The organism is Mesorhizobium sp. M1399, from assembly GCF_040317735.1.
Taxonomy (GTDB): domain Bacteria; phylum Pseudomonadota; class Alphaproteobacteria; order Rhizobiales; family Rhizobiaceae; genus Mesorhizobium.
The window spans coordinates 56,410-113,420 of sequence record NZ_JAMYKZ010000005.1 but is presented as its reverse complement, the minus strand read 5'-3'; the positions used below and the strand labels follow the sequence as shown (position 1 = coordinate 113,420).

The window sequence follows — 57,011 nt, the reverse complement described above, 5'->3', positions numbered from 1 at the left end:
GCGTCTCGACAGCTCGCCGGCCTTCTTGCCGGTCAGCGTATAGGCGGTGACGGACTCGGCATGAGGGACGAAGCAGCGGCCGACAAAGCCCTTCCCCGCCTCATGCACGCCAAGCACGGAGAACGGGTCGCCATGCGTGCCGGCGACAATCGCCGCGACATCGCCGGCTGGCGCCAGTCCGTCCGGCCCGCTTGTCGCAACGGTCGCGCGAGGCTTGCTCATCAGGCAGTGTCCCTCCTCGGGCACCAAGTGCGTGTTTCTAGTGAAGTTTTGAATTCGACAGTCGCAGGCCGCCTGACCTTCCAAGGGATGCGAAGGTCAAATCACTCCACTAGGGCCACATTGTTCCTGGTCTCATGCAATCACATCAGGCGGGCACGTGCCAGATGTCTTTCGCATATTGGCGGATCGTGCGGTCGGACGAGAACCAGCCGACGCGGGCGACATTGCGGATGGCTCTGGCGTACCAGTCCGGGCTGTTGCGCCAGACGGCATCGACGTCGCGCTGGGTGGCGGCGTAGGCATCGAAATCCGCAGCGACCATGAACCAGTCGCTCTGGTAAAGGCCGTTGATCAGGTCGCGATAACGGTCCGGATCGTCAGGCGAAAAGACCCCGGACGAAACCGCGGCAAGCGCCTGCGCCAATTCAGGCGATCCCTCGATTACGGCGCGCGGATCGTAACCATTGTTGCGCCGCTCGGCGACCTCATCGGTGGTCAGGCCGAAGATGAAGATGTTGTCGTCGCCGACGCATTCCTTGATCTCGACATTGGCGCCGTCGAGCGTGCCGATGGTCAGCGCGCCGTTCAGCGCGAACTTCATGTTGCCGGTGCCGGACGCTTCCATGCCGGCGGTCGATATCTGCTCCGAAAGATCGGCGGCCGGCATCATGATCTCGGCTAGGCTGACATTGTAGTTCGGCACGAACACCACTTTCAGCAAGCCGCGCACCGCCGGGTCGCGGTTGATGACCCGGGCGACGTCGTTGGCAAGTTTGATGATCAGCTTGGCGTTGTGATAGCTGGGCGCCGCCTTGCCGCCGAAGAACTTGACGCGGGGCATCCAGTCGCGCTCCGGATGCGAGCGGATCTGGTCGTAAAGCGCGACCGCTTCGAGAATGTTCAAGAGCTGGCGCTTGTATTCGTGGATGCGCTTGACCTGGATGTCGAACAGCGCCGAGGGGTCCACCTTGATGCCGAGCCGGTCGGCAACGAGATTGGCAAGCCTCGTCTTGTTCGCCCGTTTGACAGCGGCGAACTTGTCGCGGAAGGCAGCGTCCTCGGCGAAAGGATCGAGCAGCTTTATCTCGTCGATGTCGTCGAGGAAGCCGTCGCCGATCGCCTCTCGGGTGAGTGCCGTGAGGCCGGGATTGCACTGTATCAGCCAGCGCCGCGGTGTGATCCCGTTGGTCTTGTTGTTGATGCGATCCGGGTAGAGCCTGTGGAGGTCGGCAAACACCGTCTCCTTCATCAATTCCGTATGCAGTGCCGAGACGCCGTTGATCGAGTGCGAGCCGACAAAGGCCAGATTGCCCATACGCACGCGGCGATCGCCATTTTCCTGGATCAGCGAGATGCGGCTGATCTGCTCGTCCGAGAACTGGTCGGAGACGCGCGCCTCGAGCAGCACCTCGGCGTTGATGGCGTAGACGATCTGCATGTGGCGCGGCAACAGCCGCTCGAATAGCGGCACGGGCCAGCTTTCCAGCGCTTCGGGCAGCAGCGTGTGGTTGGTGTAGCCGAAGGTGCGCTTGGTGATGCTCCACGCCTGGTCGAAATCCATGCCGTGGACATCCATCAACAGGCGCATCAGCTCGGGGACGGCGATGGCCGGATGGGTGTCGTTGAGATGGATCGCCGCCTTGTCGGGCAGCGATTGCAGGTCGCCATACTGGCTGAGATGACGCTGAAGGATGTCCTGCAGCGAGGCGGTGGAGAAGAAATACTCCTGCCTGAGCCGCAACTCCTGGCCTGCCTTGTGGGAATCGGCCGGGTAAAGGACGCGCGACAGCGCATCGGCCTTGTTGCTCTCGGCGAGCGCGCCGATGTGATCGCCGGCGTTGAACTTGTCGAGCAGGATCGGATCGACCGGCATGCCGGACCACAGACGCAGCGTGTTGACGCGGTTGGCCCGCCAGCCAACCACCGGGGTATCGTAAGCAACGGCCAGAACATGTTCGGTCGGCTTCCAGACATGGCGCTCGAGCCTGCCATCCTTCGAGGTGATCGATTCCACCGAGCCGCCGAAGCCGACCTCGAAGGAGCGTTCGCGGCGTTCGAACTCCCAAGGATTGCCGTGATCGAGCCATGTCTCGGGCAGTTCGACTTGCCAGCCGTCATGGATCTCCTGCCGAAACATGCCGTTGGCGTAGCGAATGCCATAGCCATGCGCGGGGATATCGACGGTAGCCATGCTTTCCATGAAGCAGGCGGCGAGCCGGCCAAGGCCGCCATTGCCAAGGGCAGCGTCCGGTTCGAGCGCAGCAATGATGTCGAGGTCGACGCCAAGTGACGACAGCGCCTCGCGCATATTGTCCATCAGGCCGAGATTGGAGAAGGCATCGCGCATCAAGCGGCCGATGAGGAATTCCAGTGACAGGTAATAGACGCGCTTTTCCTGCTGGGCGTAGGCCTCTTGGGTCGCCTGCATCCAATGATCGACGATGCGGTCGCGCACAACCTTGATCGAGGCGGTGAGCCAATCGTACTGGGTTGCAACGTTGGTGCCCTTGCCGACCCTGTATTTGAGGGCCTGCAAGACTTCGTCGGCGAGCGTCTTGGGATCCGGGTTTTCGAGGGTGGGCAGAGGAGCTTCGGTTGTCATCGCGCGCGTCATGCTGCCTCTCGTGACGTTGCCAGGATCATGCGGCTTTCACCATCTCCGCCAATGCTAATGCATCCCACCGGATGTTCAATGGATTCAGGCGACCGCAAGCCGGGTTGCCCTGCGGCAATTTGGCATTGAAACACCGCGCCCTCAGCGGCGGGCCTCAAGTTCTTGTTCAGGCCGCCAGCGCCGCCTCCGGCGGCACCTTGGCGCCGGTCATGAAGGCGACCGCGTCGGACATCGTATACTGCTTCGGATCGATGACGCACAGGCGACGGCCGAGCCGATGAATGTGAATGCGGTCCGCCACCTCGAAGACATGCGGCATATTGTGTGAAATCAGCACGATCGGCAGGCCTCGGCGTTTGACGTCGAGTATCAGTTCGAGCACGCGGCGGCTCTCCTTGACGCCGAGCGCGGCCGTCGGCTCATCCATGATGACCATCTTCGAGCCGAAGGCCGCGGCGCGCGCCACCGCCACGCCCTGGCGTTGACCGCCGGAGAGAGTTTCCACCGCCTGGCTGATGTTCTGGATGGTCATCAGGCCAAGTTCGGTCAGCTTGTCGCGGGCGCGCTTTTCCATCGCCGGACGGTCGAGCATGCGCAGCCAGCTGCCAAGAAAGCCCGGCTTGCGGATCTCGCGGCCGAGAAACATGTTGTCGGCGATGGACAGCGCCGGCGACAGCGCCAGGTTCTGGTAGACGGTCTCGATGCCGGCTTCGCGGGCCTCCATCGGCGATTTGAATGCAATAGGCTTGCCTTCAAGCCGGATCTCGCCTTCGTCGGGCACGACCGCGCCGGAAATCGCCTTGATAAGCGACGACTTGCCGGCGCCGTTGTCGCCGATGACAGCAAGGATTTCGCCCGGATAGAGATCGAAATCGGCATTGTCGAGGGCGGTGACGCGACCGTAGCGTTTGACCAGGCTGCGGGCGGTAAGGATCGGTTCCTGAGTCTGGTTCATGCCGAGATCTTCCTGATCCACTGGTCGATACCAACAGCGATGATGATAAGGGCGCCGACAGACAATTGCGTCCATTGGGGATCTGTCCCCCAAAGCCTGAGGCCGAGCGCGAACACCCCGACGATCAGCGCACCGAAGATGGTCCCGAGGATGGAACCGCGGCCGCCGAACAGTGATGTGCCGCCAATCACCACGGCGGTAATCGAATTGATGTTCTCGAACTGCCCGGCCTGCGGCGAGACCGATCCGATGCGTCCGATCAAGGCCCAGCCGGCGATGGCACAAATGATGCCGGTCAGGGTATAGACCGTGACCAGCATCCGGCTGACGCGCACCCCCGACAGTTCCGCGGCTTCCGGGTCGTCGCCGACTGCGTAGACATGCCGGCCCCATGCGGTGTGATTGAGCACGTACCAGGCAATTGCCCCCATGATCAGCACCAACAGCACGCCATAGGTGAAGACTGCGCCGCCGATCCTGAACGAGCCGCCGAAAAACTGCAGCAGCGGTGCCGTCGCCTCGAGATCCTGGCTGCGGATGGTCTCGTTGCCGGAATAGATGAAGTTGATGGCAGCGTAGATCGACCAGGTGCCGAGCGTCACGATGAAGGGCGGCAGTTTCACCCAGGCGATGAGAATGCCGTTGATCAAGCCGCAAATCGCGCCGACAAGCAGCCCGATGGCAACGGCGACCGGCGCTGGAACACCGTAATGCATGGCAAACTGGCCCATAACAACCGAGCTCAGCACCATGATGGCGCCGACTGACAGGTCGATGCCGGCGGTGAGCACCACCAGTGTCTGCGCGATGCCGACCATGCCGGTTATCGCCACCTGCTGGAGGATCAGGGTGAGGGTGAAGGGAGAAAAGAAGCGTCCGCCGACGACGACTGCGAACAGAACCACCGAGATGAGCAGGATGATCAGCGGCACCATGGCCGGGCTTTTATGCAAGCGGTGCTGGATGCTCTCCAACGTCGAGCGGGAATGCGTCTCGAATGATGCGACGCTGGCGTCGCTAGCGGCCAGGACCGTCTCGAATTCCTGCGGTCCCTTGCTCCTGGTTGTTTCGACGCTCAAGTCGGCCTCCCCGCCTGTGATGTGGAGCGGCCGAAACCGCTCCACATTCCCTATTGTTCTTTTGAAGTTGAGCCGATCAGGGGATCAAATCAACCCCAGCACTTGCTGAGGCCTTGCTTCGTGTCGATGGATTCGATGCCGGCGGCAGGCTTGTCGGTGATCAGCGTGACGCCGGTGTTGTAGAAGTTCAGACCGGGCGACGGCTCAGGCTTCTTGCCGGTGTCGGCAAAGGTCTTGATCGCCTCGATGCCGAGCGAGGCCATGAGCAATGGATATTGCTGTGAAGTGGCGCCGATCACGCCCTCGGCAACGTTCTTGACACCGGGGCAGCCGCCATCGACCGAGACAATCAGGACGTCCTTCTCCTTGCCGACGGCTTTCAGCGCCTGGTAGGCGCCCGCGGCCGCAGGTTCGTTGATGGTGTAGACGACGTTGATATCCGGATCCTTCTGCAGGCAATTCTCCATGGCAGTATGCCCGCCATCCTCATTGCCGCTCGACAGATCGTGACAGACGTTGCGTGCGTCGGTTTCGTCGCCGATCTTCTTGGGATCGCCGAGGTCGATGCCGAAGCCCTTCATGAAGCCTTGATCACGCTGGACGTCGACGGAGGGCTGGCTGGCGATCAGATCCATGTAGGCAATGTGCGCATCCTTGGCCTTGTCGCCCAAGGTAGCCTTTGCCCAGGAGCCGATAAGCTCGCCGGCCTTGAAATTGTCGGTCGCAAACGTCGCATCCGCGGCATCGGCAGGCTCGAGCTGCGTGTCGAGAGCGATCACCAGCACCCCTGCATCGCGCGCCTTCTTCACCGCCGGCACGATGGCCGCAGTGTCGGTGGCGGTGATCAAAATGCCCTTGGCGCCGTCGGCGATGCAGGATTCGATCGCCGCAACCTGGCCCTCATTGTCACCTTCCGCCTTGCCGGCATAGGCTTTCAGATCGACACCGATTTCCTTGGCTTTCGCGGCGGCACCTTCCTTCATCTTCACGAAGAAGGGATTGGTGTCGGTCTTGGTGATCAAGCAGGCGCCGACCCCGGCGGCCGATGCCGTCGACGCAAACGCCATCAGGCTCAGTCCGGCCGCGGCAAACACGGTGGATTTCAACAGTTTTGACGTGGTCACGATTTTCCTCCCATTGAACCATTTAGGATGCCGGCCAACCGGCATCTGCAGCGCGTCCGACGAAATCTCCCAGTGTCGACGCCGATCTCAAGAGACACCAGTCCGCCAGCACTGTCAATAATTAAATCACTCTTATTTATTATTGACAACGCAGGATTGTTCACTCACTCTAGACCAAAAGCATTGAGGGGAAACGACGGGAGGAACAGGGGTGGAGACCGGCATTACAAGGCACGGCTCGCCCGATGCGGCCGAAAGCCGCCTGCACCGCGGCACCAATCAAAGCGGCATGCGGGACCACAATGAGCGGCTGGTGCTGTCGCTGGTGCGCCAGCACGGCAGCCTGGCCAAATCCGACATCGCACGCATGACTGGCCTCTCGGCGCAGACAGTATCAGTCATCATGCGCGAGCTGGAGGAGGACGACCTGCTCGTTCGCCAGGCGCCGTTGCGCGGCAAGATTGGCCAGCCCTCGATACCCATGGCGCTCAATCCCGACGGCGCCTATTTCATCGGCCTGAAGATCGGCCGGCGCAGCGCCGAGCTCGTGCTGATCGATTTCCTCGGCAATGTGCGCTCGATGCTGCAGCATTCGTACCGCTATCCGGCGCCGCGCGAGACGGTGGAATTCGTTACGAGCGGCATGAAGAAGATGCGCGGCGAGCTCACTCCTGCGCAGGACAAGCGCATCGCCGGGCTTGGCATCGCCATGCCGTTCGAATTGTGGAACTGGGCCGATACCGCCGGCGCGCCGCGTGAAATCATGGACGAATGGCGCCATCGCGACATCCGCGCCGACATCCAGGCGCAATGCGAATTTCCGGTCTACCTGCAAAACGATGCCACCTCGGCCTGCGGCGCCGAGCTCGTGTTCGGCCAGGCGGCGGGTGCGGCGCGCGATTTCGTCTATTTCTACATCGGTGCCTTTGCCGGCGGCGGCATCGTGCTGAACGGCCGGCTGTTTGGCGGCCCAACCGGCAATGCCGGCGCGCTGGGCTCAATGCCAGTGCCCGGGCCTGACGGCAAGCCGACGCAGTTGATCGACGTTGCATCGATCGCCACGCTGGAGAAGGCGCTCAACGCACGCGGCGTCGAGGCCTCGCATCTGTGGACATCACCGGGGGACTGGGGCGAGATCGGTGCCGAGCTTGACGACTGGATCGCCAGCGCCTCGCAGGCGCTCGCCTATGCCATCGTTGCGGCGTCGTCCGTCATCGATTTCGAAGCCGCGGTGATCGACGGATGGATGCCGCTCGCCGTGCGCAGGCGGCTTGTCGATGCCGTCATCCAGGCCATCGGCAGGATCGACGGCGAAGGCCTGAGGCTGCCGGCCGTCCGCGAGGGAACGGTCGGCATCCATGCGCGGGCGCTGGGTGGCGCCAGTCTGCCGCTATCGGAGCGCTTCCTCATCGGCTCGACCACGATTTCCCGGAGCTTCTGAGCATGCTGATCGGTATCCCGGCGCTGCTCGGCCCGGAGCTTCTGGCGATGTTGCGCGCCATGGGCCATGGCGACGAGATCGCGCTGGTCGACGGCAACTACCCGGCCGAACAGCAGGCACAGCGGCTGATCCGCGCCGACGGTCATCATCTCATCCCGGTGCTGGATGCCGTATTGAGCGTGTTGCCTGTCGACGACGCCGTGCCGCAGGCGCTGTTTCGCGCCTCGGCTAAAGGCGATCCCCTGCTCGCCGATCCGGTTCATCATGAGATTGAAGCGATCTGCGCCAGGCATGCGCCGGGCCGCAAGGTGGTTGCGCTTGCCGGCGCCGACTTCTATGCACGGGTCAAGGCCGCGCACGCGATCGTCGCGACGAGCGAGCCGCGGCTTTACGCCAACATCATCATTCGCAAGGGCGTGATCTATCCGCCGGAAAGCAAGACTTCATGATCCTCTGCTGCGGCGAAGCCCTGATCGACATGCTGCCGCGCACCACGACGGAGGGCGAAGCGGCCTTTGCCCCCTATGTCGGTGGTGCCGTCTTCAACTCGGCCATTGCGCTCGGCCGACTCGGCGCGCCGGCCGGCTTCTTCTCCGGCCTGTCGTCGGATCTGTTCGGCGGGCAGTTCAGGGAGGCGCTGGGGGCCAGCAAGGTCAGTTCCACCTATGCGCACACCTCGCCGCGGCCGACCACGCTCGCCTTCGTGCGGCTCACCAACGGCCAGGCGACCTATACATTCTATGACGAGAACACCGCCGGGCGCATGCTGACCATCGAGGACCTGCCGGAGCTCGGCAGCGAGATCGAGGCCATGCTGTTCGGCGCCATCAGCCTGATCTCGGAACCGGCCGGATCGGCCTATGAGGAGTTCATGCGACGTGAGCATGAGCGCCGCGTGATGATGCTCGACCCCAACATCCGGCCAAACTTCATTCCCGACAAGGCCAGGCATCTCAGGCGCATCCGCAACATGATGGCGATGGCCGACATCGTGAAACTGTCGGACGAGGATTTGAACTGGTTCGACGAAGCCGGCTCGCATGAGGACGTCGTCCGCAACTGGCTGGACCGCGGCCCGAAGCTGATCGTCGTCACCCACGGCAGCGAGGGCGCGGTTGGTTACAGCAGCCAGCACCGGGTCACGGTCGTGCCGGACAAGGTCGAGGTGGTCGATACGGTCGGCGCCGGCGACACGTTCAATGCCGGCATCCTTGCCTCCTTGCACGAGCAGGGCCTGCTGTCGAAGACGGCAATCGCCGGCCTGCCGAAAGAAGCCATCCATAAGGCGCTGACGCTCGGCGCCAAGGCCGCGGCGGTGACGGTCTCGCGGGCCGGCGCCAATCCGCCATGGCGGCATGAACTCGCCTGACCGGCTGGCAACCGCCTCACGGACTGCCTGCCGGCGATCACTTTATGTTTCGCCTAACCTGGCGGGCGGGATGCGCAGCCCATATCAAGCATGCCGAAGCCCGGATTTTCCCGCGTTTAAGAGGGCAGATCGGAAACCAGAGGTAACAGGCTGCGACACTTGAGCAATTCAGGGCTTTGCCCTGCGGCTTTCTCGGCCGTGCCAAGTCTGCTACCAGCGGCCGGATCTGGCTAAAACCGTTTGAGGCCGACATGCAGTTCATCGATCTTGGCGCACAGCGCGAACGCATCCGCGACAGGCTGAAGGCGGCAATCGACCGCGTCGTCGACGAAGGTCGTTATATTCTTGGACCGCAGGTCACCGAATTCGAAAACAAGCTCGCCGCCTATATCGGCACCAAGCACGTGGTCGCTTGCGCCAACGGCACCGACGCGCTGCTGTTGCCGCTGTTTGCCGCCGGCATCGGCCCGGGCGACGCGGTATTCGTGCCGAGCTTCACCTTCGCCGCCACGGCCGAAGTGGTGGCGCTGACCAAGGCCGAGCCGGTGTTCGTCGATGTCGATGCTGACAGCTACAATATCGACATCGCCAGCCTCGAGGCGGCAATCGCCATGATCAAGGCGGAGGGGCGGCTGAGGCCGAAGGCAATCATTCCCGTCGACCTGTTCGGCCTCGCCGCCGATTACGAAGCAATCATGGCCATCGCCAATCGCGAAGGCCTGATGGTCATCGAGGATGCGGCGCAGGCGACCGGCGGCTCGGCTGACGGCAAGATGTGCGGCTCGTTCGGCACCGTCGGCTCGACCAGCTTCTATCCGGCAAAACCGCTCGGCTGCTACGGCGACGGCGGTGCGATGTTCACCAATGACGATGCGCTGGCCGAACAGCTGCGCTCGTTCGCCTTTCACGGCAAGGGCGAAACGCAATACGACAATGTCCGCGTCGGCATCAATTCACGGCTCGATACACTGCAGGCGGCGATCCTAATCGAGAAGCTGGCCATCCTCGAGGACGAGATGGTGGCGCGGCAAGCGGTCGCCAATCGCTATGCCGAAGGTCTCGGCGATATAGTCAAGACGGCGCGCAATCTGGGCGGCGGCCGCTCGGCCTGGGCGCAATACGCCATCGAAACGCCGAAGCGCGACGGGCTCAAGGCACATCTCGGTGAAAAGGGCATTCCGTCGGTCATCTACTATGTGAAACCGCTGCACAGCCAGATTGCCTATCGCGATTATCCGCGCACGCCGACCGGCCTTGCCGTTTCGGAAGAGCTGCCGAAGCGCATCCTGTGCCTGCCGATGCATCCCTATCTGAGCGAGGCCGACCAGGACCGGATCATCGAAACGATCCGTAACTATATCGGCTCGAATTCGGCGCACGTGGCGGCGGCATAATTCGAAAGTTGCGGAACATGGTCGCGGATTACATCGACGAGTTCATCATGTTCTGCGCCGGGTTGTGGATGGCTGGCATCGGCTTCGGATTTCTCGCGGACCCGTTCCAAGCTCGCCCCGGCCAGCAAGCATGGTGGACCAACTTTGGAACCCATTTTAAATGGATGGGGCCGCTGTTGATCCTCATCGCGATAGTGCTCGCGTTCGCGGCACCTTCCTAGATGCGCTCGCGCCAGCAACAGGCTCGCCATTGACGGCATCGCTGATCAACAACGGACCGTTCACCTCAAACTGGGCCGTCGGTACCGATTTCGGGATGCTTTGCTCTGCGCCGAAGCATAGTCTGCACCTGTCTTCCCTCTAGGCTGGCTATTTCATGAAGAAGATTGGTTTCCTCTCGTTCGGGCACTGGACGCCCTCGCCGCAATCGCAGACGCGGACGGCATCCGATGCGCTTTTGCAGTCCGTCGAGTTGGCCGTCGCCGCCGAGGAGCTGGGTGCGGACGGCGCGTATTTCCGCGTGCATCACTTCGCCCGCCAGCTCGCCTCGCCCTTCCCGCTGCTCGCAGCGGTTGGGGCGAAGACCAGCCGAATCGAGATCGGCACGGCGGTGATCGACATGCGTTACGAGAACCCGCTCTACATGGCCGAGGACGCCGGCGCCGCCGATCTGATCGCCGGAGGGCGTCTGCAGCTAGGCATCAGCCGCGGCTCGCCGGAGCAGGTGATCGACGGATGGCGCTACTTCGGCTACGCCCCGCAAGAGGGCGAGAGCGATGCCGACATGGCCCGCAGACACACCGGAGTGCTGCTCGAAGTGTTGCTGGGCAAAGGCTTTGCCCAGCCCAACCCGCGGCCGATGTTTCCCAACCCGCCCGGCCTGCTTCGCGTCGAGCCACACTCGGAGGGCCTGCGCGAGCGCGTCTGGTGGGGCGCCGCCACAAACGCCACCGCAGAATGGGCGGCGAAACTTGGGATGAACCTGCAGAGTTCCACGCTCAAATTCGATGAAGGCGGAAAGCCGTTTCACATCCAGCAAGCCGAACAGATCAAGGCTTTTCGCGAAGCCTGGAAGGCGGCCGGCCACACGCGCGAGCCGCGGGTGTCGGTGAGCCGCAGCATTTTTGCGCTGGTCGACGATCGCGACCGCGCCTATTTCGGCGGCAACCAGGGCGGAGATCAGTTCGGCTATATCGAGGCAGACAGGCTTGCCGTGTTCGGCCGCTCCTATGCCGCCGAGCCAGACGTCCTGATCGAGCAGCTAAAGGGCGACGAAGCCATCGCTGAGGCCGATACGCTGCTGCTCACAGTCCCCAACCAGCTCGGTGTCGACTACAATGTCCATGCCATCGAGGCGATCCTGACCCACGTCGCCCCAGGCTTGGGCTGGCGCTGACGCGACTTTGTTGGAAAAGCCACGGCGGTCAATACGATGCTCGCGTTCTAGCGGTCTCACGGCTGCTTCCCGTCGGCTCGTTTCAGCATCGCAAATGCGCGACTGATCCGTTGCAGGGCCGTCGCGTTGGCCAGCACTGCGTACAACGCGAACCCGCCTGCCAGAATCCAGGGCGAAGCCGCGCCCATGGCAGTCGCGACTCCGTCGGCGGCGAGCAGCACGCAAATGAACACCAGACGTTCCATCCGCTCGAAGAAATCCGGCCAACCATGGTTTTCCACAGGGATTTCCAGCGCCGTCCGCGCCTTGGCGTAACTGGTGAGGATCCCGCCGGCGAACGCGAACATTGCGATCGCCCACAGATCGGCGACCCAGCCTATTGCCGCAAAGACGGCCAATTCCTGATAACGGTCGACGACAGCGTCGAAATAGCCACCGGCCTTGGTGCTCATATTTGTCCGGCGGGCGACCGCACCGTCCAGCGCGTCGAAGCTGAAGGCAAACGCCAGGCACAAGCCAAAGGCAAGACTTGAATGGTGATACGCGTAGGCGGCAGAAGACAAAGCCACGAGCACGAGCCCGCTGGCCGTAACCTGGTTCGGCGTCATGCCGATCCCGATCAGCGGAGAGGCGGCCTGCTCCCATAGCGGGTCGATGCGACTTTTCATGAGACCGGCGATCATGGCGGCTCCTCTGATGATGTCGTTTGACGGAGCTTTACCAGCAATTTGCGGGTTTGTTCCACCATCGCCACCGTTTCAGTTGGCCAATGCGGGCCGAGACCGGGCTCCGCAATGTTCTCAACTCGCCGCAAAAGTGATCTCGTTTGGCGAATGTGGCCGGCGGATTAAGGTGCTGCTCGCCAAGCTGACGGCGAAACAGAACTTCCGGTCGCAGCGACAGGTGCCCGACAGCATTTCACGGTTTGGGCGATGCCTTGTGACGGGTGTGCAAATCGAGCGGCGGTCTGGCGGCAACACCCGAACGATGTGACTATGATTGCTTGCGACCCGTCGGAAGCCGGCCGAAACTCGATGCATAAATTTCTACCCAAGTTCGCCTACCTGCTCGCGACCTCTGTCGGCGTGGGATTATCTCCAACATGGCCGGGCACGGCCGGCGCAATGGTTGGAGTGGCTGTTGCCGCGGCTCTGATACCCGCATCGCCTTGGCTGACGGTGCTTGCCTATGCGGCCCTGTTCGCCGTCGGCGTATGGGCGTCATCGCATGTTATCTCCCATACCGGGACGGAGGACCCGCAAATCGTCGTCATCGATGAGACCTTCGGCGCCGCCGTGACACTTTCCATGCTGCCACTCGACCCACTCTGGTGGGCAACAGGCTTCCTTGCTTTCCGGTTTTTCGACGTCGTCAAGCCTTGGCCCATCCGTATCATGCATGACAAGGTAAGGGGTGGGGCCGGCATCATGCTGGACGACGCGGCCGCGGCTGTCGTCGCTGGGGCGTTGCTGCTCCTGCTGAACGAGTTGATTGATCATTTGCCGTAACGGCGACATTCGGCCTCCAATGCCAAAGGCCAGCACGATGGTCCATGCGAGTTTAGCGACACAAGGGGAGGACCGAAGCGGTTGGCGCGGCCCTACTCGGTGACAACGAGTAGGAAGGAGGCATGACGAGACGGGCAAACGGCTGAACATCGCCGGCATTCCCGGCGACGACATCGGCAGGGAAGTCGTGCCGGAAGACCGGAGGCATCCGCCGCTCACTGATGATGTTCGCACGCCTGCGTGCGGAAACCCAAGCCGTCAAGTATTTCGATCAGCATCTGTACAGGATCAGGCACACCGTGCGTTGACCGCCACGCGACAAACCCGTCCGGCCTGACCAAGGCGGCACCGCCGCTTTCAACCCCGAGCGCGGAAGGCCACCGATGGTCCAAATCAATCAGACCCCATTGGCACCCAAGGCGTGGCAGGTCAGCGGGATGCGGAGGCGCTGGCTTACGGCGTCAGCGGCCTGACACCATGCGTCGTCGGCGCAGAGGAGAAGAGGGTCGCGATCGCACAAATCGAGACTCGAAATCCGCTGGCCGGCACGCCCGACCGCGAAATGCGGTAAACGCGTGCCAGGGCGGCCCGACAACTCCGTGGATTTTTGGAATGGGTGATCGTCCCGCGTGGCTTCCTGAGCCACGACACCTGCAGCGTAGCGTTGGCCAAATACCACGTCGTAATCCTCGACGATCGCGACTGGGGGAGGCAATCGCTTCGACGGATCGTCGAACCATTTCTGAAGGCGGGCGAGCGCTTGCGCCAACGTAGCCTCGATGACCGGCCGGCGCTCCATGTCATAGCTATCCAGCAACGAGGGACCGGCATGCCCGCCTGTTACCATCGCAAGCTTCCAGGCAAGGTTATGGGCGTCGTGGATACCTGAATTGCCACCGAAAGCGCCTGTTGGGGGCATCACATGTGCGGCATCCCCCACAAGAAACGCGCGGCCTCGGCGGAATTGGCGCGCTGTCATCGCGGCCACTTCCCAGGAGCGCGCATCGACAAGCCTAGTCGTGATATCCGACCGGCCCGCACCTCGTATGATCAGTTCCCTGCACCTGGCTTCATCAAAATCCTGGGGTTTCTCGCCCTTTTCGGGAAAGTACTGGAGCGCCAGAAGCCATCGTCCACCCTCCCTGGGCGTGAAGGTCCCGTTGAGGTCCGTCACGAAGCACGACGTGAAACGCTTGCCGCCGATCGTCGGAGGCATGTCCGTGTCAAAGACGACATTTATCCAGTGCTGAAGGCCGCCTGCCCCGCTGCGGCTGATCTCCAGCCTCTCTCGCATCGAGCCGTTCGCACCGTCCGCGACGATCAGATAGTCGGCCGAGATGGCGTCCTTTGCGCCGGTCGCGATATCGCGAATTTCCGCGCGGACGACATTCTCATCCTGTTCGAAAGCCACCAGTTCCGTGCTGAAACGTATGTCTGCACCGTTCCGCTCGGCGTAGCGGCGCAGAATCGGTTCCAGGACGTGCTGATCACACGTCGCCGGTTGCGTGGGGCTGAGGGCACTTGCATCCGGCCACGCCGGTCCGCCCCATTGAATCTCGGGATCGGTGAGATTCCTGGCGCGCGCAATAGCGCCTGCCTGCTGGTCCCCCGTACGATTTACACGAATCTCCTCCTCGAGGCCGAGGCTTCGAAAGATCTCCATGCTGCGCGGGGAAATGCCGGCAAATTTGTACTGGATTGACGTGTCGGGATGGCGCTCGACGAGGACGCACGGAATGTCGTTGTGAGCCAAAAGGGCGGCCGCCGTCAGACCGTTCAGGCCGCCCCTGACGACGAGAACCGTGGTGTTGGTCATCTCGGATCTCCTCTCATTGCTTTGATCACCAAACATTTTGATTGATCAAATCATATGATTGGTCCAAATATGTGTCAAGACACGAAGGAGCGTGGAATGGGACCGGGCCAAGATCGCTTGCAGCACGCCACCGAGGCCTGGCGCCTGATGTTTGATTTCCTGATGCGGTCCGCGCCGGACCGGTTGGCGATCCAGCAGAAATTGGGTCTGACGCCCAACGACTCGCGCGCCCTCTTCACCCTCGACAAAGATGCGGGCAAGCCGATCGGCGCATTGGCCGCTCAATGGCACTGCGACCCTTCGACGGCGACCTGGCTGGTCGACCGGTTGGAGCAGGCGGGGCTCGCCGAACGGGTTCCGTCGCCAAGCGATCGCCGTGTCAAACGTGTCAAGCTTACGGCCAAGGGTGTTGCAACCATTGAGGAATTGACAAGGGAATATCACAAACCCCCTGCGGAGATGCTTGCGCTTACACGCGCGGACCTGGATCAGCTGATCGGCCTGGTCAGAAAGTTACAGGCTGGCAAGTCCGTGGGTTGATTACATCCCGCGCGGCGTTGCTGCTGCTAAAAGAAGATCATTTGGACGTCCCAATGGCTATCAGTCTGGTTGTGCCTCGATCTTAAGCATCACACCTCTTCCAGTCTGCGCACGCGAGCTTTGACCCCATTGCCAATGGCATCTGCGACTTGCGAAGGGAAACCCTTTGGGAGCGATGCACAAACCAGTTCGATTGCCGCTAGCGCCCGTTGGCGCAGCTCGTCAAAGATCGCTGTGACGGGTTTTGGACCAATTCCTGCCTTGGCGGCGGTCTGGATGAAATGGCGCGGCATGACGCTATCGATAAGGTAGTGGCGTGCGTCGCCTATAGCCATCGCCAACTTCATTTTGTTGCGCCTGATCTGTCCCGCATCAAGGCTGGTCTGCGCTGAGATCACATCATATAACGGCGTCATGCGGAACCGGCCGCCGGGAGAAAGAAAGACGCTAAAATTCTTGGCATGTCCATCTGTGGCGCCGAGCAGCCAAAAGGCGACCACGGCCTTCAGAACCGCAGCTTGATCTAGCTCCGGTTGGTCGCTTCCCTTCATCAGACCAAGGATAGCCGGAACCCCAGGCCCGCCATCGGATTCGTATTTCAGCGACGGAGGCACAGACAGAGCCTGGCAGCAGTCTTCCTGGGGCAAGCGCAGGAGACGGTTGTCACTCGTCCATCGGCGATCGAAACGTTCGACTACGAGCACGCGATTGCCTTCGAATTCCTCGATTGCGGCGACGGCGCACGGGAGTCCCAGGGCGGCTGTCATCTTGAGGCAGAAAAATTCGTTTTCAACACTGAAGGAAAGGTCGATGCCATTTGGCAAGCGTCCAATCTGTGGCTTGAGGATGTGCGTTGTGGCAGTCGTCGCCAGCGGCTTGTACCAACGTCCTTTCCAGAACAAGAGCGCAGTCTTTTCCTGAGCGCCAGCGATCGAGATCCGGAAATCTTCATCCTCGCCCAGCCCGAGGGGGGCCGATGCCAGATCGCGGACGAGACGAGCAATTTCGATATCGTCAACGGGTTTGCCGTCGACAATACCGGCGGGGCCCGGCTCGACATCATCCGGCAGGAATTGCAGTGCGCCGACACAATCCCGTCCGACAGCGGCAAGCAAGTCGTAGGCGTCTATCCCTCGGGCATGAACACGCTCAGCCATACGGCGGCGAATCGGGATGCTGTCGGGCAGGAGATTGTCGAACACGGCAATGACGGGTGCACCGATATAGCGATCTTCACGTAGGGGCAGAGATAGCGAGACTGGTAGCGCATGCTCCCAGGCAAGCCAGGACGGATCATACTGAAAATCGATCGCGCCGCTGGATTGTCTATTCAGCCGCCCGACGAGACGGCTGTTCAAGAAGACGTTGAGCGGGAGGTGCCGCCGCGGACGAGCCATCAAAAGACGTCCTCGATCTCGGTCGACTTTGCTCTGGTCCGAGAGCGGACAACCAATTCAAGGTCGAGCGCTGCGAGAATGTCGCAAAGCGTTCCGAGCTGTGTCCCGGGCGCTCCATTCTCGACGGCCGAGATGGTCGCTTGGCGTAGCATCGTGTGCTCCCCGACAGTGGCCTGGTTCAGGCCGAGCTTGCGGCGCCGCCGGCGGATGGCATCTCCGAGTTGCTTAGGCGTTCGGGCGATTTGGTCCACAGCGTACCTCTCCAGCTATGAGATATACGCTCAGAAGATAGATTTCAATATGCGCTAGAGCGAATAAATTGTAAGATGCGCTCCACCGTATAACCCGCCTCCCTCCCGCGTGGCCCTCACAGCCATGCCTCGATTTTCAGCTAGGCTGCTGGCCGCCGGCCAAAGCAATGCGAGGATCCATGCGGGAAGTCCTCCGAACGCCTCTCCATTACGCGCAATGCTCGAGGCAAAATTAGGCCTATTGGGTCGGCAATGGATCGATTGTTCACACAGATCGTGCGGCACTCACCCAATCGAGGCGTGCGGCAGGTACAAGGCCGTAATTGTAGAAATTGATGCCATCGACGCCCGCCGCCAGCGCCGGTTTCACTTTGGCGGCGAGAATGTCCGGGCCTGCCATTTCCGGATGGAACAGCCGGTAACCGGTCCCAAGGAATTTCTCTGCTCCGAGCGTGGCACGGCCAGTGGCCATCAGATCTGCGACATCGCTGGCCTGCATATCGTAGGCGCACAGGATCGCGCCGTCGCAAGCCTGGCCGAGAGCCGCCAGATCGCAGCCGCCCAACCAGCCGTCCTTCAGGTCAATGATGAGGACACGTGTGCCCGGATCGGCAACGTCGCGCAGCTCGGCAACCAAGCTGGTCACCGGCTCGAACCGCCACAGCAGAAAGTCGTATAATTCTGGCCAGGGCTGGAAGGTATCGAAGCTACCGTTCGGAAAGTCCGGAAAACGCGGTGCCGGAACGGCACGATCACAGGTCTCGACGATCCACCCTCTGACCAGTTTGCGCGCCGCCTCGCCGTCAATGCCGGCACAAGCGGCGCGGGCGAGGCAGGACGGGCAAAAGCACAGCGACAGAAGGAAGTCATCTTCCGCGGTCAGCCCGACACCGTCTTTCTCGTGATGATATTCGTGGGCGAAGCTCATGAATGACGGGCTTTCGAGCTCGATTCTGTCCGGCTTGTAGGTGTGCGTAACGTCGGCGACCAGCGCGCGAACATAGGCGCGCGCATCCGGATGCGAGGGACAAAGGTTGTAATAATTGGGATCGCCGAAGGCATTTCGGGTAACCACCTGCGGATAAAGCATGCCGGCGCGGGTGTTGTGCAGGCACACCGTCCAGCACGAAACACCGAGCCCATTGGCGTCTCGTCTGCGAACGAGCTCGCCAAGCACGTCGCCTCCCTGCGAGATCACGTCCGCCACCTTGGGCTGAATTGCGAGGTCGGCCCATCGCGCGGCGGTTGGCTTGAAGTAGATCGTGCCGTCCTCCGGGAAATAGGCTTTGCGGCGCGGGCTGCGCGGCTGAAGGAAGCGTCCCGCATGATACGAGGCAGCAAGGCTGATCATGTTGAGTCCCGCGCGTTCGACCAGATCGCGTTCGACCATCTCGAAACCGAGATCCTGGACATCCCAGGGGTAGGTCCACATGGAAAGCTGCATAAGATATCCTCAGTTCTCCAGAGTGGCGCAGCAGCTAGACGCCGTGCGGTTTCCCTTTAGGTTTCTACGGGTTCGGCGACTTGCATGAGGCAGTCTCCTGCCTCGCACATTGTATGCAGCCGCCGCGAAAGCACGATGCCGTTTTCGGCAAAATGCAAGGCTTCCTCGGCAAGATCGAGCCTTTCGAGATCGTGATACCAGCCAGCCAATTGTCCGGCGTTCACGCTGTCGCCAACCCTCACGGCGGGTTCAAACCAGCCGCGGCGGGCGGCGTAGAGGCCCTGGCTATGCCGCGAAAGCGAAAGCAGTCGCGTCGGCATCGAATGCATTGACTCCGCGCCAACAACTGGCCCGTCGACCAGGCCTAGTGCAATCAGCAGATTGTCGATCGCGCGAGCGGTGATCGCCATCGTGTCGACCGTGGCGGTGCCGCCGCCCCCGAACTCACCGCTGACGCCGATGGCGCCGGCACGGCGCGCTGCACCCATGGAGGTCGGCGAGGCCTGGCCATTGTCGGCCACGAACCCATAGGGCATGCAGAGCGCCCGCATCAGCTCCACCCCGCGCCTGTGGCGCTCGGGATCGGCATTGCGCTCGACGAGTGCAGTCGGCAGATGTTCCATCGAAGTGCCCCCCGAATGAATGTCGAAGACGATGTCGTGTCGGGGGAACAGGTCTGTCTCGAGAAAGTTGGCGAGCCGGCTTGTCGGCGTGCCCGACGGATCTCCGGGAAAGGCGCGATTGAGATTGCCGCCATCGAGCGGCGAGCAGCGTTTGGCGGCCATCACCGCCGGCACATTGGCCATCGGCAGGATGGTGACGCGGCCCCTGACTCGCGCTGGATCGAGCCGGCGGACCAGCTTTGCCAAGCACAGCTCGCCTTCATATTCATCGCCGTGATTACCGGCCATAAGAAGCAGCGACGGACCCTCACCATTGCGCATGAGGCAGATCGGGACCTTGATTTGGAAATATGGCGAACGGTCTATCGAGAACGGGATGCTCAGATGGCTGAGCGTCTTGCCGTCCCGATCGAAATCGAGCGAATGGCTGATGCCGGTGTGCATGGCGGCGGTTCACACAGCCGCGACGGCGGTGACCTCAATGCGGAGGTCAGGATCAGCGAGACGCGCCTCGACGCAGGCACGCGCCGGCAGACGGGCGGAATCCACCCAGGCATCGTAGATACTGTTCATGGCGTCGAAATCGCCAATCTGCGGCAGGAAGATGTTGACCGCCACGAGCTTCGACTTGCTGCTGCCGGCCTCGACCAGGAGCGCCTCGATCTTGGAGAGTACCTCGCTCGTCTGACCCTCGATGCCGGCCTTGCGATCGTCTGCGACCTGGCCCGCTATGTGCACGAGGCCGCCATAGACGACCGCCTGCGACATGCGGGAGCCGGATTGGAAGTACTTGATCATATCGGATCCTTTCGTTCTTTTTTTGGAAAGCGCGACGATGGTCAGCCGAAATAGGTGGGAAAGGCGTGGCTGACATATCCGGCCGCGTCGACGCCGAAGATCACGCGATAGCGATCAAGGCAGGTGCAGGGATGGGAGATGCCGAATTCAACGGTGTCGCCGACGGCAATGTCGTCGCCCGACGCAATTGTCAGGAAGGCGTGCTGGTCGTTGAGCTTGAAGACCTCGGCACGCGCTATCGGCAGCTGCTTGCCGGCACGAAAGATGGTCAGGACCATTGGAAAGCCCTGGTCGAACGACACGTCGCGCATGCCCATGCCGCAGATCGCAAGGCCGGGCTCCGGCCGCGACAGTACCTCGGCCCATAGGCGCAAAGCCGGACGGAACGAATTTCGTGCGGACGCATTGAAGCCGCCGACTGCAAAACCCTCGCGGGCGTCGAGTGTGCCGAGCGAGCGGTCGTAGACGCCATGGTCGTGGAAGAAGATGGCGCCGCTGCGCAGCACCAGCGTCGCGCTGCTGTCCCTAGAAACGAGAGGCGAAAGCGCTGCGACCACTTTGTCGAAGTAGACCGAGCCGCCTGCCGTGACAATCAGCGGGGTGTCGCCGCCGACGCGGGCGCGGAGCCGCAGGAACATGTCGGCTGTCATTGTCAGCAGGGCGGATATCGCCTCATCGGTGCGGTCAGGATCGGGCTGCGCCGCGGCACCTTCATAGGTTGCGACGCCGGCGATCAGCAGCCGGCCGCCGGCTGCTACAATCGCGTCGGCAATCGCCTCGGCTTCGCCGGTGGTCCGGGCGCCTGCCCTGCCCGCACCAAGTTCGACGAGCACGCGCAATGGCGGCAGCGTCGCATTGGCCCGCCAGGCTTCGGCAAGCGCATTCACGGCGGCGATCGAGTCGGCGAAAACGTAGAACTCAGCGCTTGGCCAGGCGCTGACAAGAACCGCAAGCCGGTTCGCACCACCTGGTCCGCCGACCTCATTGGCGATGATCAGCCGACAGAGTCCGGCTCTGAGCATCACCGTGGCCTGCCTTATGTCGGCGACGGTCGTGCCCCATGCTCCGGCCTCGATCAGGGACCGGGCAAGATCAGGCGCCATCGGGGTCTTGGCATGCGGGGCGATCACGGCGCCCTGCTCTCGCGCATAGCGCAGGAACAGGTCACGATTGGCGATGAAGGCCCCCTCGTCGACGGTCAACACCGGCAACGACATACGCCCATCCGCTGGATGCCAGCGCTCAGATGCGACAAGGCTGCTGTCCAAGCCGAGGGTGCCAGGCGGCACGCCGCGGATACGGTCATCGAGCAGGAAATTTTCTCGGGTCGCCAGCGACAGTACGGGTGAGCTTTCGGTCATCCGATGCTAGTCCTTCCTTTACAGGATGAAGTCCGGATCGATTTCCGATTCCGGCCACACCATGAGAGAGATGCGTGCCAACACCTTACCGCGGACCGATCATCGATGCCCACCATCACCTTTGGGATCTCGGCCTCAGCCGGCACCCCTGGCTCGCCACAACGGCTGGCGAACGCGGCGGTCTGGGGGAGCTTGGCCGCTTGCGGCGAAACTACCTTCCTGAAGATTATTTGCGCGACGCCGGCCGGCACAATGTCGTCGCAACCGTCCATGTCGAAGCCGGCTGGACCGGGGATGAATGCGTCGGCGAAACGCGGTGGCTTGAAACGCTCGACAAGTCGCGCGGCGTGGCCGCCCGTTATGTTGTTCACATACCGCTGGCGAGCCGCCAAGCGCCGGCGCTGGTCGAGGCGCAGGCGGCATTCGACCGTGTCGTCGGTGTGCGCGACATACTGAGCTGGGATCCGGATCCTGCCCGCCGTTTTGCTGCCCGTGACGGCATCATGGACGATCAGGCCTGGCGTGCCGGCCTGTCCCTGCTTGGGCGCCACCGGCTGGTTTTCGACCTGATGGTGTTTCCGCGCCAGCTCGCCGGTGCGGCGCGCCTCGCAGCGGCCTTTCCGGACCAATTCTTTGTTCTCAACCACTGCGGCAGCCCGATCGATCGCGATGCAGACGGGATGCGGGTGTGGCGCGAAGGGCTGCGGCTTTTGTCGGAGTGCGACAACGCTGCCATCAAGATATCGGATCTGGTCGCCTACGATCATGATTGGACACTCGACAGCCTGAAGCCGGTTGTCATGCATTGCATCGACTGTTTCGGTACGCAGCGAGCGATGTTCGGCAGTGACTTCCCAGTCGCCGGCCTGCATGCGTCATTCGATGCAGTATATGACAGCTTCAAAGCCATTGCAGGAGAGCTTTCCGCGGACGAGCAAACGGCGCTGTTCTTCGGCAACGCAAGGCGTATCTACCGGCTGCACGATATTTCATCGGCGGGCCTGCTCCCTGCCTGAGAGAAGCAGCAGCCCCAGAATCAGCGACCCGAACAGGATACTGCGCCAGCCGGGCGATGCGTTGACGACGGTGATCAGCGCCGTGATCGTGACCAGCAGGATCGCGCCGGGGATAGTACCGGCATAGGTGCCGAGCCCGCCCAGTATCGAGGTGCCGCCGAGCACCACGGCGGCAATCGACGCGAGGAGATAGGGATCTCCGATCCCGACATAGCCTTGGCCGTTCATGCCGAGGACCAACACACCGGCAAGTCCCGAACAGAAGCCGCTGATGCCGTAGACGGCGAGCGTGGTCGAGGCGACGGAAACTCCGGACAGCGCCGCGGCAAGCGGATTGGCGCCCATCGCGAAAATCCGGGCGCCGAGGGATGTCGCATGCATCGTGGTCAGAACGATCACGGAAATGACCACCCACAAAAGCACGCCTGCCGGAATACCGGCTGGCCGCGCATTGCCGAGCCAGCTGACCAGCGGGTTCTCGGCGGTCACGGCGCTGCCGCCGGCGATGATGATCAGGAGGCCCTGCAGGAATGTCGCCATCGCCAGTGTCATGATCATTGGATGAACGCGCAACAGCGCCACGCCCAGCCCGTTTACGAGACCTATCGCGGTCGTCAACGCAAGGACTGCAAGAACGGCTGTGAGCCCGGTCGGATCCGCCTGCAATGAGAGCAGCGGGAGGCTGACGGCACTGACCGTGACGATCGCCGCGACGGAAAGGTCAATGCCGCCGGCAATCACCACGAAGGTCTGGCCCGCCGCGACCAGGCCGATCACCGCGCCCAACTCGACCAAATAGCGCAAATGACCATAAGCGCCGAAGCCACGTGAAGCGAAGCTCGCCGCGATCCACACCGCGGCAACGATAGCGACCGTGAGGAAGGGCCGGCTGCGCAGGATCGTCAACGCCCGCCCGCCGCGCGCGCTCTCTTTCCGTGCTGTCATTGCTGCACCTTGCGGAATTGCGGGATGGCGACCGCCCCGATGATGATGAGGCCTTGGGCGACATACTGAGCAACTGGCGTGAAGCCGAGGAAGAACATGACACTGATCATCAGGCTGAGCAGCAGGCTGCCGGCAAGCGCGCCGCGCATCGTGCCCTGGCCGCCGAGGAAGCCGATTCCGCCGAGCACCGCGGCGGCAATGGAATTCAGCGTGAAGGCTGTGCCTATGACCGGGTCGCCCGAACCCGTTTGCGCGGCGACGAACAGGCCGGCGCCTGTGCAAAGCAGACCGCTGATCGCATAGGCCGCGATCCGCGCGCCGTCGACCGGCACGCCGGAGCGATAGGCGCCGACCGGATTCTCACCGGCGGCATAGAGGCTCAACCCAAGCGGGGTGGCGAGATAGAGTTTCCACAAAAGCACGACGAGCACCAGCAACACGAATGCCGCCGGCGTGTTGCCGGCAAGCAGGTCCGACAGCCACTCCGGAATGGCGCCGCCCGGCCTCGGCAGGATGAGCAACGCAGCACCGCCGATGATGAAGGAGCCGGCGAGCGTCACCACGATGGCCGGCAACCGAAGTTTCACGACGATGAACCCCGTCGCGGCACCGATGCCGATACCGGTCAGCGCCACCACGGCGGTGCCGCCGGCTACGCCCAGCGGCCCGATCATCGTCGTCGCGGCGATTACCGCGCCGAGACTGACCATTGCGCCGATTGCCAAGCTGATGCCGCCGGTGAGCATGAGGATCGCCTGGGCCATCGCGACCAGCGCCAGCGGAAACCAGCTCTGGGTGAATTTGGCGAAGCCGGACGCCGTCAAGAGGCCGGGGAACAACACGCCGTAGGCAACGAGGAACGCCAGAACCACGGCAAACAGGCTGCGCACGCCAACATTTCGGCGCAGCTGAACTCGCCAGTAGAGGGCGCCGGCTTGGCTTGAGGATACAACCCTGCTCATGCCGCAACTTTCTGCTGTTCGGCGCCCATTGCGGCGGAGACGATGACTTCCTCGCTCAGTGCCTCGCGCTCGAGCATGGCCTTGATGCGACCTTCTCGGACCACGGCGACGCGGTCGCAAAGGTGCACCAGTTCGGGTGTGTCGGAACTGAGCAGGACGATCGCCTTGCCGGCGGCAGCGAGATTGCGAAGCATCATGTAGATCTCACGCTTGGTTTCGACATCGACGCCGCGCGTCGGATCGTTGAGGAGAAGCACAAGCGGATCGTGTGGCATCCATTTCGCCAGCGCGACTTTCTGCTGGTTGCCACCTGAGAGTGCCTGCGCCGGGCGATCGAGGTCGCCCTTGATGGCAAGCTGGGCGGCGAGTCCCCTCGCCAAATCGCGCTCGGCACGCCGGCTGCGCAGCTTCAACGCCGGCAGCCTTGCGAAGGCTGGTAGCATCATGTTGGTGATGATGGGATGGATCAAGTGCAGGCCTTCGCGCTTGCGGTCGGCCGGGACATAGGCGAGGCCGAGCGCATTGGCTTTCGGCACGCCGCCCGGCAGACCCGAAGCAGCGTTTACGGTCGCGGATGCCGACCTAGCCGGGATCGCGCCGTAGAGGCCAAGCAGCAGATCTTCCTGCCCCTGCCCGACCAGGCCGCCGATCCCAAGCACCTCGCCTGTCCTGATGTCGAGATCGACGTCGCGCATCAGGCCGGCCGAAAAATTACGAACCGAGATGGCGTTGGCTGGCGATGGCGAAGGCTGCCATCGTGGAAAGAGATCGCCGGGGTCGCGGCCGACCATCAGCCGCACCAGCCCGGCGGCATCAGTTTCTTCCAGCGAGCGGTCCGCCGTGCAGGCGCCGTCCTTCAGTACGGTGACATGCTGGCACAGTGTCATCACTTCGTTCAGCCGGTGTGAGATGTAGAGAATGGCGATGCCCTCGGCCCGAAGCCTTTCCAGCAAGTCCGTGAGGGTTTTTGTCTCGGTTGCCGATAGCGATGAGGTGGGTTCGTCGAGAATGAGCACGCGCGGCCGCCGGTAGAGCGCCTTGGCGATCTCCACCATCTGACGCCGGCCGAGTGACAGATGCCCCACCGGCGTAGACAGCGGTTCGCGAAGGCCGACAAGATCACATGCGGCCCTGGCCCGTGCGGCAAGTTCCGTGTAATCGACCAAGCCGAATCTCTTGGGATAGGCGCCGAGCCCGATATTTTCGGCGATCGAGAGGCTGGCCGTCAGGCTGAGTTCCTGTTGGACAACGGCGATCCCGGCATGCCGCGCATGAGCGGGGCTCATGCGCGATACCGGGCGTCCATCAACCTCGATCGCCCCGCCGTCCGGGCGCAGGGCGCCGGACAAAAGGTTGATCAGCGTCGACTTCCCCGCGCCGTTCTCGCCGAGCAGCGCATGCACGCGGCCCGGCTGCAGAGCGATGGAAACGTTGCGCAGGACGGGGTTGCCGAAGAAGGACTTCGACACCCCCCGCGCGGCGAGAAGCGTAGCCGTGGTTGTCAATGTTGCAACCCTTCAGGCTTATTTCTGGGCCAGCAGCTTCTTGAACAGATCCTCATCGAACGGCGAATAGATGTAACCGTCAGCCGGGAAATCCTTAGCCCGGGCGAGATATTCGTCGACGTTGGAATTGTCGATCACCGGCAGCGGGATCTTGACGAAAGCCGGCACATCCTTGCCGTCCAGCGCCTGTACGGCGGTGTAGGTGGCGAAAGCGCCGAGCCAGTTCGGCTGCATCGTCGCCCAGCTCTTCAAGCCCTTTTCCTTCCACAGTTCGAGGAACTGGCGCGCATTCTCGCCGGTGATCGGCACCTGGTCGCGACCCTGCTTGTCGAGCGCGAGCACGGCACCCGCCGACAGAGCGCCGCCGAGCGACAGGATGCCGTCGATTTCGGGATTGGCGAAAAGCAGACTGGTGACCGCTTCCTGGGCGGGCGCGACATTGTAGGGCGTGTTCGTTTCGGCAAGCACTTTCACATCGGGATGAGCCTTAAGCTCGGCATCGGCGCCTTTGCGCCGGTCGTCACTGACCGAAACGCCGGCTGGGCCATTGAGGATCAGAATTTTGCCCTTGCCTCCGATGGCGTCGATCAGGAACTTGGCCGCCTGATCGCCCCACTGTGAGGAATCGGTGTTGACCTTGGCGGTCACCTGGTCGGTGTCGACGAGGCTGTCGAAATTGATGATCGCGATGCCTTTGGCGCAGGCGTCCGCCAGCACGCGCGCCGGCGCGGTCGACGAGCCAGCGATCAGGATGATGGCATCGACATCGGAATCGATCATCGACTGGATCTGCTGAATCTGGACGTTGGCGTCGCCTTGGGCGTCGGTCACGACGAGCTTGTCGACCAAGCCTTGCTTCTTCAAAGTTTCGACTTCGGCTTCGATCGTGCCCTGTGTCTGCTTCATCCAGGTCGGAACTGAATAGATGTTGGCCCAGCCGATCGTATACGGCGCCTTGCGGTCGCCCTTGATGCATTTAGCGGCGGCGTTGGCCTGCGAACCGGCGCCAACGCTGAGGAGAAGACCGAGGCAAAGGGCGCTGGCGGATGCGAAAAACGATGATTTGGTCATGATTGTTCCCTTCTGAGGTTATGCCTGGACGTGCGGGGTCGAGACGAGAAAACCCGCCGGTTGCCGCATCTCGGAAACCGCCCTTTTTCTCGTCAGGACTCTCTGCGCCTGGCTCTTTATTGTCCGATATTCCAGACAAGAGGCCTGTATATCGGACAGATGGGATGCTAGACTGAGCCTTGACATCTTTCAAGCGTCTTGAGACGAGGGCCGAAATGATTTTGCGCGGGGTGCGGCCCACATGAGCGATGGCGTCACTGGTTTGATCGAAAAGGAAGTCCGCGCCGAGCCGCGCAATGGCGAACGGCGCCGCGGGATTGACCGCGTCATCACGCTGCTTGAAGCGCTTCTGCGGCAGCGCGCGCCGATGCGCGTCGGCGATATCGCCAAGATGATCGGCGCGCCGCGTTCGACCACTTATGAGATCGTCAACAGCCTGCTGGAAGCCGAAATGCTCGAGAACGTCGGGACGGAAGGCTATGTCTATTTCGGAAAGGCGATGCATCTGTTCGGCTGGGCCTACTCACATCATAATGCCCATTATCGACGCATCATCGAAACCCTGGACAGACTAGGCGCGGAGACGGGCGAGACCGTCCAACTGTGTGGCCTGCGCGGGAACAAATACGTCGTCCTTGATTGCCGGGACTCGCCCGGCCCGTTCCGGATTTCAAGCGATGTCGGAGTCGAGGTGCCGATCCCGTGGACGGCGTCCGGAAGGCTGCTGCTCGGCCATATGAGCGCGCAGGAAATACAGGACTTCATTCCGCCTGGCGACTACAAGCTTCCCGACGGCCGCGTCATTGCGCCAGCCGAGTTCTTCGGCGATGTGGCTCTGGCGCGCCAGCAAGGTTTCAGCGAGACCGCCGCTCTGGCTGACCGCTTCACCTGGTGCATGGCCGCGCCCATCCGCGATGGCGACGGGGCCATCAACAAGACGCTTTGTTTCGTGTTGCCCGTCGACACGCCGGAAGCCAGGCGCAGCGAATTGCTTGCCCTGCTATGCGAGCGCGCCCGTGGATTGTCGCTGGCGGGAAGCTAGTAAAAATCGGCGCGCGAAGGTTCGGGATAGGCTCCGCTCGTTCAGCCGCAGCAGCGAGGCCGGAACCGGTATTCCGGTGGGTATGGCAAAGGCGGCAGCGCGCTCCCGCGACCACCTTTGCCCACAGTCCGCAGCGTGCCAGCACCGCAGAGTGCACGCGATGATACCGGTGCCTGGGACACCTCGTCCGGCCCGGCCACAACGCACTTACCGTCTTCATTGAGCGTCGTTGATTGCTTAGACAACGGGACGTTCCAATTCCGCCGGATCATCCATCGGCGGGAGCGGCGGCAATGGAAAGCAAAGCTCGCCTATTACCTGAACGCCCACGCCAAGCACACTTATCTGTTCGAGGTCGGACGTGCTGGATGTAGAGCCGGTTGGCGCCTGCATCAGGAAGGGACCCAGAAACGAGACGGCGTTTTGCATCGTCGTGCGGGCTTCGGCGGTCCACGAGCCGCTGAATTCCACGTTACGAACCAGAAGCAGGCCCTGAGGCAGGCAATGCGCATAGGTCTCGTCGGTCGAAGCCTTGATCATGTCGCCGCGCTTCATTCCCGGTACGTACCAATCCTCCTCGTCGACGAGGTCGGGATGCCACCATCTCGTGCCGGCGATCCGCCGGGTGATGGTGAGCATGCAATACTCGAAATGCACATGCAGTTCACTGTCCGAGGTAGTTACCTCCGTTACGACCGGGTTTTTAATGAGATCGTGAAGCTGGATTGTGGCCAATCGGTTCACGAGCGAGGTGTCCAACTGCATTTGCGTGCTGGAAGCATTTGGCTGCTCTCTGGGCGGCGAGACGTGATCTGCCTCGGCTGTGAAGTGTCGCCGGGCAGCGCGAATTCGACTGAATGTTGGCAGGGTAGCGGCCAGCGCCCGGGCGTGGAGCGGCGAAGCGGTGAGGCCACCCAGATGGTTCGCGCTGAACTGGCTCAGATTGACCGCGGTGCTTGCTGCATCCTGGATACCGAGAAACTCGACTGGCTGGGTAGCGTAGTCCGTGAGATGTGGCTGCATGCGCAGCTTTCTGACCGCTTCAACCCTTGGCACAACAGCTAATTCGGCGGCAAATGCCTTGCGCCGTTCGACCGCCTCGGAAACTGCGGTGAGGTTCGACACCACCTCTTTTGTCAACACTCGCATCTTCCATAAGTGGGGATTTGCCTTAATGGCGCCGGGTGTCTCGGTCGTGGTTGCGGTAGTGCGGGATATCCTTTGATCGAAGACATGCCAGGCCGTGCAGCTGGGCTCGGCGAAATCTGTCGGCTCGCAGCTGAATGGCAGCGCATCGGGATTGTCCCCGATATCTTTTCGTGCCTCGGCAACCATCGCGGCGATGCGCGCATAGGAAGGAGCATCAACCGGAACCCCCGGTTGCGCCCATGGGATCATCGCCAAATAGGCAGACTTGGCGGTAAGACTGCCGACAGACGAGGCGGAAACGGAGGAGGCATCGGACCGTTTCAGCCATAGCGGGTAGTCGTACTGGTCTTCCAGCCACTCCGACAGCCGCAGCGGATTGGTCACGCCATTTTGCACGATGCCATCGGCTAGCGCCTGCCCCGGATGAATGGCAAGCGCCAACGACGGGTCATTGTTGGGGTTGTAGGTCGCGATTAACGTGTCCACCACTTGCTGGCCAAGGATCGCGAGCTGATCGCTGTTCGTGCTCACAGGGACACCTCAGCCTTGCGGAGCAGCGGGCGCGTCAGCCGGTATCGCAGGCGCTCCGGCATTGGCGGCTGTCGCAGGGTTGGCCACGACTTCGGCGCTGAGTGCAGGGTCGTCCTTGCGCGGTGCGGCCGGCTGTATCTGGCCTACCCAGCCGACGATCTGCGAACCGAAAAGTTCAAGCGTTCCACCGTGTTCATTGCTGCTGAAGGAAAAACCCTGAGATGCATCGTGCTGGTTGCTGAATGCGCCGCTGCTGTCCGAATTGGAATGTTGGACCGATCCGCCGATACCGCACCAACCAACCTTGCCGCCATAGGAGGTGGAGCTGCTTTCCGTGTGTCCGCTAGCGCTGTCGACGGCGCTCTGGAATGCGCTGCCCATGCTGCCCCAGGAATTAGCGGTAATCTTCACGTTTCGAACAATCAGAAAACCCTTCGGGATCATCGGGAGCAGCTTGGGCACGTCGCCGATCTGACCTTCGATGGTCCCGTCGCTGATCGCATTCTTCTTCTGACCGGCGAGATACCAGCCGTCCATGTGGAAAAGGTCGCCAAGCAGCCATGGCCGTTCGATGCTGGCCATGAACCACTCGAATGTGACAGTTGCCGAAGAACTGCTGTCCTGATGCGACTGCCAGGAGGACTGGTCGGCATTCCAACCGTCGTTGTGGCTGGTCTCGCTGTGCGATGCATTGGCTGAGGCGCCGAAACCCAGAACGCTGTAGCCGACGCTGCCCGATGTTGATGACGACTCGTTGTTGTAGAAACTGTGTCCGAAGCTGTGTTGGCCGCCGCCACCGCTCGCCTGGTACTGTTTCGATGTGGCGGTGATTTTCATCACCCCGAAGTCATGGTTGGTGTGATCCCACCAGGAGACCGGATCGATATACGACCACGGCACCTTGATTGCCACGGCGCCACCGAGACCAACGCTATACTCGTCGTACATCTTGCGGGCCTTGGCAATCAGGGCGGCCGCGGCGCTGCCGCCGACGGACTGAAGGGTTGCAATCGCGTCGTCGATCTGTTGCCCGCCCATATCCTTGAAGTCGTTATAGGCTTGGTCGACGGCGTTCTGGTATCTGGCGCTGGTGACCGGCCATGCCTGTCCCTGGATAGGATCGGACATGGCTTGGGAGTAAGCGAGCGCGAACTCGCTGCGTGCATCTGCCAGCACCTTCTGGTTGTGTCTGTAGGCGGTGTGGCGCGGCGTATAGCCGGTAAAATTGCCGTCGGCATCCATCAGATACAATGTCTTCTGGGCATCGGCGATGCGTTTCTTGATATCGGTCGAGGGCTCAGGGATCGGTTCCGCCTGCATGCCGGCCAGGGCTGTGAAATACTCGATACTGACGGTTCGCTGGGGCCACGACACCGCAACCCCCTTGTTGGTGACCATCAACATGTCGTCAACCCGTTGAGCCGTGTTGAAGGCGCTGCTGATCGCCAATTGCAGCCTGGGATCTGGTGCCGGCATTGCCGCCAGCTGACCGGCCGGCGTCGCGGGCGTTCCGGCAGAAGGGGGAGCGGGTGGTGCTGAGAAAGCGCCCGTGGTGGAAACCGCGCCGTAGGCGCTGCCGCCGGCGGGCGTCCAGGGATTGGCATACATCTTCGGGTCGATCGGCTGGCCGACTGGAAGGTGCATGTAGACTGCCGAGCCAGACGGCGTGCCGTCGGGATTCACAAGCTGGGCCGCAACGGCGGTGTGTATCTGGTTCAGCGCGTCAAGCAGTGCTTGCGTGATGCCGCCGGTGACCTGAAGATCGTTACCAGGCATGAGAACTCTCCTTGTTTGTTGCGGCGTTGGACCATGGATCGTCACGCGGACGGGGAAAGACCAACGTCAGATTGCGGATGTGCAAGGCCCGCGCTCCGTCGATCCGGGAGCCCTGGCCCAAGAGCAAGTTACGTCTCGTTCAGACATCGGCCGAGCAGACAATCACCAGGTCAGGAATGCCCTTGCCGGGCCCAGCCGCCTCCTTGGCTGCCGAGCATCTCCCAGCCGAAGTCTGCGGCTGTGCCTTCCGGGCACGCGTCACTAGGGCGATGGCTTCCCGCGGACCTGTGCCTGTGACAAAACCCGTGAGTGTCTGAGCCGGCTAGGCATCGACAAGGTAATCGTGATACAGCGAGTGGATACTCCGGCCATTGTCGCGGGCCTGCAGAATTCTCTCCCATAGTCCGAGATGAACCTCGCCGGGAGCGCCTTGGTGGACCACTCCGTTGAGGAACCGGATATGCCGGCGAATGTTGTCGTCGAAAGAGAGGCCTGCCGTGCGAATGTCATCATCGCCAAGCCCCTCGTCGAAGCTTCCGCCTTGCAGCTCGTCCCTGACATGACCGGACACCGCTGACAGGAAGACTTCGAAGCTGACGCCTTCCGGCAGCCCGCCTGCGGTCTGCTGGACGTTGTAGAAGTCTCTGCTGATGTAGTCGTCCTGATTGTTCTCGTCGAGAACGTGGTTCATAATCTGCCAGGTCCGGTCGCCAGCTTCGTCGGCCGAACCCTCGAAAAGATTTAATATCCGGTATGCTCTATCCTGCCATGTAGACATGTTTTGATCCTCATCGGGCTGCTTGCATGCGCGGTTTCGCGAGCGGGGTAGCCCCTCGAGGGGCCGGACGAAGCGGTTGTTTGTTTTCGACGGATTGAGTTTCTCTGACCGCAGCTTACGGATGGCTTACAGATCGAAATTTTTTGGATTCATTCGCTCTGGAAGAAACCACACGCAAGTGGATTGCATCGAAAGCCCGGTTCCGCCGGTCTATCACCCGCTCGCAGCGCGAGTAGTCTTGAACGCCGCTGGGGACACGCAGGTACGCTGCCCAAGCGCAGAGTCTATCGCTCCGGTCTCTCAGTGTTTCCGATCCCGGATTGCTGGTTAGACAAAACCCCCCCGCACACGATCGACCTGGGATTGCCCGTGAAGTTATCGGGCCGTGCAAAGAAGAGGTTCGGAGCACGCTGGCAAGACGCAGCTCACGGATGGCTTACGGGTTTTGGGCGTTCAAGATCTCAGATACGGACGCACCAGCGTGCGGATCACGTGTGAGGATTTGTATTCCCCGTTCGCTCCAACCGCCCTTTCGTAGCGCGAGAAGTCGTCTACAGCTGCGGCAGGATCACTGCTGGACAGACGTTCCCTGATGAGGGCTTGGTACACTCTTTCCGAATCTGGGTAGTACTCGAGTGCTCTCAGATAGGCTTCTCGCGCCCGGAAACCTTCTCCGGCATTCTCCCAATGTCTTCCGACGTTGATCGCCAGGTCGATATAGCCGTCCCGAACCTTGTCGGCCACCGGTATCGCCCAAGACGGAAGAGAACCCGGTGACAGTGGCGGGCCGGGGAATCTCGCCAGAAGCTGTTCCTTTTCGGGGGCTGTCGTATCCCCTTTCCTGGAAAGACCGCGGTTGAGACGGGCTTCCCAATCAGCAAGGTCGACCCACACCTTATCCGGGGGCAGACTGATCCGCCCCTCCCTCTGGACGATGAAGTCGCCCTTGCCGAGCGTCTTGCGCAGGCGGTGAAGGGCTTGCTCGCACGCCGGTTTGGCTTGATCCCCGTCGAGATCGGGCCAAAGCCAGTCATGAATGCTTTCGAGGGGACAGGTCTGGTCGCGCGCCAGGGCGAGAACCCGCAGGATATCGAGGGCACGCGTCGGCGATTTCGATCCGAGATCGAATTGAGTTCCGTCGAGCTCGATCCTGAAGCCGCCCAGTACAAAGATCTTCAGTGGCCATGGCCATTTAGCAGGCCGTCTCATTGGCGGGACGAGACGCCGCGTCTGAATGACCGAATGGCAGAGATCCGCTTCAATTCCGCGGTCAAGTGCATCCGCCAGCAGTTCGGCGAGGAGATCGGGCAGGTTGAGTAGGATTGCAGACGGGTTGACGGCCCTCAGGGCTGCCATGAACTCCGTCAGTTTCTCTTCATAAGCGGCTCCGCCCCTCCATTTCTCTTCAAAAGCGGCAGCGGCAAGAATGCAAATCTTCACCCGTTCCCGCGGGCCGCCGTCCAGCCGATCGACGACATCTGCCAACAGCGAGGCGGCCTCAGCCGGTCTTCTGTCGGCGAGAAGAACCTGGAATTTGGTGACATAGTGCGGCCAGCGCTCGACCATCGGCTCGTTCGCCTCTTCGATCGCGGTCATGAACGTGTCGCAATCCCTGTAGGCTTCGACGAAGCTGCCTTGCCGCGCATGCATGGCGGCTCGGCAATCTGCGACTACGGCCACCTGAGTTGTGAAGCGGCTGTCCGCGATTTCGCCGAGCCTTGTCACGAGATCTGCGAAGCCGGCGAAATCATTGCGCAGCTTGAGCAGCAGCTGGAGATGGTAGAGACCGCTGAACTCGACGCTTTTCAGGGCTTCCCTCTCGCCCATCTCGATCGCCTTGCGAAGGGCGTCTTCGGCCGAGGCATATGGAAACCCGCGCCTCGAGAATGAAAAATACCTGCCGCTGGCGGCGCCGAAAGAGACCAACCACATGCCAAGCACCCAAGGCGTCACCTTCGGGTCGTTCAATTCGGAAGCGACGCTGTCGACCGCCTGTTCGAAGATGTCCTGCCGCCCTGACCAGACCGCATGATCAACAAGGGCTTCACTGGCAAGCAATCTCAGGTCAACCGGAACTTCACCAGTCGGATTCGACAGCTGTTGCAGGAGCTCGTCGGCGATCTTCACTCCTGCCTGTGCGGTCTCCTCGTCGGCCTCGCCGTAGTCAACCGCGCGCAACATGCCGACACCAACCAGCATCCGCTCTCTCGGGACAAGATCGGGTTGCCTCCCGCGAAGGATGGCGGCTGCCCTTCGCGTCCACCCGTCCAGGCCCCCGTGCGTCCGCCAGCTGCTTGTCTTTACGAGCACGGCGCGGATTACGGTCAGCCACTGCCCCCGCAAATCGCCGTCCTTCTCGAACGCCTCCCAAGCCCGTGAGAACCATCGCTCGGCTGCGGCGTCGTCAGGAACGTGAGCGGCCCCGATCCAGTGGAGAAGCCAGCCTTCCAGTTCTTCAGCAGGAAATCTGGTGCCCCATTCGATCAAGGTAGCCCTGCGGCCTTGGGACAGCATCGCCTCGGCGTGCTCGATGACCAACTCGCGGGCAAGCGGCCAGGCTTCTGCTTGGAGAGCCATCGATACGGCAGCGTCGACCAATCCTGCGTCGCGCAGGACCCGAGCTGCCCTTTCGCGCAAACTTGCCTGCTCTTCCGGCGGCAGCCGCGCTTCGAAGAGCCTGGACAGGTAGTCGCGCAGGAGGTCGTGGAACTGGAATCCTCCGCCTCTGAGGCCTGTTCGGGTGACCAACAGCTGCATTTGAAAGAGCCGCTCCAGCACCGGGCCGCCGACTCTGGGTCCGAGCAAGGCGTCGGCAAGACCGGAATTGATTTCGGGAAGCAGATTAAGCTTCAACAGGGTGTTCTGGTCGTCGCCTGGAACGTTCTGCAGGAACAGTCTGCCGACCACCTCCTGGAAATTTCCCTGCCCCAGAGGCATGGCGCTCATCAACTGTGGGGTACTTGATTTCTGGTTGGCGATCATGACCAGGCCGACCGCCCACCCCTTGGCGGCGGCGACCTCGATCCCCTTCTCATGGCCTGGTTCCCTGAGACCGACGAGGCAGCGTGCTTCGTCCTCCGAGAATTCCAGTGCCGTCTGGCCGATGACCGGCAGCTTGCCTGCGAGCGCGAGTTCGGCCACGCCCCCACCAGGCAGTGTACGCGATATGCAGATGCACCGGACCGTGTTGGGCAATTCCCGCAGCAGGACAGCCAGAATTTCGCGGAATTCTGGTGTATCGGCACGGTGAATATCGTCGAGGACGATGACCGTGTCCGGCACCATCTGCGCCAAGTAAGCGCGGAAGAACAGACGCGCGAACGCAGCAGCATCCTCCGCATATTCGGTTCCGAAAACAGGAAGGCTGAGTTCCCGCGCCCCAGGCGACATCGCCAGATAGTAGAACAGCCGGGCGATATCCTGGTCCTCGTCATCGACGCGATACCAGACATGCGGAGCCCGCTTTTCCTGGAGGTAATCGATGACTGCGGTGGTCTTCCCGTATCCGCCAGGGGCAGCAATCCAGCACATGCCGGATTCCAGGCACCTGTCGACCAGTGCAGCAATGCGCGGCCGCCGCGAGATTCCCGCGGGTCTTGGCATTGAAAGTTTTGCTATCGTGCCGCCGTGCACCGCCGCATCCAGATCCACCAGGCTGCACTCTTATAGCAGATGATGGGCCGGGTGCGCGTCATTTCAGCATGTAAGCCAAACGTAAGCGCGGCTCGGTCACTGTCGGCATCGTTCCAACTCATGGAGGAAACCATGCCGACCGCAACCGTTCAAACCATCTATTGTGTCCAGCCCGCCACCGGAACCGACTTCGCGGCCAACCAGGCGCTAGTCGACGCCATCATGGGCCTGACGCCGCAATTCATCCAGAACGACTTCGCCGGCAGCCTGCTGCAAGGGATCAAGTCACTGCCAAGCGTTCTTGGAGCGATCGACGCCATACGGGCCGATCCGGACAACCTGTTCATCACCACCGGGACTGAAGGCAATGTCGATGACGCTGTCTGGCCCTCTCCCGGAGCCACCAGGGAAGTCAATGCGGACCAGTCGTTCGAACCTGGCCTCGTGCTGCCGTTCGAGTATAGCCAGAATCTCTCTCTTTGGGATGAAGACGGCCCTCTTAATGGCAACGATCCACTCGGCTCCGTCACCATGGACAAGGAAGAACAAGGCATGGGTCCAATCGCCAAGATCGCCCGCTCAGCGATTGAGGGTTCGGCCTACTACGTCATTTACCGGATTGACTGACCGCGCGACAGGCATCGGGTGATGTCCACGGTCGCCGACAACACCTCAGCGAGCAGAAAGCAGCGGGCCGTGACCACCCCGTAAGCCATTCGTAAGCTCGGGCAGGTGAGCATTCCGTCTCGCAACAAGTTGATGGAGCAATGACCATGCGTCCCTACTCTCTGAACATAAGCCGCATCAAATGTCATTCGACGAACGATTATACAGGTTCTGACGACCTTGTTGGAGTGATGGGTCCTGTTCGCTTCCCGATTGGATCCTTCACTCCGGGAAACGACTACAATCTCGACATCGAACAGATCGTTCCAGCCGGTGAATTCTACCTTAATATTATCGAGACCGACCTTTCAGGCGATGACGAGATAGGGATGATCGACCTGTCCGCGATCATGGATTTCCAAAGCGTGAAAAACGTGCAGGGCGCGGATGCCAGTTACGACATCACCATCCTCGTCCAATCCGTATCAGACTAGCTCTAGCATGCGCGATCCGCACTCGAAGCAGGATCGCGCCTGCTCCGCCTTGGATGTCTGGTGCCTCCGGCGAGGGTGGCCTCTCCGCGCCAGGAACTGCTCCGAACTCAAGCTCGGTGAGCGATCCGGTTCCGATCGAGCTTCTTGACATGCATGGATCGGTTCCGGTCGGACCGTTCTTTGAAGACCTTGCAGAGAAGGTCATGGACATCAAAGACGTCTGGGAGCTGTTCCCGGGGCGGAGCGCCCGGCCCTGTAATTTTGGTTCCGAAACGGGAACTCGACAGATGGCTTGGGGTAGCGCCTCCCGACGACGCTTGAGCCTTCCTGCTAGGGATGTGGGGAGGACGCCGCCAACTAGCTGCACTCTGGCGGCCAGATAGAATCATGCAGATTATACTCTGCTGAACTGGTTTATTTAAGAGTAATGCCAATAGGCCCATCAGGAGATTGAAATGCTTACTCAAGTAACCGTACCTTACTCTCCCGGCTACGACTATGGAAAAGGTGTCGATCTTGCGACGGGTAGTCCGATGGGTCATGTCGTCGATGGCGCATTTTCCGGCGTCGACGATGCATTGGGGTCCATATCTTCATTCGACATACGCCGTATTCACACCACCGCCGAACTCGAAAAGTCGCTGAGCATCAATGTCGAAGCGAGCGGCGGGTGCGGGTGCTTCTCCGCGTCCGGAAGGTTTGACTTCGCCCAAAGTTCCAAGATCCAGAGCAGTTCCCTGTTCCTGCTCATCTCCGCCAAAGTAACGCTGCCCTTTCACGGCATCGACGAACCAAAGCTGAGCGGCTCGGCGGCGGCGATATCGAGCAATCCCGAGCTCTTCCAATCACGCTACGGGAACATGTTCGTGAACGGGGTAGGACGCGGCGGGATGTTCCTGGCCGTCCTGCAGATGGATACAGCCAGTTCCGAGGAGGCCCAAGCCGTTTCGATGGAGTTGTCGGGGTCCTACGGGCTGTTTTCTGCCGACGCCAAGATGAAAATGGAGAGCATGCAGAGGCATTTCCATGAAGACGTGCGCACGACCGTCTACCACGAAGGCGGCCCGATCAATCTGATCATGGGGGACGTAACGGATCCCAGCCAGATGTATGGGCTTCTCCAGCAATGGCTGAACGCATTCCAGACCGATCCGAACGCCAATGCCGTTCCTTATTTCGTCACCCTAGCTCCAATCTCCATCGCAGATGGACCGATCCCGCCGAACGCAGCGCAGGTCCGGCAAGCCCAGGATGTTCTGGTTGAGTGCGCGAAGGAGCGCAGCAGCCGGCTAGACCAGATGAACCTGATGGACTTCATTACGCTCAATCCAGGCAAGTTCACCTTCACGGCACCGACAACCCTGCAGACGGTTCAGGAGGCATTCCGTGGTTTCCAAGTCGATATAGACATCATCGCGCAAGCCGCCGCCGCGGCGATCAACGATCCTAAAACAGCGTGCCTGCCGGTTGATTTCGCCGCGAAGCAGACGCCGGCCCGGCGTTTCCCGCAAGGGCTGACGCCCGATCCATGAAAAGCGTTTATGCAGACAAGGGAAAAATGATGGTCAGCCGCGACGCGTTGTTGAGCGGGATGCGAGAACTAGAGCCAGACGGCCCCGCCAAGACCGGGTTTGATATTGGCGTCGCGATGCCCGGAGCAGACACGCTATGGTGCCCGGGAAAGCAGCTTTTCATGGATGGCCTTGATGCTGACGAGCGCGTTGGCTGCGAGGATTCAGCGTGCTTCATTGTCGCCCGGAATGCGCAACTCGGCCTCGCGACCGTCGGCGCGAAGATCGCGGAGAAGACCTCGACGGATGCCTTTAAGGCTGCCCGCACTGCAGAGCCGCCCGGCATGTACACTCTGGGCTTCGACATCGCCTCGGGCCTCTTCGGCGACGCGAGGCTCGGCGCGCGCGGCCACACCGCACGGGGCCCCGGATCCCTGGGGATCAGGGCAGCCCTCGACCCGAGAGGTCAGCGCGGCTTTGATGCAGCGATGACGCTGTACTCGGTTGCCTGACGACGGGAGCGTCTGATCAACAGGCCAGAGAGCACATTCTCGTTTCACTGCTCAAGCCTGTCAGGCACCGAAAACCACCAGATCGGCCAGCTTGAAGATGCGAGCGCAGGCTTGATTGGAACGGCTGGAGACTCGGCGCCCGTCGGTTCAATGCGTCAAATTTTCGTCTGGACGGGCTGCTGAGCCCAATGGGATCATTTCTGGTTCGGTGAGCGGGATGTGCAGAAACGCACCATCCGTGATTTTGCCAACTCGCGCCGTTATGGCCGGTCGGTTCGCCAACCGAGCCGCGACTCGATGCGGCGCGCACTGATCTTGACCATCGTAATCAAATCCGGGTTCTTTTGCTTCAGCTTCACATCCGGGACGACGATCGAGATCGTGGCACGGCAGGCTCCTTGGTTGTCGCGGATGGGAGCCGCAATGCAGGCAACTGAAAAGTCAGATTCACCAGCCTGGATCGACAGGCCCTGCTCCAGTGCTGTGGCGGCCGCCCGAGCGAGCACATCCTCGTCCGTCTCGGCGCGTCCGGTCGGAGATGCGATCGCGGATCGGGCGAAAATGGCGCGGCGTTCGGCTTCCGGCAAATGGCCGACGAGCAGCCGACCCGACGCGGTCCAGTTCAGCGGCGTCCGGGTCCCGACGCGAGATGTAACCTGGAAATGATCTTTGCCCTCTTCCATCGCAAGCACGACCATATGGTCACCGTCACGGCCGCATAGCTGGATCGTCTCTTTCGAACTCTGAGCCAGTTCGTGCATCTCCTGCGTTGCCACGTTGAGCAGGTCCAATGTGCGAGCGTAGGTCAGGCCGTACTGATAGAGCCGCGGACCCAGCCAGAGCAGGCCGCCGTCCTTGCGGTCCAGCAGTTCCTTTTCGACCAGATCGTCGACGATGACGTAGATCGTCGACAGGGGGGCGCCGATGTCGTGCGCTATCTCATATGCAGTTGCTGGCCGCCCCTGCTTTTGCAGATAGTCGAGTATCTGCAGCGCACGGTCGATACCGCTGGTGCGCGAGCGGCGGGGTTCCCGCGGGTCTTCGGCGGGGTTCAGGTGCAGGTCGGGCGCTATCGTGGGCATGGCATTCTCGGTTTTGCGGGCACTGTAAGGCAGCCGGGGCATTTACCACAGCCAGCCTCAATCCGGCCAGTTGAGGATCGCAGCCTCGCGGGCCATGAGACGCTCGTTCCATGGTGTGGCGATGATCGCATTCGACTTGCGCGCGCCATCAAGCTCCTCGGCAAGCCGTGCCGCCACAATGAATTCTTCGTCGGGATGCAAATTGCATGGATCGAGGAAGAAATAGCCGTGCTCGACTTCATGATCGCGGACGACCACCGGCGGATTGCCAGCTGCCAGCCGGTCGGCCAGATCCCAGGCTGTAATGCGCGATTCGGCGGCATTCACCCACACCTTCAAGCGATCGAGCGGATTGCTGGTCGGGTCGGGTACGATAGCGGCGGTGACGCCAGGCCGCCCCTCGAGTGCTTGCGCCCAGCAGTCGAGCGCTCGGCGTTCGCGAGCGCGAATACCCTCATGGTCACGCGTTTTCCAGGCCTGGAGAGCAGCGAGCGCACCGACGATGCCTTCCTTGCCGACCTTCATGCCGCGCCCGATGCCCCGGTTTTGCAAGTAGACGTCGCGCACCCGCGCCTTCGTGCCTGCGACGATACCGGATGTCGGGCCGCCCAGGAATTTGTGACCCGAATACAGCACCAGATCGGCTCCGCTGGCGAGAAAGCCCGCCAGATCGTATTCGGACGCTGCGTCGACGATGACCGGGACCCCGCGTGCATGGGCGGTTTCGACGAACATCTTCAGCGGGATTTGCCCATACTCGACGACATGGTGCGACACGACGTAGATTGCTGCAGCAGTGCGCTCGGTGATAGCGCCTGAGAGCTGATACGCCGAGGCGCTGGTCGCCTGACCGACCGGCACGACCTTGGCGCCGGCGAGACGGATCGCCTGTTCGATCGGTGCGCCGTAGCTGACCATGTGGCCGGACTGGATGACGATCTCGTCTTTCAGTCCAGCGGTATCCGGCAGCCGTTCGATCGCGGCAAGGTCCGGGCCCGTCATGCTGGCCGCCACGGCCAGGCTGATTGCCGCGGAACAGGAGGCGGTGATGAAACCGGCCTCCGCGCCCGTCAATTCGGCGATCACGGCGCTGGCCTTGCGATGCAGATCGGCCATTTCGACAAACTCGGTGAGAATGCCGGACACAGCCTCGACAGCCGTGGGAACGACAATGGAGGCGCCGAGCGAGGTCATCGTGCCTGAGACGTTGATGACGGGCCTGAGGCCCAACTGGCTGCGGAAATCTTCGACAGGCATGGTCTTGTGCTCCGACTATTCGATGCGACTAATCAACGGCGATGACGGCTTCAATTTCGACGCTGATCCCTCCCGGCAGTGATCCGTGACCGACCGCAGAGCGGGCATGGGTGCCGCGCTCGCCGAAAACGTCGATGAGCAGGTCCGAGCAGCCGTTGATCACTGCGGGGTGGTCGGCGAAATCCGGCGTGGCGTTTACCATGCCGAACAGCTTTACCACACGTCGCACGCGGCACAGATCGCCGAGCGCTGCCTGCATGACGGCAATGAGGTTGACACCGGTCAGCCGCGCATGGGCATAGGCCTGATCGACCGTCACGTCGGCACCGACCTTGCCTGTATAGACCCGGCCGTCGGCCTCACTCGGCCCCTGGCCGGATAGGAACAGCAGCTTGCCCTCCTGCACGTGTGTGACAAAATTGGCGATCGGCGGCGGCGCCTCGGGCAGCGTTATTCCAAGCGCCAAAAGCCGGTCGTAGGGCGTGCTTTCCGGTCGCTTCATGAGCTCGGAAAAAGTCATACACAAACTCCAATCAGATCGTTTTTTCGTTGTGCCGGATGCAGGCCACGTGATGCCCGCCGCCGATGTCGTCGACGGGCGGAATGATCCCGGCGCAGGCAGCAATTGCGTCCGGACAGCGGGTGCGGAAGACGCAGCCGGAAGGCGGGTCAATCGGGCTTGGAATGTCACCACGCAAGGCGACGTGAGTGCGTCGGCGGGTCGGGTCGGGCACGGGTGCTGTCGCCAGCAATGCCCTGGTGTATGGGTGCCGCGGCGCGGCGTAGAGAAGACGGCTCGGACCACGCTCCATGACGCGGCCGAGATACATCACCACCACTTCGTCGCAAAGGTATTCGACCACCGAGAGGTCATGCGCGATGAACAGCAGCGTCAGGCCGAGCCGCTTTTGCAACTCACCGAGCAAGTTGAGCACCTGCGCCTGCACCGACACGTCAAGCGCCGAGACCGGCTCGTCGGCGACGACGAATTCCGGCTCGACGGCGAGCGCGCGCGCAATGCCGATGCGCTGGCGCTGGCCGCCGGAGAATTCGTGCGGGTAGCGCGTGGCGTGATCAGGCGACAGGCCGACCAGGGTCAGCAGTTCGGCGACCCTGTCGGCACGTCGCTTGCCTCGCGGAAAGCCGCGCGCGTCGAGTGCCTCGCCGATGATGGCGGCGATGCGCATGCGCGGGTTGAGGCTGGAGAATGGATCCTGGAACACGATCTGCAGCTTTTGCCGATAGCCGCGCATTTCACGTGTGGACAGCGAAAACAGATCGACGCCGTCGAACAGCGCTTTGCCTCTGGTCGGCTCCACCAGCCTGAGGATGGCGCGCCCGGCGGTGGTCTTGCCAGAGCCGGACTCGCCGACCAGCCCGACCGTCGAGCCGCGTCCGACATCGAAGCTGACATCCTCGACAGCATGAACGATCCGGCCATTGCGGGCGGGAAAGTGCTTTGTCAGACCCTGCACGCTGAGCAATGGCGCAGTCGCCGCACGACTTGGTATCACCCCGGCGCTCACAGCTCTGCACTCCTGATGCAACGGGAAGCGCCATGCGGCCCTGCCGGCATTAATGGCGGCGGTGCCGCGCGACAGGGCGCAATGGCGAAGTCACAGCGCGGCTCGAAGGCGCAACCCGGCGGCAATGCGGTGATCGGCGGCACGCTGCCGGGAATGGAATAGAGCGCCCGGCGCTTGCCGTCGTCACCGATGTCGCGCGCGGCATTGGGCGTACAGGCCAGCAGCCCCCTCGTGTAGGGATGGCGCTGGTGCGCAAACAGGTCGTTGACCGGTGCCTGCTCGACGACACGGCCGCCATACATGACGACGACATCATGGGCGATCTCGGCGACGACACCAAGATTGTGGGTGATGAAAAGGATCGACATGCCCATCTCGACCTGCAGGCGACGCAAGAGATCAAGGATCTGCGCCTGGATGGTGACGTCGAGGGCCGTAGTCGGCTCGTCGGCGATCAGCAGCGACGGACTGCAGGCGAGTGCCATGGCGATCATGACGCGCTGGCGCATGCCGCCGGACATCTGGTGCGGATAGTCGTCGAGCCGCGAGACGGCGTCCGGAATCTCGACATGCTTCAGCATGGCGAGCGCACGGCTGCGCGCTTGCTCCCGGGTCACCGGCTCGTGCACCGCGATCATTTCGCCGATCTGATCGCCGACCGTGAAGAGCGGGTTGAGGCTGGTCATCGGCTCCTGGAAAATCATCGTGATTTCCCGACCGCGGACCTTGCGGAATTCCTTCTGAGTAAATCCGGCGAGGTCGTGGACACGCTCCTGCCGGTCGCGGAACAATATCTGGCCGCCGGCGATCCTTCCGGGCCGTGACAGCAGGCCCATGATCGACAGGCTGGTCACCGACTTGCCGGAACCGGATTCTCCGACCACGGCCAGCGTCTTGCCGTGCTTCAGGTCGAAGGTGACGCCATCGACCGCCTTGGCGGTAAGACGGCGGGTCTGAAACCAGGTCCGCAAGTCCCGAACCGACAGGATGACGTCGCTGGCGATCGCGCCGCTCATGATTTCCACCCGCAATGCGGACAGACGTGCACACTGCCCGCAGAACCTTCCGGCGGCAGGTGGCGGTGGGCAATGATCGCCTCGGCACCGAGGATAGCGTGGCGAGGCTCGAACAGCCGGTGCAGCGTGCTTGTCGCCCCTTGCGAATCCTTCACGGTGAGCTCGGCGTCGGCGAGGTCGAACAAAGTGAATTCTGCCGGCCTGCCCTTTTCCAGCAGTCCGTCGGCGGGCAACCGGATGGCGCGGCGCGGCGCCGTCGTCGAGGCCGTCACCACATCGTCGAATGCCATGCCGAGCGACAACAGCTTCGACATGGTGGTTGCCATATCCCACACCGCGCCGTCGAGCGAGCGGTTGTGCAGATCGGTCGAGATCGTCTTCGGCGGCAGACCGCGCTCGAGCGCCGCCTTGGCGACATCGAAGGAGAACGAGGCGCCGCCGTGGCCGACATCAAGCACAATGCCGCGCTGCGCCGCATCCTCGGCGAGCCGATAAAGATCGTCGTCCTCGATGATCGAGCCGCCGGCCTTGCCATTGAAGCAATGAGTGACGATGTCGCCTTCGCTCAGCAGGCCGAGAACATCGTCATAGAGTGGCGGCGGCTCACCAACGTGCACCATCAGCGGCAGCTTGAGGATGCGGCCGAGCTTCTTCGCCAGCCGGACCGGCGTCAGGTCCCAGCCGCCGGTAATGACGTGGCTGGCACGCACCTTCAGTCCGACGATGACGTCGCGGTTGGCCTCGACGGTTGCAATGGTGCGGTCGATGTCGATCGAGCGCATGTCGGTCAGCTCGCTGACACGGTTGCAGGCGACGAGACCGATCGAACCTATGTTCAGGAACGCGTATATATTCTCTCGCGCCGGCTCTATGATGAACTCGCGAAAGCCGTGGAAATTGGCTTCGCCGGCTGAGCCGGCATCGACCATCGTGGTGACGCCTCGGGCGGCGCCACATTGCTGCGGCCGCAGCGAAATGTCGGTGCCGCCGTACCAGACATGCACGTGAAGATCGGTCCAGCCGGGCGACAGGAACGCGCCATTGGCGTCAAGCATCGTCACATCCTCGCCGGCGGCAATGGTCGAACCGGTTTCGGCGATACGGCCATCCTTGCCGATCAGCACGTCGATCGTCTGGCCAAACTCGCCGCCGAAGCCGACTGGTTTTGCGCCCCGGATCAACAGCGGCCTTTCGGTTTGGGAAGAGCGATTGCTGAACATCAGATGTCCTTTGCGAGACGAGGGTCGAGAAGATCGCGCAAGCCGTCGCCGACGAGCTGCAGCGACAGCACGGTGATGACGATGGCGCCGCCCGGAAACATCATGATCCAGCCGGCCTGATCCATGTATTGACGGCCGGTGGCGATCATTGTGCCCCAGGTCGGGATGTCGGGCGATATGCCAACGCCGAGGAAGGACAGACCGGCCTCGGCCAGGATGGCGTTGGCGAAGATGAAGGTTGCCTGCACCAGCAATGGAGAGGTGACGTTGCGCAGTACGTGCCGCACCAGGATAATCGGGGTCGGCACGCCGAGTGCGCGGGCCGCCTCGACATAGGGCAGTTCGCGAATGACCAGCGTCGAGGCGCGCACGACGCGTGCGAGCCGCGGCGCATAAACCACGCCGAGGGCGACCACGACATTGACGGCGGTGGCGCCAAGTGCCGCCACGAGTGCAATTGCGAGCAATATGTCGGGAAAAGCCATCATGGCGTCGATCAACCGCGACACCGGCGCGTCGAGCCTTCTGAAGAAGCCGGAAGTCAGTCCCAAAACGACACCGATGATCGAGGCGAAGATCACGACAGCAAAGCCGACCGCCAGCGAAGTGCGCGCGGCGTAGAGCGTGCGGGTAAAGATATCGCGCCCGAGATCGTCGGTGCCGAACAGGTGGTCGAGGCTCGGCGGATGCAGCCGACTGGCAATGGAGAGCTTAGTCGGTGCGTAGGGCGCGATGACCGGCGCGAGGATCGCGGCGAGCACGATGGCGATCAGTACGGCGATGCCCACCGCCGCCGTCGGCCGCGTCATCAGCCGCGAAAGCATATTTGGCTCCGCCTGGAGCGGCACCGAGATAGCGGCCATCAGTAGCGAACCCTCGGATCGACAGCCAGATAGAGCATGTCGATGGCGAAATTGACCAGGACGTACAGCCCGGCAATGACCAGCAGCGCGCCTTGGATAACCGGATAGTCGCGCCGTAACACCGCCGAGACGACCAAGCTGCCGACGCCGGGCAGGCCGAACACCGTCTCGGTCACCACCGCACCGGAAATGAGCAGTGCCGCGGTCAGGCCGATGACGGTGAGGATGGGGATCAAGGCATTTCTGAAGGCATGCTTCAGCACCACACGCCATTCGCTCATGCCTTTGGACCGGGCGGTCCGCACATAGTCGTCATTGAGCACGTCGAGCATCGAGGCGCGCGTGAAGCGGGTGATCAATGCCGAGCTTATGAGACCGAGCGCCAGCGCCGGCAGCACCAGATGATCAAGCCGGTCGGCAAACGAAGCTCCCGGCCCGCCATAGCCAGATGTGTCGAACCAGCCGAGCTTCACGGCGAAGAACTGAATGAACACAAGGCCTAGCCAGAAGCTCGGCACGCTGGCTGCGAACATGGCAATGGTAGTTGCCGCCTGGTCGAAGATAGAGCCACGCTTATAGGCCGACAGGATTCCGACCGGCAGCGCGATGAGCGTTGCGATTACCAGGGAGAAGACGGTGAGAAAAAACGTCGGTTCGGCGCGTTGGGCGAGCGCGGTCGTGACCGGCTCGCCGAGGAAGATCGACTGGCCGAAGTCGCCTTGGACGACATCGAGAACGTAGCGCCCGAACTGTTCGAGGATGGAACCGTCGAGCCCGAGCTTGGACCGCAGCGCGGTTATATCGGCGGCCGTGGCGTCTGGACCCAGCATAACTGCCGCCGGATCGCCGGGCGTCACCCGTACGATGACGAACACGATCGTGACGACCAGCGCCATGACGACGATCATGCCGAGAAGTCTATTGAGGATTGAGCGCAGCATTGGCGTTATAGCATCCCTGAGCAACCATCGAACGGTTTGCCGGGCGCCGGCTTTGTCGGCCGGCACCCGGTCGCCTGTCGTTGAGTGGAGGCGGAAAGCAGGACCGTCTCAGTTGCCTTCCAGATAAGCGTTCCAGAAATAGGGCCATGGCGCCGGCGTCACGCCTTTCAGCTTGGGGGCCTGGGCGGCCAAAGCGTTGAAGTCGCCGACCTTGAACGCTGGAACTTCGTCGTAGATCGCCTTCTGGACATCTGCGAACAGCGCGACGCGCTTGGCCGGATCGGCTTCGGCGTTGAACGCCTCAAGCACCTGGTGCTTGCGATCCGAAACCCACCAGCCCGGAGAGGAATCCGACATTATGCCGGTCAGCGACGGTTCGGGCAGGAACGGACTGTGGGAAATGTAGATGTCCCACAGCGCCGGGTCGGTGCGGTTCTTGGTCAGCGTCGCCCATTCGACCACGTCGAGCTGGACCTGGAAGCCGGCGGCTTTCAGATACTCGGCCGCGACCTGCGCCATCTTGTAGTGGAACTCGTACTGGCGGCTGGTGAGGATGCGCAAAGGCTTGCCGTCATAGCCGGCTTCCTTCAGCAGCGCCGCAGCCGCTTCGGTGTCGCCATCGGGCTTGTAGGGCTCGGTGCCGGCGTCCGTGTGCCAGGCAAAGCCTTGCGGGTACATGTCACCGTCGGCTGCGAAGAACTCCTTCGATCCGAATGCGGCGAGCAGCATGTCGTTCGGCGCCAGCGCTGCTTGTATCGCCTTGCGGATGCGAATGTCGGAATTCAGCCCCTGCTTGGTATTGAGGACGAATACCGGCCAACCGAACGGCTTCAAGATGACCGGCTGGGTCTTGCCACCCGAGATCTTGTCAAAGGACTCGACCGGCAGCGAGTCAACATAGGCGAACTGGCCGGAGACAGCGCCTTCGACGCGCGTGTTCGCATCGGGAACCGGCACGAAACGGATTTCGTCGAGATACTGTTTTCTGGCGCCACCATAGCCGTTGGGTTCGCCGTCGCGCGACTTGTAGCCGTCGAACCGGGCAAGCTGGATGTACTGGTCCGGCTTGCGTTCCTTCAACATATAGGGGCCGGTACCGACGAAGCTGGTCAGCGGCTCCTGTCCCACGTTTTCCGACGGGATGATGATTGCGGCCGCATTGTTGAGTGAGAGCAGCGACAGAAGTGGCGCGAACGGCTTTTTCAGGGTGAGCTTGACGGTGTGGTCGTCAACGGCGTCGACCGTGGCGATGACTTCGGCTGCCTGCTTGCCGCGCGTGGCAATCTTCATCCAACGCTGCAGCGAAGCGACCACGTCGGCCGAATTCATCTCGCTGCCGTCGTGGAACTTAACGCCGGTTCTGAGCGCGATGGTGTAGGTACGGCCATCCGGTGAAATCTGTGGCATTTCGGCGGCCAACAGCGGCGTGATGCCCCAGTCCTTGTCGAAGGTATAGAGCGTCTCGTAGATGTGCTGCGTGACAATGCCAACCAGATCGGCGGTCGAGGCCATCGGATCCAGTGTCGGCGGCTCCCCAATGGTCGCCACATCAATCACTCCACCTCTAGCGGGCTCGGCCCAGGCAGCGCCTGTCGCCGGCAGCATAAGCGCGGCGAGTGAAGCGACGATTTGCAAGAAACGCTTCATCTTGGTTCCCTTCGCTCTGTTCCATAGTAATGGAATTTATATCCTAGTTACGGACGAAGTAAACGCATCCGAATATGATGTCGTCAAGCTGTTTTCGCCCAGAGGACGTCGCGCGGCTGGAGTCGCTGATGATCCTCGTGCGCCAAGGCGTGGCCTCGCCGTAAGGCCTGCATCACGCGATCGCCCAGGCGCCTAGGCCGCGTGGTGGGATATCGGTGGCGGCGCGCTGAACCTGCTGTCTGCCGCCAGCGCACTGCTAAGCAGTCCTGAGCTCGCGCGATCGAACTCAGGTCCATGGAACATCGCCTCACCCGACGACGACTTTACGACCGCGCTGATCCTCGCCGGTTGGTCGCCTGGCAAGTAGCAGGCGACATGGCCACGTCAGTCCATACTATCAAGCTGGCATTAGCGGCTTGACGCGATCGACAATGGCGGCGACCGCTTCCTTCGGGCTCTTGCGACCGAGGACGGCGAGCTGAACCTCCTCGAGAAACGTCGACTGAGCGCGAGCGGCTTCGGGAAAAGCCGGAAAGGCCGGTCGCGCCTTGGCAAGGGCGGCTGCCTCGACCGTCGCCTGTGGCAGCGCCCCGGCGAACGACGGCTCGGCATAGGTCGAAGTGCGGACGGGGCCATTGCCGTTGCGCGCCATGTCGAGTGTGGCCGCCTTGCTCGCTACGAAGCGGATGTAGCTCCAGGAGAGCCTCTTGTCCGCCGAATTGGCGGGAATGGCCATTGCCCAGGATTCGACGACCGGATGCATTTCCTGACCGGTGCCGAGGGTCTTGGAGCCGGGAAACTCGATCGGCTTGATCTTTCCCGGCGCAGTCGACTGTTCCTTGCTGTTGAGCTGCGCGTAGCGGGCGAAAGGCAGCACCGCGAAGGCAGCGCGCCCCTGCTGCATCCAAGTCACCATGTCGTCGTTGCGCGTTGTGGCATAGCTGCGGGGGAGCGCGCCGGCCTTGAAGAGGTCGGCAAGCACGGACAGGCCTTTTTCCATCGCCTCCGGATCGGGGACCACCTGGAACTGCTTGTCGATGAAATCACCGCCGAACGCGCGGGCGAACATGACCGGGAAGACGGCGAGGTCGCTCGCAAGGATCATGCCGACGGCCGGCGTACCGGACTTGGAGGTGAAGGTCAGCTTCTTCGCCTGCTCGACCAGCTCCTCCAATGTGTTCGGTGGCGCCGAAATGCCGGCCTCCTGAAGCAGCTCCTCGTTGTAGAAAAGCCCCTGCGTGGCATGGCGCACGGGGATGCCGACGAGCTTGCCGCCGACGGTCATCGATTGGCGCAGGCCCTCGGCGATATCGTCGAAATCCTCGATCGGCTCGGCTTTCTTGAGGTCGTCGAGCGGCTCGAACAGCGAGGCGATCTGCGACGTCATGCGGTTGTCGATGACATAGCCGACGTTGAAATCGGTCTCGCTCAGGCTCGCCTCCCGGAATAACCGGTCCTGGAGCGGATTGCTGTCAAGCGTAGTCCAGGAGATCTGGGCGTTGTTCTTGTCCTCCCAGGGCTTGATGACATTGCCGGCGGCGCCGGTCGTCAGGTTGGCTTGGTGGACGCGATGGCAAAGCACGTTCAGCGTCTTTACCTGGGCATGGGCCAACCGACCCAAGGCGCCCGTCGCGCCGGCGGCCATCGCGGTCGTCAGCAGGGCTCTGCGTGTCATGTGCAAAGGCATTGTCTTCCTCCCTTTCTCGGTGACGTCGTCACCCCTTGGTCGCGCCGGCGGTCAATCCGGCGACGAGAAACCGGTTCATCAGGACCACGAAGACGAGAACCGGCAGCAATTGGACGGTAGAGGCCGCAAAGAGCACGCCCCAGTCGACGCCGTCGATCGAACTGATCATCTCCGAAAGGACCAGAGGCGCGGTCTTGGCGTGGTTGGCGGTGAAGATATAGGCGAACAGAAACTCGTTCCACGCGAAGACGACTACGAAGACGGCGACGGCGAGCATGCCGGGCGCTACGAGCGGCAAGATGATCTTGACAAGGATCGTCAGCGGCCGCGCGCCATCGAGGACAGCCGCCTCGTCGAGTTCGCGCGGTACCTGATCGATGAACGTGCGCATCAAGAGCGTGCCGAGCGAGACAAAGAACGTCGCGTAGAGCAGGATCAGCACCAGATGGGTGTCGTTGAGCCCGAGCCGATTGACGACCGGGAACAGTGGCAGCGTCACGACGATCGGCGGGATCAGCCGCGATCCGATCAGAAACATCACCGATCCTTCCAGGAAACGGACGCCCCGATAGCGTGAGTAGGCAAAACCGGCGAGCATACTTGCCATGACGGCAAGCGCCGTCGCCCCGGTGGTGATGATCAGGCTGTTGACGAGCCCGTCGAAAAAGGCCGGCCAGCGCTGCCACAGCGAGGCGTAGTGCTCCAAGGTCGGTTCGAAGAAGAGCTCCGGTGGAACCGCGAAAATCTCGCGACCGGGTTTGAACGACGAGAGCACGATGAAGCCGATCGGAAACAGTGACCAGACGACGATTGCCGCAACAGCGAGCATCTTTCCGGCACCGATGGCGAGACGCCTAGAACGCATTGGCCACGGATTCCTTGCGCAGCCGCCATACATAGCCAGTCGCAAGCAGCAGCGAGATGACGACCATCATCCACGCCGTCGCGGCCGCCGTGCCGAACGAGTTGTAGCGGAAGCCTTCCTGATAAAGATAAACGGAAACGACCTCGGTCGTGCGTGCCGGGCCGCCCTGGGTCAGGAGCCAGACCTCGGAAAAGAGGCGGAAGGCGAAGATGTAGCGGAAGAGCAGCGCAATCAGCATCGCTGGCGCCAGGAGCGGCAGCGTGATGTTGCGGAAGAGCTGGAACGCATTGGCCCCGTCGGTGCGCCCAGCCTCGTAGAGCTCCTTCGGAACCGCGAGTCGTGCCGCATAGAGGATGATGAATGTGAATGGCAGGTGCAGCCAGATCGTGAGCAGGCCGACGAGGACGAGGCCGTGAGAAGGGATGAACGTCCAGTCGAGCGTCGGCAGACCGGTGTATCGCAGCATCAGCGTGATTGGGCCGACGTCCGGATCGAACAGGAAGCGCCACATTGCGACCGCCGTCACCTCGCTGATGGCGTAGGGAGCGAGCACCACGACGAGCATGACGCGCTGGAGGGGAAGCCCGGAAGCGAAAAGCAGGGCCAGGCCAAGGCCGAGCAGCAGTTCGATGTGAACCGCCACGGCGACGACGAGGACGGTGTTCCAGACCGAACGCCAAAAATAGGGATCGGTGAGGACGCGGATGTAGTTATCGAACCCAACGAAGGTTGCCGATTGGCCGAATGACGAGGCTTCGAAACTCAGCCACAGGACGAAGATGGCGGGGAGCACGATGATCCCAAGCACCAGGAGGTGCACGGGCGTCGCATAGAGGTAGGCAGGCGAAAACGCGAAGCGCCGCCTCTTGGTCTCGCCAGCCGCTTCCGCCGTCCCCTCCCCCCTGTGGCCGACGGATGCCTCGGAACCAAATGCCATTGCTCCTCCCTGAGCGGTTGCGCGTCAGCCGTCCCTGGCGGCAAGTGGAACGGTGCCCTCCACCGTTGTTCTGTACATCACCCGGCGATATCCGGGATAATCGTTGATGGCGGTGTGCAGGACATGGGGATTGTTCCACATACCGAGCGTCTTCGGTTCCCAACGCAGCCTGCAGTTGAACTCGGGCCGGACAGCCCGCGCCATCAGGAAGTCGATCATCGGCTTGCTTTCTTCCTCCGTCATCCCCTTGAAATTGGTCATCACGCTGCTGACGAAGACATAGCGCCGGCCAGTCTCGGGGTGGCGACAGATCACAGGATGCTCGACGACGGCATTCTCGATCGCCTCGACATCGGCCTTGACGCCGAGCCGGCTGTGGGCCGCGTTGATGGCGAAGACCCCGCGGCCGCTATGGACGCCCGTCAGGCCTTGCAGGATCTCGACCAGCCGCGGCGAAAGCGAGTCATATGCCTTCTCGAGGCTGGAGAAGCAGGTGTCGCCGCCAACCGGCGGCACCTCCTCACCGTAGAGGATCGTAATGCCCGGTGGCTTCGGTAGCCAGGCGAGGTCCATGTGCCAGTCCTCGCCGATCACTTTGCCCGTGTCGTCCGGCTCGCGCACGAAGCGCACGATATCGTTAAAGCCGTCGATCGGCGTGTGCACCGGATTGCCGCTAAATGGTCCGAACCGGCGGGCGACCTTATGGACGCCGGCGGCGTCAAGCTCCTGATCACGCACGGCGAGCGCATGGTATTTGTAGAGCGCGCGGCGAACGTCCTGGAAGGCATCCTCGCTCGCGCTCGCCAGATCGATCCCACGAATTTCTGCACCGAGCGCTCCAGTGAAGGGGCTGACCTCGAAACGAGTGAATGCGTCATCGCGCAGCACGTGATCCTCCCTAATACGCGCCTCGTCGCCATCATGGGCTGACTTACCTGCAAGTAAGTAACTTGAAAGCCAAAGGCTGTCAACTCACCCTCGCTTTGATCCACTGGATGTCTAGCCTCGACCCGAGCCCTTCCCCGCATCCTGCCAAGCGGCGCGGATGATCGCGGCGAGCGCTGCGAAGGTCCTGGCGACCTCGTCGAAGCTTCCGGTGTCCTGCGTCATTGGTGGACAGGACAGAAGGGTAATGCGCAGCATGTGCACGAGCTCGTCGCTGAGTGTGTGGGAGGAAAGCTCTCCGTCCTTCACCGCCTGGTCTACCGCATGACGCAGGCTCTGATCATAGACCCGGTTGACGCGCTCCAGGGCACGTTCCGCCGGTTCGCCGAGAACCGGGAGGTCGTGGCGAAGGCGCGAAAGCGGGCTCCACATATTGCGAGCTCCCTTCTCAGCGTTGAAACGTTCGTAGAAGCGGCGCAGATCCTCGAGTTGCATATCGAGCCGGTCGAAGAACCGGATGTCGGGAGTCGTCCAGAAGCGTTTGATCCGGGCCTCGGCATTGGCAGCGAAGTCCGCGATCAATTCCTCCATCAGCTGACGCTTGTTACCGAAGTGATGATGGATGTTGGCGCGCGTCGTGCCGATCGCCGTCGCTATATCGCCGAAGCTGAAACCATCGTGGCCGCGCAGGACATAGAACTCGGCCGCGACCTCTTTGATTCTGGTCCGCGTAGAGTGCGCCTCATCGCCGGGAGGTCCTGAAATGTTGGCTCTCATATGCCTTCCGAAATTCATGCCGCTCGCTGCCGCGACGATCACTATGCCGGAACGAGCCGCAACCGCCCACCGACCGGCACCAGACGCGATCAGCGTTGCTATCACAAATTGCCATGCGATGTACCCGTCGTACTAGAGTCTCTTTCTACGCACTGGCGGAACTAATTTGCGCCAGGTGCAGACATTCGCGGTGGGGCGGGTGAGTAGATACGGGAACGCGTATATCGACCTTCAACCTGGTTCGCGCCCTTGACTGATATTACGGGTCAAAAGGGCAATGACCTTGCTGGGGACAGGCCACAAACTCAGGCAGTGGATAGCGGCTGCGCATCGGCTGCGCCGATCACTTCTCTCATCGTCACGATGGTGCGAAACGCCTTCACGTTCGAATCGGCGTGGAAGACTTCCCGCGTGAAGACATCGTACGCCTCCATCCCTGGCAATTGCAGGAGGAGCACGAAATCGGTTTCACCGGTGACATACCAAGCCTGACGAACCTCCGAGCGCCCGCGAAGCTTGCCGATGAAGGCGTCCAACTCGACAGCGCTCTCCCGTTCCAGGGAAACGAGCACATGGATGGTTAGCGGCAGGCCCACGGCCCCCGGGCGAACGACGGCAATGTCTGCTGCGATCACGCCATCCTTCCGCAGCCGGCGCAGGCGGCGCAGAACCGCGCTCTGGGAAAGCCCGACCTGCTCGGCGAGACGCCGCGCCGGGATCTGGTTGTCGCGCTGAACCAGCGACAGCAGCACATAGTCGAAGCGATCGAGGACGGCAGTTTTCGTCATGAGGACAGGCATGTATGACGAAATCAGGCAGGCGAGGAACGATAATAGGCGCGAACCGGCGTGGTTTCCGGGATAGAACTTCGCCTCATGGCCATAGACACACAGCCGGGCCTTGACCCTGATCAGATCGCGGCGCTGTTACAGCGCCTGTCGCCATTTTATGCACCGACACCGTTGCTCGACCTGCCAAACCTCGCTGCGAGCCTGGATGTGGCCCAGGTGCTTGCCAAGAACGAGGGACACCGTGCCCTGGGCAGCTTCAAGTCCCTCGGCGGCACTTATGCTGGTCTGTGTGCTCTGGCCCGGGCTACCGGGATGGATATCGACGAATTGCTCGATCCAGAGCGGGCCAGGACGCCGTTGCCGGCGTTAATCACGGCCAGCGCCGGCAATCACGGACTTGCCGTTGCCGCGGCGGCGAAGTTTGCCGGTGGGACGGCAAAAATATACCTCCACACGGGCGTTCCTGCGGCGCGGGTCAGGCGTATCGAATCACAAGGCGCCGAAATCGTGTGGGTCGACGGCACCTACGACGATGCCGTCGATCGGGCCTCCGCGGCGGCCCGGGCCGGAGAAGGCATTCTGGTGGCCGACACCTCTAGCGACCCGGACGACCTAGCTGTAGCAGATGTCGTCGCTGGCTATGGCGTGCTTGCTGCGGAAATTCGTCGCCAGGTCAACGAGATCGGCCATCTGAGGCCAACCCACCTCTTCGTGCAGGCCGGTGTCGGCGGACTTGCCGCCGCCCTGACGACTGGGCTGAAGGACTGGTTGATGCCTCCAGCCATGATCGTCGTAGTAGAACCAGAGGCCGCAGCCTGCGTCGCGGCCGGGCTGTCGCAAGCACGGTCCGTGCGGATATCCGGCGATCTCAAGACGTCGGCAGACATGCTCGCCTGTGGCGAAGCAGCCGCATCGGCGCTCGACGTACTCCGCCAAGGCAACGCTCGGGTCATAACCGTGTCCGAAGCGGCGCTTGCCGACGCGAAGAGCCGACTTCGCGAGGCAAACGGTCCAGGCACAACCCCGTCGGGTGCGGCCGGCCTCGCCGGCCTCGCCACCGCCGTCGCGACTTCCGGCCCATCGCGGGAGCTTGCGCTCGACGAATCGAGCCGGGTGGTGATCATCGTGACCGAGGCCGAACTGGAGAAGGACGCATGACGATGGCGCCAAACCCCGGACCATTGAACAAAAGAGCGGCTGGGCCGCGGACTGCTCGAGATGCCCACGCTTCAGACTCAACGCAGAACGGGTCCATGAAGCTCATCTACCAGACCCACTCCCCCTACGCGCGCAAGGTTCTGGTCTTTGCCCACGAGGCCGGGCTTGCCGGACGTCTGCGCGTCATTCATCACGAGACGAGCCCCATCAATCGCAACGATGATGTGTTTGCGATCAATCCGCTTGGCAAGGTGCCCGCTCTCGTTCTCGACGACGGCTATGCGATCTTCGATTCGAGCGTAATCTGCAGCTATCTCGACAGTCTCGAAAGCAGTCCTCGGCTCATCCCCGAAACAGGGCGAGCAAAATGGTCCGCCTTGCGCCTCCAGGCGCTCGCCGGCGGCATGTGCGACGCAGGCATTTCCATCCGCTGGGAAAACGAGCGCCGCCCTGAACATCTGCGTTATCCTGCCTTGGGCGCAGGCATGACGATGAAGCTCATCGAATCCTATAACTTCGTGGAACGCGAGGTCGAATTCGACGCACCGCTCCATGTCGGCCACATCGCGCTCGCCACTTGTCTAAGCTGGCTGGAATTCCGGGGACTGCCCGACTTCTTGCAGGGAAGGCCACGACTGACACGATGGTATAGATCCTTCGTGGAACGCCCTTCAATGCGTGCCACACCCTACGACGGCGACACGCGTGATTGATATCGATCGCTAGGCTTTCGAAATCCAGTATGTGTCGGTCACCAGCCAAGCGTTCTCGAGGCCATTTGCTGGTCGGCCTGGATGATATTGCGCGAGACGGGTGACCTTGCCTCGGGCAGCCTTGAGGGCGGCCATCAAGGCCTTTTCTTCGTCACTGCGCCTAGCTCCGCTGCAGGGGTAAAACCCGCATGGCACAAGTGACCGTACGGGAAACGTATCGCCGACCCTTTCCAGAAGCATCATGAAACCTCGTCGGTCCTCACCTGTGAACGGCAGTGCCATCCGGCCAGCGTCGGACAAATTTGAAAGCCACCGTTCCGGCACGTGCGTCACGCCGGCAAAAGCGACCACGACATCGAGGTTTGGCAGATCAACTGCCTGCGTTGCATCACCTGATATCACTTCTACATGGGCACAATGAGCAAGATTGCTTTGCGCACGCCGAGCCAGTTCTTCGTCGATCTCATATGCAATCACGCGTCCTTCAGAACCCGTTAGTTCAGCGAGGATGGCGGTGAAATAGCCGACACCGGCGCCCACCTGAAGGACAGTCTGGCCGGGAGTGATGTTCAGATGGTCGAAAACCAATGCCCAAAGCGACGGCAAGCCGCTGTTCAGTCCGCGTTTTTCGTCAAGCAAGACCAGAACGTCGTGGTAAATCTCATGAAGTGCGGCTGAAGGGCTGGTATGGACCGCCCCGATTTGCAATCTCGAATGGATACGCCAAGGCCCGTTGCCAAGGTAGTGTTCGCGCGGAACCTTTGCGAAGGCCTCGATGACCGC

General features: G+C 61.9%; 54 protein-coding genes (2 of these 54 only partly in view). 16 read left to right on the top strand and 38 right to left on the bottom strand.

The features are described from left to right. From glgB to NKH05_RS09875, 5 genes are all read right to left on the bottom strand, one after another. Nucleotides 1-222: the 5' portion of a 1,4-alpha-glucan branching protein GlgB gene (gene glgB, locus NKH05_RS09895; protein ID WP_352483653.1), read on the bottom strand. It extends 1,992 nt beyond the left edge of the window; the window shows 222 of its 2,214 coding nt (coding positions 1-222); its start codon is at nt 220-222; its stop codon lies off the left edge, out of view. A 145-nt stretch (nt 223-367) separates the two neighbouring features. Beyond that, nucleotides 368-2,836 (bottom strand): glycogen/starch/alpha-glucan phosphorylase, encoded by a 2,469-nt coding sequence (locus tag NKH05_RS09890; RefSeq protein WP_023718450.1) that lies wholly within the window; start codon nt 2,834-2,836, stop codon nt 368-370. Nucleotides 2,837-3,002: 166 nt separating this feature from the next. Next, on the bottom strand, nt 3,003-3,791 hold the full coding sequence (locus tag NKH05_RS09885) for an ATP-binding cassette domain-containing protein (RefSeq protein WP_023718451.1): 789 nt from the start codon (nt 3,789-3,791) through the stop codon (nt 3,003-3,005). Next, on the bottom strand, nt 3,788-4,870 hold the full coding sequence (locus tag NKH05_RS09880; protein ID WP_023718452.1) for an ABC transporter permease: 1,083 nt from the start codon (nt 4,868-4,870) through the stop codon (nt 3,788-3,790). The genes NKH05_RS09885 and NKH05_RS09880 overlap by 4 nt, the downstream gene beginning before the upstream one ends. A gap of 89 nt (nt 4,871-4,959) precedes the next feature. After that, entirely contained in the window at nt 4,960-5,976 is a 1,017-nt protein-coding gene (locus NKH05_RS09875) for a sugar ABC transporter substrate-binding protein (protein ID WP_023718453.1), read from the bottom strand. 229 nt (nt 5,977-6,205) lie between these two features. Here NKH05_RS09875 and NKH05_RS09870 point away from each other — a divergent pair, with 229 nt between their 5' ends. From NKH05_RS09870 to NKH05_RS09845, 6 genes are all read left to right on the top strand, one after another. Beyond that, nucleotides 6,206-7,435 carry an ROK family transcriptional regulator gene (locus NKH05_RS09870; RefSeq protein WP_352494808.1) on the top strand — a complete coding sequence of 410 codons (1,230 nt, stop codon included), beginning with the start codon at nt 6,206-6,208 and terminating at the stop codon, nt 7,433-7,435. Nucleotides 7,436-7,437: 2 nt separating this feature from the next. Then, nucleotides 7,438-7,884, top strand: a complete 447-nt coding sequence (locus NKH05_RS09865) for an RbsD/FucU family protein (protein WP_353025340.1) — start codon at nt 7,438-7,440, stop codon at nt 7,882-7,884. Next, on the top strand, nt 7,881-8,804 hold the full coding sequence (locus NKH05_RS09860; RefSeq protein WP_352483656.1) for a carbohydrate kinase family protein: 924 nt from the start codon (nt 7,881-7,883) through the stop codon (nt 8,802-8,804). Before NKH05_RS09865 ends, NKH05_RS09860 begins: the two co-directional genes overlap by 4 nt. A gap of 251 nt (nt 8,805-9,055) precedes the next feature. After that, nucleotides 9,056-10,198 (top strand): DegT/DnrJ/EryC1/StrS family aminotransferase, encoded by a 1,143-nt coding sequence (locus tag NKH05_RS09855; RefSeq protein WP_023718457.1) that lies wholly within the window; start codon nt 9,056-9,058, stop codon nt 10,196-10,198. Between the two features lie 17 nt (nt 10,199-10,215). Further along, nucleotides 10,216-10,419: a hypothetical protein gene (locus NKH05_RS09850; protein WP_023718458.1), complete on the top strand. Its 204-nt coding sequence runs from the start codon at nt 10,216-10,218 to the stop codon at nt 10,417-10,419. 155 nt (nt 10,420-10,574) lie between these two features. Further along, nucleotides 10,575-11,594: an LLM class flavin-dependent oxidoreductase gene (locus NKH05_RS09845; protein WP_352963943.1), complete on the top strand. Its 1,020-nt coding sequence runs from the start codon at nt 10,575-10,577 to the stop codon at nt 11,592-11,594. 56 nt (nt 11,595-11,650) lie between these two features. Here the strand turns inward: NKH05_RS09845 and NKH05_RS09840 are convergent, their stop codons facing one another. Further along, complete coding sequence (locus NKH05_RS09840) at nt 11,651-12,277, bottom strand: CDP-alcohol phosphatidyltransferase family protein (RefSeq protein ID WP_352717074.1); 627 nt, start codon at nt 12,275-12,277, stop codon at nt 11,651-11,653. Between the two features lie 351 nt (nt 12,278-12,628). Between NKH05_RS09840 and NKH05_RS09835 the strand changes: the two genes are divergently transcribed. Continuing rightward, nucleotides 12,629-13,102 carry a phosphatidylglycerophosphatase A family protein gene (locus NKH05_RS09835; protein ID WP_031193801.1) on the top strand — a complete coding sequence of 158 codons (474 nt, stop codon included), beginning with the start codon at nt 12,629-12,631 and terminating at the stop codon, nt 13,100-13,102. Nucleotides 13,103-13,317: 215 nt separating this feature from the next. Here NKH05_RS09835 and NKH05_RS09830 read toward each other — a convergent pair whose 3' ends face one another. Both NKH05_RS09830 and NKH05_RS09825 read right to left on the bottom strand, forming a co-directional pair. Continuing rightward, entirely contained in the window at nt 13,318-13,494 is a 177-nt protein-coding gene (locus tag NKH05_RS09830) for an aromatic-ring hydroxylase C-terminal domain-containing protein (RefSeq protein ID WP_352717070.1), read from the bottom strand. Between the two features lie 5 nt (nt 13,495-13,499). Next, nucleotides 13,500-14,918 (bottom strand): FAD-dependent monooxygenase, encoded by a 1,419-nt coding sequence (locus tag NKH05_RS09825; RefSeq protein ID WP_353025338.1) that lies wholly within the window; start codon nt 14,916-14,918, stop codon nt 13,500-13,502. A gap of 96 nt (nt 14,919-15,014) precedes the next feature. On the opposite strand from NKH05_RS09825, the gene NKH05_RS09820 reads away from it, so the two are divergent. Further along, entirely contained in the window at nt 15,015-15,458 is a 444-nt protein-coding gene (locus NKH05_RS09820; RefSeq protein WP_031193803.1) for a MarR family winged helix-turn-helix transcriptional regulator, read from the top strand. Nucleotides 15,459-15,547: 89 nt separating this feature from the next. Here NKH05_RS09820 and NKH05_RS09815 read toward each other — a convergent pair whose 3' ends face one another. From NKH05_RS09815 to NKH05_RS09790, 6 genes are all read right to left on the bottom strand, one after another. Next, nucleotides 15,548-16,855 carry a type II toxin-antitoxin system HipA family toxin gene (locus NKH05_RS09815; RefSeq protein ID WP_023718463.1) on the bottom strand — a complete coding sequence of 436 codons (1,308 nt, stop codon included), beginning with the start codon at nt 16,853-16,855 and terminating at the stop codon, nt 15,548-15,550. Continuing rightward, nucleotides 16,855-17,106, bottom strand: coding sequence for a helix-turn-helix domain-containing protein (locus tag NKH05_RS09810; RefSeq protein ID WP_023718464.1), 252 nt, complete (start codon nt 17,104-17,106; stop codon nt 16,855-16,857). The genes NKH05_RS09815 and NKH05_RS09810 overlap by 1 nt, the downstream gene beginning before the upstream one ends. Nucleotides 17,107-17,371: 265 nt before the next feature. Next, nucleotides 17,372-18,550 carry a hypothetical protein gene (locus tag NKH05_RS09805; protein ID WP_023718465.1) on the bottom strand — a complete coding sequence of 393 codons (1,179 nt, stop codon included), beginning with the start codon at nt 18,548-18,550 and terminating at the stop codon, nt 17,372-17,374. A 56-nt stretch (nt 18,551-18,606) separates the two neighbouring features. After that, nucleotides 18,607-19,617, bottom strand: coding sequence for a succinylglutamate desuccinylase/aspartoacylase family protein (locus NKH05_RS09800; protein WP_023718466.1), 1,011 nt, complete (start codon nt 19,615-19,617; stop codon nt 18,607-18,609). Nucleotides 19,618-19,626: 9 nt separating this feature from the next. Next, the gene (locus NKH05_RS09795; RefSeq protein WP_023718467.1) at nt 19,627-19,971 is read right to left on the bottom strand and encodes a RidA family protein; all 345 of its coding nucleotides are present in this window, start codon (nt 19,969-19,971) and stop codon (nt 19,627-19,629) included. 41 nt (nt 19,972-20,012) lie between these two features. Continuing rightward, nucleotides 20,013-21,332 (bottom strand): alanine racemase, encoded by a 1,320-nt coding sequence (locus NKH05_RS09790; RefSeq protein ID WP_352717066.1) that lies wholly within the window; start codon nt 21,330-21,332, stop codon nt 20,013-20,015. A 74-nt stretch (nt 21,333-21,406) separates the two neighbouring features. Here NKH05_RS09790 and NKH05_RS09785 point away from each other — a divergent pair, with 74 nt between their 5' ends. After that, a complete protein-coding gene (locus tag NKH05_RS09785) occupies nt 21,407-22,348 on the top strand; it encodes an amidohydrolase family protein (RefSeq protein WP_352639591.1) in 942 nt (313 codons plus the stop codon). Here NKH05_RS09785 and NKH05_RS09780 read toward each other — a convergent pair. From NKH05_RS09780 to NKH05_RS09765, 4 genes are read right to left on the bottom strand one after another with little or no spacing between them, the layout of a single operon-like run. Beyond that, on the bottom strand, nt 22,322-23,293 hold the full coding sequence (locus tag NKH05_RS09780; RefSeq protein WP_156948048.1) for an ABC transporter permease: 972 nt from the start codon (nt 23,291-23,293) through the stop codon (nt 22,322-22,324). The two genes, NKH05_RS09785 and NKH05_RS09780, sit on opposite strands and share 27 nt — an antisense overlap. Further along, nucleotides 23,290-24,255: an ABC transporter permease gene (locus NKH05_RS09775; RefSeq protein WP_353025337.1), complete on the bottom strand. Its 966-nt coding sequence runs from the start codon at nt 24,253-24,255 to the stop codon at nt 23,290-23,292. The genes NKH05_RS09780 and NKH05_RS09775 overlap by 4 nt, the downstream gene beginning before the upstream one ends. Further along, nucleotides 24,252-25,760: a sugar ABC transporter ATP-binding protein gene (locus tag NKH05_RS09770; RefSeq protein ID WP_023718472.1), complete on the bottom strand. Its 1,509-nt coding sequence runs from the start codon at nt 25,758-25,760 to the stop codon at nt 24,252-24,254. Before NKH05_RS09770 ends, NKH05_RS09775 begins: the two co-directional genes overlap by 4 nt. 18 nt (nt 25,761-25,778) lie before the next feature. Further along, complete coding sequence (locus NKH05_RS09765; RefSeq protein ID WP_031193806.1) at nt 25,779-26,831, bottom strand: substrate-binding domain-containing protein; 1,053 nt, start codon at nt 26,829-26,831, stop codon at nt 25,779-25,781. Nucleotides 26,832-27,072: 241 nt separating this feature from the next. On the opposite strand from NKH05_RS09765, the gene NKH05_RS09760 reads away from it, so the two are divergent. Next, on the top strand, nt 27,073-27,873 hold the full coding sequence (locus NKH05_RS09760) for an IclR family transcriptional regulator (RefSeq protein ID WP_353025336.1): 801 nt from the start codon (nt 27,073-27,075) through the stop codon (nt 27,871-27,873). A gap of 237 nt (nt 27,874-28,110) precedes the next feature. Here NKH05_RS09760 and NKH05_RS09755 read toward each other — a convergent pair whose 3' ends face one another. The 4 genes from NKH05_RS09755 to NKH05_RS09740 all read right to left on the bottom strand — a co-directional run bounded on the left by NKH05_RS09755 (nt 28,111) and on the right by NKH05_RS09740 (nt 35,758). Then, nucleotides 28,111-29,553 (bottom strand): hypothetical protein, encoded by a 1,443-nt coding sequence (locus NKH05_RS09755; protein WP_023718476.1) that lies wholly within the window; start codon nt 29,551-29,553, stop codon nt 28,111-28,113. Between the two features lie 9 nt (nt 29,554-29,562). After that, entirely contained in the window at nt 29,563-31,374 is a 1,812-nt protein-coding gene (locus NKH05_RS09750; protein ID WP_156948049.1) for a hypothetical protein, read from the bottom strand. Nucleotides 31,375-31,651: 277 nt separating this feature from the next. Next, a complete protein-coding gene (locus NKH05_RS09745; protein WP_023718478.1) occupies nt 31,652-32,107 on the bottom strand; it encodes a hypothetical protein in 456 nt (151 codons plus the stop codon). A 453-nt stretch (nt 32,108-32,560) separates the two neighbouring features. Next, complete coding sequence (locus NKH05_RS09740; protein WP_023718479.1) at nt 32,561-35,758, bottom strand: AfsR/SARP family transcriptional regulator; 3,198 nt, start codon at nt 35,756-35,758, stop codon at nt 32,561-32,563. A gap of 102 nt (nt 35,759-35,860) precedes the next feature. Here NKH05_RS09740 and NKH05_RS09735 point away from each other — a divergent pair, with 102 nt between their 5' ends. The 4 genes from NKH05_RS09735 to NKH05_RS09720 all read left to right on the top strand — a co-directional run bounded on the left by NKH05_RS09735 (nt 35,861) and on the right by NKH05_RS09720 (nt 38,863). Further along, on the top strand, nt 35,861-36,367 hold the full coding sequence (locus tag NKH05_RS09735; RefSeq protein WP_023718480.1) for a hypothetical protein: 507 nt from the start codon (nt 35,861-35,863) through the stop codon (nt 36,365-36,367). A 140-nt stretch (nt 36,368-36,507) separates the two neighbouring features. After that, entirely contained in the window at nt 36,508-36,840 is a 333-nt protein-coding gene (locus NKH05_RS09730; protein WP_352639595.1) for a hypothetical protein, read from the top strand. A 455-nt stretch (nt 36,841-37,295) separates the two neighbouring features. Further along, nucleotides 37,296-38,372: a hypothetical protein gene (locus NKH05_RS09725; protein ID WP_353025335.1), complete on the top strand. Its 1,077-nt coding sequence runs from the start codon at nt 37,296-37,298 to the stop codon at nt 38,370-38,372. Further along, nucleotides 38,369-38,863: a hypothetical protein gene (locus NKH05_RS09720; RefSeq protein WP_352937480.1), complete on the top strand. Its 495-nt coding sequence runs from the start codon at nt 38,369-38,371 to the stop codon at nt 38,861-38,863. The genes NKH05_RS09725 and NKH05_RS09720 overlap by 4 nt, the downstream gene beginning before the upstream one ends. A 260-nt stretch (nt 38,864-39,123) precedes the next feature. Here the strand turns inward: NKH05_RS09720 and NKH05_RS09715 are convergent, their stop codons facing one another. From NKH05_RS09715 to NKH05_RS09645, 15 genes are all read right to left on the bottom strand, one after another. Continuing rightward, nucleotides 39,124-39,945, bottom strand: a complete 822-nt coding sequence (locus NKH05_RS09715; RefSeq protein WP_023718484.1) for an IclR family transcriptional regulator — start codon at nt 39,943-39,945, stop codon at nt 39,124-39,126. 57 nt (nt 39,946-40,002) lie between these two features. After that, on the bottom strand, nt 40,003-41,202 hold the full coding sequence (locus NKH05_RS09710; protein WP_352937478.1) for an aminotransferase class V-fold PLP-dependent enzyme: 1,200 nt from the start codon (nt 41,200-41,202) through the stop codon (nt 40,003-40,005). A gap of 28 nt (nt 41,203-41,230) precedes the next feature. Next, the gene (locus NKH05_RS09705) at nt 41,231-41,722 is read right to left on the bottom strand and encodes a RidA family protein (RefSeq protein WP_352639600.1); all 492 of its coding nucleotides are present in this window, start codon (nt 41,720-41,722) and stop codon (nt 41,231-41,233) included. A gap of 13 nt (nt 41,723-41,735) precedes the next feature. Further along, complete coding sequence (locus NKH05_RS09700; RefSeq protein WP_352639602.1) at nt 41,736-42,728, bottom strand: ABC transporter ATP-binding protein; 993 nt, start codon at nt 42,726-42,728, stop codon at nt 41,736-41,738. After that, nucleotides 42,725-43,744 (bottom strand): ABC transporter ATP-binding protein, encoded by a 1,020-nt coding sequence (locus tag NKH05_RS09695; protein ID WP_352639603.1) that lies wholly within the window; start codon nt 43,742-43,744, stop codon nt 42,725-42,727. The genes NKH05_RS09700 and NKH05_RS09695 overlap by 4 nt, the downstream gene beginning before the upstream one ends. Beyond that, nucleotides 43,741-44,964, bottom strand: a complete 1,224-nt coding sequence (locus NKH05_RS09690; protein WP_352639604.1) for an amidohydrolase/deacetylase family metallohydrolase — start codon at nt 44,962-44,964, stop codon at nt 43,741-43,743. Before NKH05_RS09690 ends, NKH05_RS09695 begins: the two co-directional genes overlap by 4 nt. Continuing rightward, nucleotides 44,964-45,827, bottom strand: a complete 864-nt coding sequence (locus tag NKH05_RS09685) for an ABC transporter permease (protein ID WP_023718490.1) — start codon at nt 45,825-45,827, stop codon at nt 44,964-44,966. The genes NKH05_RS09690 and NKH05_RS09685 overlap by 1 nt, the downstream gene beginning before the upstream one ends. Beyond that, a complete protein-coding gene (locus tag NKH05_RS09680) occupies nt 45,827-46,768 on the bottom strand; it encodes an ABC transporter permease (protein WP_352910055.1) in 942 nt (313 codons plus the stop codon). Before NKH05_RS09680 ends, NKH05_RS09685 begins: the two co-directional genes overlap by 1 nt. Nucleotides 46,769-46,876: 108 nt before the next feature. Next, nucleotides 46,877-48,415, bottom strand: a complete 1,539-nt coding sequence (locus NKH05_RS09675) for an ABC transporter substrate-binding protein (RefSeq protein ID WP_352937473.1) — start codon at nt 48,413-48,415, stop codon at nt 46,877-46,879. 397 nt (nt 48,416-48,812) lie between these two features. Further along, the gene (locus tag NKH05_RS09670; RefSeq protein WP_352937471.1) at nt 48,813-50,102 is read right to left on the bottom strand and encodes an ABC transporter substrate-binding protein; all 1,290 of its coding nucleotides are present in this window, start codon (nt 50,100-50,102) and stop codon (nt 48,813-48,815) included. Nucleotides 50,103-50,130: 28 nt separating this feature from the next. Then, nucleotides 50,131-50,967 carry a carbohydrate ABC transporter permease gene (locus NKH05_RS09665; RefSeq protein WP_023718495.1) on the bottom strand — a complete coding sequence of 279 codons (837 nt, stop codon included), beginning with the start codon at nt 50,965-50,967 and terminating at the stop codon, nt 50,131-50,133. Continuing rightward, nucleotides 50,957-51,904: a carbohydrate ABC transporter permease gene (locus NKH05_RS09660; RefSeq protein ID WP_352937467.1), complete on the bottom strand. Its 948-nt coding sequence runs from the start codon at nt 51,902-51,904 to the stop codon at nt 50,957-50,959. Before NKH05_RS09660 ends, NKH05_RS09665 begins: the two co-directional genes overlap by 11 nt. A gap of 24 nt (nt 51,905-51,928) precedes the next feature. Beyond that, on the bottom strand, nt 51,929-52,792 hold the full coding sequence (locus tag NKH05_RS09655) for a TauD/TfdA dioxygenase family protein (protein WP_023718497.1): 864 nt from the start codon (nt 52,790-52,792) through the stop codon (nt 51,929-51,931). 111 nt (nt 52,793-52,903) lie between these two features. After that, nucleotides 52,904-53,566 carry a TetR/AcrR family transcriptional regulator gene (locus tag NKH05_RS09650; protein WP_352790918.1) on the bottom strand — a complete coding sequence of 221 codons (663 nt, stop codon included), beginning with the start codon at nt 53,564-53,566 and terminating at the stop codon, nt 52,904-52,906. Between the two features lie 305 nt (nt 53,567-53,871). After that, nucleotides 53,872-54,354 (bottom strand): Lrp/AsnC family transcriptional regulator, encoded by a 483-nt coding sequence (locus NKH05_RS09645; protein ID WP_023718499.1) that lies wholly within the window; start codon nt 54,352-54,354, stop codon nt 53,872-53,874. Nucleotides 54,355-54,441: 87 nt separating this feature from the next. Between NKH05_RS09645 and NKH05_RS09640 the strand changes: the two genes are divergently transcribed. Next, nucleotides 54,442-55,515 carry a pyridoxal-phosphate dependent enzyme gene (locus NKH05_RS09640; RefSeq protein ID WP_353025332.1) on the top strand — a complete coding sequence of 358 codons (1,074 nt, stop codon included), beginning with the start codon at nt 54,442-54,444 and terminating at the stop codon, nt 55,513-55,515. A 95-nt stretch (nt 55,516-55,610) separates the two neighbouring features. Then, on the top strand, nt 55,611-56,228 hold the full coding sequence (locus tag NKH05_RS09635; RefSeq protein WP_352483668.1) for a glutathione S-transferase family protein: 618 nt from the start codon (nt 55,611-55,613) through the stop codon (nt 56,226-56,228). A 9-nt stretch (nt 56,229-56,237) separates the two neighbouring features. On the opposite strand, the gene NKH05_RS09630 is transcribed toward NKH05_RS09635, so the two are convergent. Beyond that, nucleotides 56,238-57,011, bottom strand: partial view of a protein-L-isoaspartate O-methyltransferase family protein gene (locus tag NKH05_RS09630; RefSeq protein ID WP_352588817.1) — the 3' portion only. The gene runs 84 nt beyond the window's last position; 774 of the gene's 858 nt are visible here — the last part of the coding sequence; its start codon lies beyond the right edge, outside the window — the gene reads right to left on this strand; its stop codon occupies nt 56,238-56,240.

What these genes read in the sequence shown, in the direction of transcription:
- NKH05_RS09845 (WP_352963943.1), top strand. Translation starts at nt 10,575, where the DNA reads ATGAAGAAGATTGGTTTCCTCTCGTTCGGGCACTGGACGCCCTCGCCG.
- NKH05_RS09820 (WP_031193803.1), top strand. Translation starts at nt 15,015, where the DNA reads ATGGGACCGGGCCAAGATCGCTTGCAGCACGCCACCGAGGCCTGGCGC.
- NKH05_RS09760 (WP_353025336.1), top strand. Translation starts at nt 27,073, where the DNA reads ATGAGCGATGGCGTCACTGGTTTGATCGAAAAGGAAGTCCGCGCCGAG.
- NKH05_RS09680 (WP_352910055.1), bottom strand. Translation starts at nt 46,768, where the DNA reads ATGCTGCGCTCAATCCTCAATAGACTTCTCGGCATGATCGTCGTCATG.
- NKH05_RS09660 (WP_352937467.1), bottom strand. Translation starts at nt 51,904, where the DNA reads ATGGCATTTGGTTCCGAGGCATCCGTCGGCCACAGGGGGGAGGGGACG.
- NKH05_RS09775 (WP_353025337.1), bottom strand. Translation starts at nt 24,255, where the DNA reads ATGAGCAGGGTTGTATCCTCAAGCCAAGCCGGCGCCCTCTACTGGCGA.
- NKH05_RS09670 (WP_352937471.1), bottom strand. Translation starts at nt 50,102, where the DNA reads ATGCCTTTGCACATGACACGCAGAGCCCTGCTGACGACCGCGATGGCC.
- NKH05_RS09860 (WP_352483656.1), top strand. Translation starts at nt 7,881, where the DNA reads ATGATCCTCTGCTGCGGCGAAGCCCTGATCGACATGCTGCCGCGCACC.
- NKH05_RS09805 (WP_023718465.1), bottom strand. Translation starts at nt 18,550, where the DNA reads ATGCAGCTTTCCATGTGGACCTACCCCTGGGATGTCCAGGATCTCGGT.
- NKH05_RS09690 (WP_352639604.1), bottom strand. Translation starts at nt 44,964, where the DNA reads ATGTTCAGCAATCGCTCTTCCCAAACCGAAAGGCCGCTGTTGATCCGG.
- NKH05_RS09890 (WP_023718450.1), bottom strand. Translation starts at nt 2,836, where the DNA reads ATGACGCGCGCGATGACAACCGAAGCTCCTCTGCCCACCCTCGAAAAC.
- NKH05_RS09730 (WP_352639595.1), top strand. Translation starts at nt 36,508, where the DNA reads ATGACCATGCGTCCCTACTCTCTGAACATAAGCCGCATCAAATGTCAT.
- NKH05_RS09825 (WP_353025338.1), bottom strand. Translation starts at nt 14,918, where the DNA reads ATGACCAACACCACGGTTCTCGTCGTCAGGGGCGGCCTGAACGGTCTG.
- NKH05_RS09780 (WP_156948048.1), bottom strand. Translation starts at nt 23,293, where the DNA reads ATGACAGCACGGAAAGAGAGCGCGCGCGGCGGGCGGGCGTTGACGATC.
- NKH05_RS09765 (WP_031193806.1), bottom strand. Translation starts at nt 26,831, where the DNA reads ATGACCAAATCATCGTTTTTCGCATCCGCCAGCGCCCTTTGCCTCGGT.
- NKH05_RS09840 (WP_352717074.1), bottom strand. Translation starts at nt 12,277, where the DNA reads ATGATCGCCGGTCTCATGAAAAGTCGCATCGACCCGCTATGGGAGCAG.
- NKH05_RS09835 (WP_031193801.1), top strand. Translation starts at nt 12,629, where the DNA reads ATGCATAAATTTCTACCCAAGTTCGCCTACCTGCTCGCGACCTCTGTC.
- NKH05_RS09675 (WP_352937473.1), bottom strand. Translation starts at nt 48,415, where the DNA reads ATGAAGCGTTTCTTGCAAATCGTCGCTTCACTCGCCGCGCTTATGCTG.
- NKH05_RS09685 (WP_023718490.1), bottom strand. Translation starts at nt 45,827, where the DNA reads ATGGCCGCTATCTCGGTGCCGCTCCAGGCGGAGCCAAATATGCTTTCG.
- NKH05_RS09635 (WP_352483668.1), top strand. Translation starts at nt 55,611, where the DNA reads ATGAAGCTCATCTACCAGACCCACTCCCCCTACGCGCGCAAGGTTCTG.
- NKH05_RS09645 (WP_023718499.1), bottom strand. Translation starts at nt 54,354, where the DNA reads ATGACGAAAACTGCCGTCCTCGATCGCTTCGACTATGTGCTGCTGTCG.
- NKH05_RS09795 (WP_023718467.1), bottom strand. Translation starts at nt 19,971, where the DNA reads ATGATCAAGTACTTCCAATCCGGCTCCCGCATGTCGCAGGCGGTCGTC.
- NKH05_RS09885 (WP_023718451.1), bottom strand. Translation starts at nt 3,791, where the DNA reads ATGAACCAGACTCAGGAACCGATCCTTACCGCCCGCAGCCTGGTCAAA.
- NKH05_RS09855 (WP_023718457.1), top strand. Translation starts at nt 9,056, where the DNA reads ATGCAGTTCATCGATCTTGGCGCACAGCGCGAACGCATCCGCGACAGG.
- NKH05_RS09650 (WP_352790918.1), bottom strand. Translation starts at nt 53,566, where the DNA reads ATGAGAGCCAACATTTCAGGACCTCCCGGCGATGAGGCGCACTCTACG.
- NKH05_RS09850 (WP_023718458.1), top strand. Translation starts at nt 10,216, where the DNA reads ATGGTCGCGGATTACATCGACGAGTTCATCATGTTCTGCGCCGGGTTG.
- NKH05_RS09790 (WP_352717066.1), bottom strand. Translation starts at nt 21,332, where the DNA reads ATGACCGAAAGCTCACCCGTACTGTCGCTGGCGACCCGAGAAAATTTC.
- NKH05_RS09640 (WP_353025332.1), top strand. Translation starts at nt 54,442, where the DNA reads ATGGCCATAGACACACAGCCGGGCCTTGACCCTGATCAGATCGCGGCG.
- NKH05_RS09715 (WP_023718484.1), bottom strand. Translation starts at nt 39,945, where the DNA reads ATGCCCACGATAGCGCCCGACCTGCACCTGAACCCCGCCGAAGACCCG.
- NKH05_RS09665 (WP_023718495.1), bottom strand. Translation starts at nt 50,967, where the DNA reads ATGCGTTCTAGGCGTCTCGCCATCGGTGCCGGAAAGATGCTCGCTGTT.
- NKH05_RS09815 (WP_023718463.1), bottom strand. Translation starts at nt 16,855, where the DNA reads ATGGCTCGTCCGCGGCGGCACCTCCCGCTCAACGTCTTCTTGAACAGC.
- NKH05_RS09745 (WP_023718478.1), bottom strand. Translation starts at nt 32,107, where the DNA reads ATGTCTACATGGCAGGATAGAGCATACCGGATATTAAATCTTTTCGAG.
- NKH05_RS09800 (WP_023718466.1), bottom strand. Translation starts at nt 19,617, where the DNA reads ATGCACACCGGCATCAGCCATTCGCTCGATTTCGATCGGGACGGCAAG.
- NKH05_RS09710 (WP_352937478.1), bottom strand. Translation starts at nt 41,202, where the DNA reads ATGCCTGTCGAAGATTTCCGCAGCCAGTTGGGCCTCAGGCCCGTCATC.
- NKH05_RS09695 (WP_352639603.1), bottom strand. Translation starts at nt 43,744, where the DNA reads ATGAGCGGCGCGATCGCCAGCGACGTCATCCTGTCGGTTCGGGACTTG.
- NKH05_RS09725 (WP_353025335.1), top strand. Translation starts at nt 37,296, where the DNA reads ATGCTTACTCAAGTAACCGTACCTTACTCTCCCGGCTACGACTATGGA.
- NKH05_RS09720 (WP_352937480.1), top strand. Translation starts at nt 38,369, where the DNA reads ATGAAAAGCGTTTATGCAGACAAGGGAAAAATGATGGTCAGCCGCGAC.
- NKH05_RS09705 (WP_352639600.1), bottom strand. Translation starts at nt 41,722, where the DNA reads ATGACTTTTTCCGAGCTCATGAAGCGACCGGAAAGCACGCCCTACGAC.
- NKH05_RS09735 (WP_023718480.1), top strand. Translation starts at nt 35,861, where the DNA reads ATGGAGGAAACCATGCCGACCGCAACCGTTCAAACCATCTATTGTGTC.
- NKH05_RS09865 (WP_353025340.1), top strand. Translation starts at nt 7,438, where the DNA reads ATGCTGATCGGTATCCCGGCGCTGCTCGGCCCGGAGCTTCTGGCGATG.